47 protein-coding genes, 1 tRNA gene, 1 rRNA gene and 1 pseudogene (1 of these 50 only partly in view) are annotated in these 57168 nt (G+C 71.2%); 32 read left to right on the forward strand and 18 right to left on the reverse strand.

Annotated elements, in window-relative coordinates; translation table 11 throughout:
• The first annotated feature begins 8 nt into the window (after positions 1–8).
• From rrf to ABEA82_RS22885, 3 genes are all read left to right on the forward strand, one after another.
• A 5S ribosomal RNA gene (gene rrf, locus ABEA82_RS22875) occupies positions 9–125 on the forward strand.
• Positions 126–239: 114 nt separating this feature from the next.
• Positions 240–902 carry a DegT/DnrJ/EryC1/StrS family aminotransferase gene (locus tag ABEA82_RS22880; protein WP_345663892.1) on the forward strand — a complete coding sequence of 221 codons (663 nt, stop codon included), beginning with the start codon at positions 240–242 and terminating at the stop codon, positions 900–902.
• Between the two features lie 72 nt (positions 903–974).
• Positions 975–1050, forward strand: a tRNA-Thr gene (locus tag ABEA82_RS22885).
• Positions 1051–1093: 43 nt separating this feature from the next.
• On the opposite strand, the gene ABEA82_RS22890 is transcribed toward ABEA82_RS22885, so the two are convergent.
• Complete coding sequence (locus ABEA82_RS22890; RefSeq protein WP_345663488.1) at positions 1094–3844, reverse strand: SpoIIE family protein phosphatase; 2751 nt, start codon at positions 3842–3844, stop codon at positions 1094–1096.
• A 378-nt stretch (positions 3845–4222) separates the two neighbouring features.
• On the opposite strand from ABEA82_RS22890, the gene ABEA82_RS22895 reads away from it, so the two are divergent.
• The 10 genes from ABEA82_RS22895 (at position 4223) to ABEA82_RS22940 (ending at position 19375) form a co-directional block, all read left to right on the forward strand.
• On the forward strand, positions 4223–9688 hold the full coding sequence (locus ABEA82_RS22895; RefSeq protein ID WP_345663489.1) for a HAMP domain-containing protein: 5466 nt from the start codon (positions 4223–4225) through the stop codon (positions 9686–9688).
• Between the two features lie 307 nt (positions 9689–9995).
• The gene (locus ABEA82_RS22900) at positions 9996–10676 is read left to right on the forward strand and encodes a response regulator (protein WP_003993389.1); all 681 of its coding nucleotides are present in this window, start codon (positions 9996–9998) and stop codon (positions 10674–10676) included.
• 127 nt (positions 10677–10803) lie between these two features.
• Positions 10804–13572 carry a DNA translocase FtsK gene (locus tag ABEA82_RS22905; protein ID WP_345663490.1) on the forward strand — a complete coding sequence of 923 codons (2769 nt, stop codon included), beginning with the start codon at positions 10804–10806 and terminating at the stop codon, positions 13570–13572.
• A 266-nt stretch (positions 13573–13838) separates the two neighbouring features.
• The gene (locus ABEA82_RS22910; RefSeq protein WP_345663491.1) at positions 13839–14693 is read left to right on the forward strand and encodes a helix-turn-helix domain-containing protein; all 855 of its coding nucleotides are present in this window, start codon (positions 13839–13841) and stop codon (positions 14691–14693) included.
• Positions 14694–14786: 93 nt separating this feature from the next.
• Positions 14787–16268: a 30S ribosomal protein S12 methylthiotransferase RimO gene (rimO, locus tag ABEA82_RS22915; protein WP_345663492.1), complete on the forward strand. Its 1482-nt coding sequence runs from the start codon at positions 14787–14789 to the stop codon at positions 16266–16268.
• Positions 16265–17203 carry a CDP-diacylglycerol--glycerol-3-phosphate 3-phosphatidyltransferase gene (pgsA, locus tag ABEA82_RS22920; protein WP_345663493.1) on the forward strand — a complete coding sequence of 313 codons (939 nt, stop codon included), beginning with the start codon at positions 16265–16267 and terminating at the stop codon, positions 17201–17203. The genes rimO and pgsA overlap by 4 nt, the downstream gene beginning before the upstream one ends.
• Positions 17200–17745, forward strand: coding sequence for a CinA family protein (locus tag ABEA82_RS22925; protein ID WP_345663494.1), 546 nt, complete (start codon positions 17200–17202; stop codon positions 17743–17745). Before pgsA ends, ABEA82_RS22925 begins: the two co-directional genes overlap by 4 nt.
• Positions 17746–17854: 109 nt before the next feature.
• Positions 17855–18235 (forward strand): helix-turn-helix domain-containing protein, encoded by a 381-nt coding sequence (locus ABEA82_RS22930; RefSeq protein WP_003993396.1) that lies wholly within the window; start codon positions 17855–17857, stop codon positions 18233–18235.
• 233 nt (positions 18236–18468) lie between these two features.
• Positions 18469–18939, forward strand: a complete 471-nt coding sequence (locus ABEA82_RS22935) for a Dps family protein (RefSeq protein WP_345663893.1) — start codon at positions 18469–18471, stop codon at positions 18937–18939.
• Between the two features lie 166 nt (positions 18940–19105).
• Entirely contained in the window at positions 19106–19375 is a 270-nt protein-coding gene (locus ABEA82_RS22940; RefSeq protein WP_345663495.1) for a hypothetical protein, read from the forward strand.
• A 34-nt stretch (positions 19376–19409) separates the two neighbouring features.
• Here ABEA82_RS22940 and ABEA82_RS22945 read toward each other — a convergent pair whose 3' ends face one another.
• The 3 genes from ABEA82_RS22945 to ABEA82_RS22955 form a co-directional block, all read right to left on the reverse strand.
• A complete protein-coding gene (locus tag ABEA82_RS22945) occupies positions 19410–20174 on the reverse strand; it encodes an SDR family NAD(P)-dependent oxidoreductase (protein WP_345663496.1) in 765 nt (254 codons plus the stop codon).
• 79 nt (positions 20175–20253) lie between these two features.
• Positions 20254–21084 (reverse strand): Fpg/Nei family DNA glycosylase, encoded by an 831-nt coding sequence (locus ABEA82_RS22950; protein ID WP_345663497.1) that lies wholly within the window; start codon positions 21082–21084, stop codon positions 20254–20256.
• 293 nt (positions 21085–21377) lie between these two features.
• Positions 21378–26300 carry an ATP-dependent helicase gene (locus tag ABEA82_RS22955; RefSeq protein WP_345663498.1) on the reverse strand — a complete coding sequence of 1641 codons (4923 nt, stop codon included), beginning with the start codon at positions 26298–26300 and terminating at the stop codon, positions 21378–21380.
• Between the two features lie 66 nt (positions 26301–26366).
• Between ABEA82_RS22955 and ABEA82_RS22960 the strand changes: the two are divergent.
• The 3 genes and pseudogenes from ABEA82_RS22960 to ABEA82_RS22970 all read left to right on the forward strand — a co-directional run.
• Positions 26367–27305, forward strand: a pseudogene (locus ABEA82_RS22960) (AraC family transcriptional regulator); the annotation flags it as partial.
• Entirely contained in the window at positions 27221–27943 is a 723-nt protein-coding gene (locus ABEA82_RS22965; RefSeq protein ID WP_345663500.1) for an AzlC family ABC transporter permease, read from the forward strand. The pseudogene ABEA82_RS22960 and the gene ABEA82_RS22965, both read left to right, overlap by 85 nt.
• Complete coding sequence (locus tag ABEA82_RS22970; RefSeq protein WP_345663501.1) at positions 27940–28251, forward strand: AzlD domain-containing protein; 312 nt, start codon at positions 27940–27942, stop codon at positions 28249–28251. The genes ABEA82_RS22965 and ABEA82_RS22970 overlap by 4 nt, the downstream gene beginning before the upstream one ends.
• Here the strand turns inward: ABEA82_RS22970 and ABEA82_RS22975 are convergent, their stop codons facing one another.
• The gene (locus ABEA82_RS22975; protein ID WP_345663502.1) at positions 28252–29196 is read right to left on the reverse strand and encodes a hypothetical protein; all 945 of its coding nucleotides are present in this window, start codon (positions 29194–29196) and stop codon (positions 28252–28254) included. It lies immediately after the preceding gene.
• Between the two features lie 79 nt (positions 29197–29275).
• On the opposite strand from ABEA82_RS22975, the gene ABEA82_RS22980 reads away from it, so the two are divergent.
• From ABEA82_RS22980 to recX, 4 genes are all read left to right on the forward strand, one after another.
• Entirely contained in the window at positions 29276–29470 is a 195-nt protein-coding gene (locus tag ABEA82_RS22980; RefSeq protein WP_345663503.1) for a DUF3046 domain-containing protein, read from the forward strand.
• 242 nt (positions 29471–29712) lie between these two features.
• Positions 29713–30873: an AI-2E family transporter gene (locus tag ABEA82_RS22985; RefSeq protein WP_345663894.1), complete on the forward strand. Its 1161-nt coding sequence runs from the start codon at positions 29713–29715 to the stop codon at positions 30871–30873.
• 230 nt (positions 30874–31103) lie between these two features.
• Entirely contained in the window at positions 31104–32228 is a 1125-nt protein-coding gene (gene recA, locus ABEA82_RS22990; RefSeq protein WP_345663504.1) for a recombinase RecA, read from the forward strand.
• A 3-nt stretch (positions 32229–32231) separates the two neighbouring features.
• Positions 32232–33026, forward strand: a complete 795-nt coding sequence (recX, locus tag ABEA82_RS22995; RefSeq protein ID WP_345663505.1) for a recombination regulator RecX — start codon at positions 32232–32234, stop codon at positions 33024–33026.
• A 61-nt stretch (positions 33027–33087) separates the two neighbouring features.
• Here the strand turns inward: recX and ABEA82_RS23000 are convergent, their stop codons facing one another.
• From ABEA82_RS23000 to ABEA82_RS23030, 8 genes are all read right to left on the reverse strand, one after another.
• Entirely contained in the window at positions 33088–33519 is a 432-nt protein-coding gene (locus tag ABEA82_RS23000; protein WP_345663506.1) for a rhodanese-like domain-containing protein, read from the reverse strand.
• A complete protein-coding gene (locus ABEA82_RS23005; RefSeq protein WP_345663507.1) occupies positions 33516–34067 on the reverse strand; it encodes a cupin domain-containing protein in 552 nt (183 codons plus the stop codon). The genes ABEA82_RS23000 and ABEA82_RS23005 overlap by 4 nt, the downstream gene beginning before the upstream one ends.
• A gap of 101 nt (positions 34068–34168) precedes the next feature.
• A complete protein-coding gene (locus tag ABEA82_RS38710; protein ID WP_423655954.1) occupies positions 34169–34330 on the reverse strand; it encodes a putative leader peptide in 162 nt (53 codons plus the stop codon).
• Between the two features lie 20 nt (positions 34331–34350).
• The gene (locus tag ABEA82_RS23010; RefSeq protein WP_345663508.1) at positions 34351–35958 is read right to left on the reverse strand and encodes an FAD-dependent monooxygenase; all 1608 of its coding nucleotides are present in this window, start codon (positions 35956–35958) and stop codon (positions 34351–34353) included.
• 176 nt (positions 35959–36134) lie between these two features.
• Positions 36135–37031, reverse strand: a complete 897-nt coding sequence (locus tag ABEA82_RS23015; RefSeq protein ID WP_345663509.1) for an amino acid ABC transporter permease — start codon at positions 37029–37031, stop codon at positions 36135–36137.
• Complete coding sequence (locus ABEA82_RS23020; RefSeq protein ID WP_345663510.1) at positions 37028–37693, reverse strand: amino acid ABC transporter permease; 666 nt, start codon at positions 37691–37693, stop codon at positions 37028–37030. The genes ABEA82_RS23015 and ABEA82_RS23020 overlap by 4 nt, the downstream gene beginning before the upstream one ends.
• A gap of 77 nt (positions 37694–37770) precedes the next feature.
• Entirely contained in the window at positions 37771–38610 is an 840-nt protein-coding gene (locus ABEA82_RS23025) for a glutamate ABC transporter substrate-binding protein (RefSeq protein WP_345663511.1), read from the reverse strand.
• 83 nt (positions 38611–38693) lie between these two features.
• Entirely contained in the window at positions 38694–39470 is a 777-nt protein-coding gene (locus tag ABEA82_RS23030; RefSeq protein WP_345663512.1) for an amino acid ABC transporter ATP-binding protein, read from the reverse strand.
• Between the two features lie 290 nt (positions 39471–39760).
• Here ABEA82_RS23030 and ABEA82_RS23035 point away from each other — a divergent pair, with 290 nt between their 5' ends.
• Both ABEA82_RS23035 and ABEA82_RS23040 read left to right on the forward strand, forming a co-directional pair.
• A complete protein-coding gene (locus ABEA82_RS23035) occupies positions 39761–40447 on the forward strand; it encodes a response regulator transcription factor (RefSeq protein WP_003993418.1) in 687 nt (228 codons plus the stop codon).
• Between the two features lie 9 nt (positions 40448–40456).
• Positions 40457–41860: a sensor histidine kinase gene (locus tag ABEA82_RS23040; protein WP_345663513.1), complete on the forward strand. Its 1404-nt coding sequence runs from the start codon at positions 40457–40459 to the stop codon at positions 41858–41860.
• A gap of 72 nt (positions 41861–41932) precedes the next feature.
• On the opposite strand, the gene ABEA82_RS23045 is transcribed toward ABEA82_RS23040, so the two are convergent.
• On the reverse strand, positions 41933–42934 hold the full coding sequence (locus ABEA82_RS23045; protein WP_345663514.1) for a TAXI family TRAP transporter solute-binding subunit: 1002 nt from the start codon (positions 42932–42934) through the stop codon (positions 41933–41935).
• Positions 42935–43044: 110 nt separating this feature from the next.
• Here ABEA82_RS23045 and ABEA82_RS23050 point away from each other — a divergent pair, with 110 nt between their 5' ends.
• Complete coding sequence (locus tag ABEA82_RS23050) at positions 43045–43452, forward strand: pyrophosphohydrolase domain-containing protein (RefSeq protein ID WP_345663515.1); 408 nt, start codon at positions 43045–43047, stop codon at positions 43450–43452.
• A gap of 344 nt (positions 43453–43796) precedes the next feature.
• Here the strand turns inward: ABEA82_RS23050 and ABEA82_RS23055 are convergent, their stop codons facing one another.
• On the reverse strand, positions 43797–45017 hold the full coding sequence (locus tag ABEA82_RS23055) for a cation:proton antiporter (RefSeq protein WP_345663516.1): 1221 nt from the start codon (positions 45015–45017) through the stop codon (positions 43797–43799).
• 4 nt (positions 45018–45021) lie between these two features.
• The gene (locus ABEA82_RS23060) at positions 45022–45507 is read right to left on the reverse strand and encodes a cation:proton antiporter regulatory subunit (RefSeq protein ID WP_003993423.1); all 486 of its coding nucleotides are present in this window, start codon (positions 45505–45507) and stop codon (positions 45022–45024) included.
• A gap of 134 nt (positions 45508–45641) precedes the next feature.
• On the opposite strand from ABEA82_RS23060, the gene ABEA82_RS23065 reads away from it, so the two are divergent.
• From ABEA82_RS23065 to ABEA82_RS23080, 4 genes are all read left to right on the forward strand, one after another.
• Entirely contained in the window at positions 45642–46700 is a 1059-nt protein-coding gene (locus ABEA82_RS23065; protein ID WP_345663517.1) for a sensor histidine kinase, read from the forward strand.
• Positions 46700–47353: a response regulator gene (locus tag ABEA82_RS23070; RefSeq protein WP_345663518.1), complete on the forward strand. Its 654-nt coding sequence runs from the start codon at positions 46700–46702 to the stop codon at positions 47351–47353. Before ABEA82_RS23065 ends, ABEA82_RS23070 begins: the two co-directional genes overlap by 1 nt.
• 64 nt (positions 47354–47417) lie before the next feature.
• Positions 47418–48944 carry a tRNA (N6-isopentenyl adenosine(37)-C2)-methylthiotransferase MiaB gene (gene miaB, locus ABEA82_RS23075; RefSeq protein WP_345663519.1) on the forward strand — a complete coding sequence of 509 codons (1527 nt, stop codon included), beginning with the start codon at positions 47418–47420 and terminating at the stop codon, positions 48942–48944.
• Positions 48945–49009: 65 nt separating this feature from the next.
• Positions 49010–49723 carry a class III extradiol dioxygenase subunit B-like domain-containing protein gene (locus tag ABEA82_RS23080; RefSeq protein WP_345663521.1) on the forward strand — a complete coding sequence of 238 codons (714 nt, stop codon included), beginning with the start codon at positions 49010–49012 and terminating at the stop codon, positions 49721–49723.
• Positions 49724–49864: 141 nt separating this feature from the next.
• Here the strand turns inward: ABEA82_RS23080 and ABEA82_RS23085 are convergent, their stop codons facing one another.
• Positions 49865–50233, reverse strand: a complete 369-nt coding sequence (locus tag ABEA82_RS23085; protein WP_345663522.1) for an antitoxin — start codon at positions 50231–50233, stop codon at positions 49865–49867.
• Positions 50234–50259: 26 nt separating this feature from the next.
• Positions 50260–50538: a hypothetical protein gene (locus tag ABEA82_RS23090; RefSeq protein WP_345663524.1), complete on the reverse strand. Its 279-nt coding sequence runs from the start codon at positions 50536–50538 to the stop codon at positions 50260–50262.
• Positions 50539–50718: 180 nt separating this feature from the next.
• On the opposite strand from ABEA82_RS23090, the gene miaA reads away from it, so the two are divergent.
• The 5 genes from miaA to ABEA82_RS23115 form a co-directional block, all read left to right on the forward strand.
• On the forward strand, positions 50719–51657 hold the full coding sequence (miaA, locus tag ABEA82_RS23095; protein WP_345663525.1) for a tRNA (adenosine(37)-N6)-dimethylallyltransferase MiaA: 939 nt from the start codon (positions 50719–50721) through the stop codon (positions 51655–51657).
• 108 nt (positions 51658–51765) lie between these two features.
• On the forward strand, positions 51766–52314 hold the full coding sequence (locus ABEA82_RS23100; protein WP_345663895.1) for a hypothetical protein: 549 nt from the start codon (positions 51766–51768) through the stop codon (positions 52312–52314).
• A 58-nt stretch (positions 52315–52372) separates the two neighbouring features.
• On the forward strand, positions 52373–53245 hold the full coding sequence (dapF, locus tag ABEA82_RS23105; RefSeq protein WP_345663526.1) for a diaminopimelate epimerase: 873 nt from the start codon (positions 52373–52375) through the stop codon (positions 53243–53245).
• 296 nt (positions 53246–53541) lie between these two features.
• Complete coding sequence (locus ABEA82_RS23110; protein ID WP_345663527.1) at positions 53542–55710, forward strand: RelA/SpoT family protein; 2169 nt, start codon at positions 53542–53544, stop codon at positions 55708–55710.
• A gap of 170 nt (positions 55711–55880) precedes the next feature.
• Positions 55881–57168: the 5' portion of a M1 family metallopeptidase gene (locus ABEA82_RS23115; protein ID WP_345663528.1), read on the forward strand. It continues 203 nt past the right edge of the window; the window shows 1288 of its 1491 coding nt (coding positions 1–1288); it begins with the start codon at positions 55881–55883; its stop codon lies off the right edge, out of view.

Raw genomic sequence — 57168 nt, forward strand, 5'->3', positions numbered from 1 at the left:
CATAGTGTTTCGGTGGTTATAGCGTAGGGGAAACGCCCGGTTACATTCCGAACCCGGAAGCTAAGCCTTACAGCGCCGATGGTACTGCAGGGGGGACCCTGTGGGAGAGTAGGACGCCGCCGAACAAATATTGAAAGGGTTGGACCCGTAACTTCGGTTACGGGTCCAACCCTTTTTTGTTGCGCGTCACTTGAAGTTCACATTGTGCGATCAGCATCCAGAGCATGGGTACTGCTGCGATGCTCAGGGCCGCCGGTGTCGGACTCGGTGACGAGGTCGTCGTGCCGGCCTTCGGGAACGTCGAGGTCGCCGAGGCCGTTGCCATGGCCGGGGCGATGCCGGTGTTCGCCGACATAGATCCCGTCACCTACTGCCTCGACGCCGCCGCTGTGGAAGCGGCCGTAACTCCGCGGACCGCCGCGGTGGTTGTCGTCCACCGCTTCGGGCGACTCGCCGACCTCGGGCGGTTGCACGCGCTGGGAGCGCGACAAGGACTGCTCGTCCTGGAGCAGGGAGAGTCCGAGGCGCCCTACGACGAGATCGCCCAGCGCAGGGAGCGGGCGGCTTACCTGCACGCGAAGTTGAGGGGTGTGCGAACGCCGGACGACGGCGACGGGCACACCTACCAGCAGTACGTCGTGCGGGTTCCGGGCAACGGGCGGCCGGACCGTGACGCCTTCGCGCGGGCCGTGCGGGCCAGGGGAGTCGAATGCCGGGTCCCGGTGAAGACACCGGTGCACCGCCTGCCCGAATTCCGGCGCTGTGTGTCCCTCCCGGAGACGGAGCGGGCCGCCGACGAGACGCTCGCGCTCCCTGTGGACGCGACACTGACGAAGCGGGACATGCAGCGGATCGTGTCCGCCTGTAACGCCCTCGGAGGGCTGCTCCAGCCGGCCTTCTGACGTGGTTGGGAGCACGGGTCTGTTCGGGGTATGATCTATTCCGTTGCCGCGGGGAAATCCCCAAAGCGACAGGCCCCTATAGCTCAGTCGGTAGAGCGTCTCCATGGTAAGGAGAAGGTCAGCGGTTCGATTCCGCTTGGGGGCTCCAGCAGAAAAGGCCCCACCCTCACGGGTGGGGCCTTTTGCCTGTCCTAGTCCTTGTGGAGGCCCGGTACGCGCATCGCCAGGATCGCCATGTCGTCGGACGGGGCGTCCGACGCGAAGCGTTCCACCGCGCGCATGATGCGGGCCGCCACCGCGCCGGCCGTGAGGCCCGTGCACGTCGTGAGGACATCGGCGAGTCCGTCGTCGCCCAGCATGCGGGCGCCTTCACGGCGTTCGGTGACACCGTCCGTGACGCACAGGAGGACATCGCCCGGATCGAGGGTGACCGTCTGCTCGTACAGCTCCAGGTCTTCGATGACGCCGAGCAGCGGCTGGGGCTCGGCTGCCGGTTCGACCGTGCCGTCCGGACGCAGGCGCAGCGGGAGCGGGTGGCCGGCGCAGACGACCTTCAGCTCCGCACTGCCGTCCTCCTGCGGGCGCATCTCGCCGTAGAGAAGGGTGAGGAAGCGACTGCGGGCGCCCTCGTCGAGGATCGCGGAGTTGAGGCGCTCCAGGACCGTCGGGCCGCTGAGGCCCTCGCGGGCCAGGAGGCGCAGGGCGTGGCGGGCCAGGCCTGTGACCGCCGCCGCGTTCGGGCCCGTACCGCAGACGTCGCCGATGGCGAAGCCGTAGGAGCCGTCGCTGATGGGGAAGACGTCGTAGAAGTCGCCGCCCACCTCGTTGCCCTCGCCGGCCGCGCGGTAGATAACCTCGACCTCGACCCCCTCGATCGTGGGGAGTTCCGGCGGGAGGAGGCTGCGCTGGAGGGACTGGCTGATGGCCGTGCGCTCGGAGTAGAGGCGGGCGTTGTCCAGGGCCAGGGCGGCTCGGCGGGACAGGTCCTCGGCGAGTTCCAGGATCTCCTGGCGGAAGTGCTCGTCGGTCGGCTTGCCGAGCGTCAGCATGCCGATGACGCGGTTGCGGGCGACCAGGGGCAGGACGACCGTCTCGCCTCCGACGGCGGAAGCCGTGGCGAGGGTCGGGCCGATGCCCGGGGTGACCTGGCGGGTCGGGCCGCCGCTGAGACCGAGACTGCGCATGGAGCTGCGCAGGGCCGCCTGGTGGGCGACCTCGCCGGGGGCCGTCCAGACGCGCGCGCCGGGCGTGGGGACCGGGTCGGGCGGGGGCACCTTCGACAGCAGGGACTTGATGCCGTCGATGAGTTCCTCGTCCTCGTGCAGCACGTAGGAGAGGTACGGCTCGGAGGCCTGGTCGGCGATCGTGTAGACGGCGCACCACGTGGCGAGGGTGGGGACCGTCATCTGGGCCATGAGGGCCAGGGTCTGGTCGCGGTCCAGGGTGCCGGCCAGCAGGTCGGAGGCTTCGACCAGGAAGCTGAGGGAGCCGCGGCGCAGGCGTTCCAGTTCACCCAGACGGGCCGATTCGACGGCGAGGGCGATGCGGTCGGCGGCGAACTGGAGGCGCAGTGCCTCCTCGTTGGAGTATCTGGCGGGGGCTTCGGCGGCGACGCCGAGGGAGCCGGTGAGGCGGCCCTCCACCTTCAGCGGGACGGTGACGACGGAGCGCATGCCGGTGCCGTTCAGCAGCGGCACCGCGCCGGGGACGGCGGTCAGGTCGTCGTGGACGGCCGGCATGCGGGCCGAGCCGTAGCGGCCGGGGCCGGCCTCGACGGGGACGCGGGCGAAGCGCTGACGGGCCGAGGGGAGGCCGGTGGAGGCACGGACCTCCAGTTCCGTCTCGTCGTCGGTGGCGAGCAGGAGGAACGCCGAATCGCCGTCGAGCATGTCGCGGGCGCGTTCGACCGTCCGCTGGAGGAGGCCGTCGAGGTCGTCCGGGGCGGGGGAGCCGATGAACACCTCGAAGGGGTCGGTGCTCTGGCCCTCGGAGGTGGTGGCGCTGTCGGCGGGGACGCGCAGGGGCGTCTGGAGAACGGCCCGTTCGTGGTCACGTACCAGGAGGCACACGGTTGACGGTTCGCCGCCGGTGTCGCGGACCCGCAGGTGGGAGGCGTAGACGGGGGTGACGCGGCCGTCGGCGGCGCGGATGCCGTAACTGCCCTCCCAGCGGGAGAGTTGGAGGGCCTCCGCGATGCCGGTGCTGGTGCCGGGGGTGTGGGGCCAGGCCGCGAGGTCGGTCAGGGGCTTGCCGGTGACCTGCTCGGCCGGGTAGCCGAAGAGCTCCTCGGCGTCCTCGCTCCAGGCGGTGATGTGGCCGGTGCGGTCGATCTGGACCACGGCCACGCGGACCCGGCCGTCGGCGAGGGGGAGCAGGTCGGCGGGGAGGGCCGGGCCGGCCGCGCGGGTGCCCACGGCGCGGGCGGGGAGGTCGAGTTGGAACCAGACCGTCTTGTGGGTGGGCGTGTACTCGACGCCCCAGCGGCCGGCCAGGGCCGCGCACAGCTGGAGGCCGCGGCCGCCCTCGCGGTCGGGGCTGCCCATGTTGACGGCCGTACCCTGGAGCGGGATCTCACGCTCGGGATAGCGGTCGGCCACTTCGATGCGCACGCCCTCGTCGCTGCGCAGGCAGAGCAGGTCGGCGGAGGTGCCGGCGTGGACCACGGCGTTGGTCACCAGTTCGCTGGTGAGAACGACGGCGTCGTCGACGATGTCGGCGAAGCCCCAGCCCTGGAGGGTGTCGCGGACGAACGAGCGGGCGCTCGCGACAGATCGTCCGACGGGCTCGAAGCTGGCGGCCGCGCGCGCGGTGATCACAGAACTCCTCGACCGGTTCTCGACGTGCTGGGCTGCGTGGCCGACCGGCTCGAGCCGCTGGTGCGGCAGGTCGCCCGTCGGCCGGGGTTCCGGGGGCTGTCCCCCCGGGATCAGTCCGGTGGTCATGTGTGCGGCCGCCCCTCCGATGCCCGCTCGTCTTCGTGCCACCGCCCAGGCCGGACGGACCGGCGTGGCTGGACAGCCGGATGCAAGGTTACTTACCTTCGCGGTCGGTGCGGATGCCGGTCTGCAGTGTTTCCGTCCGGAGGGTGTGCGGACGATGTGCGAAGCTGCCGAACTGTTATGGCCTGGTTCGGCCAGGGTGAAACACTGGGCAAGCTTCTTGTGAAGGTCCGGGCAGGCCGAGTGTCCTCTGTGTACGGCGGGCAGCAGCCCCCTGGGCACGGCCTGGTATGCAGGGCGGAGAATACGCAGTAGTAACCGGTACGCCGAGCGTGGTACCCGAGCACAGCAGTGACGGTCGATCCCTGCGGGAGGGACACAGTGGAGTCTGGCGCAGCGACGCGTGGCAAGAAGGCGCGCGCGAAGGGCGGACAGTCCCCGAGCCACCCGGGCAAGGCGCGCAGCGGCACCACCGAGGTGGACACGGCGGCCCTGAACCGGCTGATGGCGGCCCTGGTGTCCATGCGGGACGGGAATTTCCGCAAGCGGCTCACGGTGTCCGGGGACGGCGTGATGGCCGAGATCGCGGCCGTCTTCAACGAGGTGGCCGACCGCAATCTGCATCTGACGGGTGAGCTCTCGCGGGTGCGGCGGATGGTGGGCCGCGAGGGCAAGCTGACGGAGCGACTGGAGACAGGGGCCTGCGAGGGCTCCTGGGCGACCGCGATCGACAACTCCAATGCCCTGGTGGACGACCTGGTGCGGCCGGTTTCCGAGGTCAGCCGGGTGCTGTCCGCGGTGGCCGAGGGTGATCTGTCGCCGCGTATGGAGTTGCGGACGCAGGTGCCGGACGGGAACGGGCAGCCGTTGCGCGGCGAGTTCCTGAAGGTCGGGCGGACCGTCAACAACCTGGTCGACCAGCTGTCGACGTTCACCGACGAGGTCACGCGTGTGGCCAGTGAGGTGGGCACCGAGGGCAAGCTGGGCGGGCAGGCACGCGTGCGGGGCATGTCGGGTTCCTGGCGGGACCTGACGGACTCCGTCAACACGATGGCGTACCGGCTCACCGCTCAGGTGCGGGACATCGCGCTGGTGACGACGGCCGTGGCCAAGGGTGACCTGTCGCGCAAGGTCACGGTCCAGGTGGCCGGCGAGATGCTGGAGCTGAAGAACACCGTCAACACGATGGTGGACCAGCTGTCGGCGTTCTCCTCCGAGGTGACCCGAGTGGCCCGTGAGGTGGGCACCGACGGCGCGCTGGGCGGTCAGGCCCAGGTGCCCGGGGTCGCGGGAGTGTGGAAAGAACTCACCGATTCCGTGAACACCATGGCCGGGAACCTCACGGCTCAGGTGCGCGGAATCGCCGAGGTGACGACGGCGGTCGCCAATGGTGACCTGTCGCGCAAGGTGACGGTCCAGGCACGCGGTGAGGTCGCGCAGCTCGCCGAGACGATCAACCAGATGACCGAGACGCTGCGGATCTTCGCCGACGAGGTCACGCGCGTGGCCAACGAGGTGGGGGCCGAGGGGCGGCTCGGCGGACAGGCGAACGTGCCGGGTGCGGCGGGGACGTGGAAGGACCTGACGGACTCCGTCAACACCGTCTTCCGGAACCTCACCACCCAGGTGCGGGACATCGCCGCCGTGACGACGGCGGTGGCCAACGGTGATCTGTCGCAGAAGGTCACGGTCGACGTGGCCGGCGAGATGCTGGAGCTGAAGAACACCGTCAACGGGATGGTGGACCAGCTGTCCGCGTTCGGTGCCGAGGTCACGCGTGTGGCGCGTGAGGTCGGTGTCGAGGGTGAGCTGGGCGGTCAGGCGCAGGTGCCGGGTGCGGCGGGGACGTGGAAGGACCTGACGGACTCCGTCAACACGGCGTTCCGGAACCTCACCGGGCAGGTGAGGAACATCGCGCAGGTGACGACGGCGGTGGCCAACGGCGATCTGTCGCAGAAGGTCACGGTCGACGTCTCCGGCGAGATGCTCAAGCTGAAGAACACCGTGAACACGATGGTGGACCAGCTGTCGTCCTTCGCCGACCAGGTGACCAGGATGGCCCGGGACGTGGGCACGGAGGGTCGCCTGGGTGGTCAGGCCCAGGTGGACGGTGTGTCGGGCACGTGGAAGGAGCTCACGGACTCCGTCAACTCCATGGCCGGGAACCTCACCTCCCAGGTGCGGAACATCGCGCAGGTGACGACGGCCGTGGCCCGGGGCGACCTGTCGCAGAAGATCGACGTCGACGCGCGCGGCGAGATCCTGGAGCTGAAGAACACCATCAACACGATGGTCGACCAGCTCTCCGCGTTCGCCGACCGGGTGACGCGGGTGGCGCGCGAAGTGGGTACGGACGGGCGGCTGGGCGGTCAGGCGCAGGTGCCCGGGGTCGCCGGTGTGTGGCGGGATCTGACGGATTCCGTGAACGGCATGGCCGGGAACCTCACCGCGCAGGTGCGGAACATCGCGCAGGTGGCGACCGCGGTGGCGCGGGGTGACCTGTCGCAGAAGATCACCGTGGACGCGCGTGGCGAGATCCTGGAGCTCAAGAACACGCTGAACACGATGGTGGACCAGCTGTCGTCGTTCGCCCAGGAGGTCACGCGAGTGGCTCGTGAGGTGGGTACCGAGGGCATCCTGGGCGGTCAGGCCGAGGTGCAGGGTGTCTCCGGCACCTGGAAGGACCTCACCCAGTCCGTGAACGGCATGGCGAACAACCTGACCATCCAGGTGCGCAACATCGCCGAGGTCACGACCGCGGTCGCCCGGGGCGATCTGTCGAAGAAGATCACCGTCGACGCCAAGGGCGAGATCCTCGAGCTGGTCACGACCGTGAACACGATGGTGGACCAGCTGTCGTCCTTCGCCGAGCAGGTGACCCGGGTGGCCCGTGAGGTGGGTACCGAGGGCATCCTGGGCGGCCAGGCGCATGTTCCGGGTGTCACGGGCATCTGGAAGGACCTGAGCGACAACGTCAACCTGATGGCCAAGAACCTCACCACGCAGGTGCGGAACATCTCCCAGGTCTCGGCGGCGGTGGCCAACGGGGACCTGACGCGGCAGGTCACCATCGAGGCGCGCGGTGAGGTAGCGCAGCTCGCGGACACCATCAACACGATGGTGAAGACGCTGAGTTCGTTCGCCGAACAGGTCACCAAGGTGGCCCGAGAGGTGGGCACGGACGGCATCCTCGGCGGGCAGGCGCATGTGCCGGGTGTGGCCGGTACGTGGAAGGACCTCACCGAGTCCGTGAACCAGATGGCGTCGAACCTGACCGGTCAGGTGCGCAACATCGCCATGGTGACCACGGCCATCGCCAAGGGTGACCTGACGAAGAAGATCGACATCGACGCGCGCGGGGAGATCCTGGAGCTGAAGACGACCATCAACACGATGGTCGACCAGCTGTCGTCCTTCGCCGAGGAGGTCACCCGGGTCGCCCGCGAGGTGGGCACGGAGGGACAGCTCGGTGGCCAGGCGCGCGTGCGTGACGTCGACGGGACGTGGCGGGACCTGACGGAGTCCGTGAACGAGATGGCCGGGAACCTGACCCGGCAGGTGCGTGCCATCGCGCGGGTGGCGACCGCGGTGACCCGCGGCGACCTGAACCTGAAGATCGACGTGGACGCGTCCGGGGAGATCCAGGAGCTCCAGGACTACATCAACAAGATGATCGCCAATCTGCGCGACACCACGATCGCCAACAAGGAGCAGGACTGGCTGAAGGGCAACCTGGCCCGTATCTCCGCGCTGATGCAGGGCCGTCGCGACCTGGAGGACGTGGCCTCGCTGATCATGAGCGAGCTGACGCCGGTGGTCTCCGCGCAGCACGGGGCGTTCTTCGTGGCGATGCCGCTCGTCGACGGCGAGGACATGAGCGCCACCGACGAAGACCAGTACGAGCTGCGCATGCTCGGCAGTTACGGCTACTCGATGGGCTCCATGCCGACGTCGTTCCAGCCGGGTGAGGCGCTGGTCGGGACGGCCGCGGAGGAGAAGCGCACGATCCTGGTGGAGAACGCGCCGAGCGGCTATCTGAAGATCTCCTCGGGGCTCGGTGAGGCACCGCCCGCGCAGGTGATCGTGCTGCCGGTGCTGTTCGAGGGCAGCGTGCTCGGCGTCATCGAGCTGGCGTCCTTCACGCCCTTCACACAGATCCAGAGGGACTTCCTCAACCAGATCGCGGAGATGATCGCGACCAGCGTCAACACCATCTCCGTCAACACCAAGACCGAGTTGCTGCTGGCGCAGTCGCAGGAGCTGACCGAGCAACTGCGTGAGCGCTCCGCCGAGTTGGAGCAGCGGCAGAAGGCCCTCCAGGCGTCGAACGCCGAACTGGAGGAGAAGGCCGAGCTGCTGGCCCAGCAGAACCGCGACATCGAGGTGAAGAACACCGAGATCGAGGAGGCGCGGCAGGTCCTGGAGGAGCGCGCCGAGCAGCTCGCGGTGTCGATGCGCTACAAGAGCGAGTTCCTGGCGAACATGTCGCACGAGCTGCGTACGCCGCTGAACTCGCTGCTGATCCTCGCCAAGCTGCTCGCGGACAACGCCGAGGGGAACCTCTCCCCGAAGCAGGTGGAGTTCGCCGAGACCATTCACGGGGCCGGGTCCGACCTGCTCCAGCTGATCAACGACATCCTCGACCTGTCGAAGGTCGAGGCGGGCAAGATGGACGTGTCCCCGACGCGTATCGCGCTCGTCCAGCTCGTGGACTACGTGGAGGCCACGTTCCGCCCGCTGACCGCGGAGAAGGGCCTGGACCTGTCCGTGCGGGTCTCGCCGGAGCTGCCCGCCACGCTGCACACCGACGAACAGCGGCTGCTGCAGGTGCTGCGCAACCTGCTGTCGAACGCGGTGAAGTTCACCGACTCGGGGTCGGTGGAGCTGGTCATCAGGCCGGCGCGGGACGACGTGCCCCAGAGGATCCGGGAGCAGCTGCTGGAGACGGGGTCGCTGACCGACCCGGACGCGGGGCTGATCGCGTTCTCCGTGACCGACACCGGGATCGGCATCGCCTCCAGCAAGATGCGGGTGATCTTCGAGGCGTTCAAGCAGGCCGACGGCACGACCAGCCGCAAGTACGGCGGTACGGGCCTCGGGCTGTCGATCTCGCGGGAGATCGCCCAGCTGCTCGGCGGTGAGATCTACGCACAGAGTGAGACGGGCCGCGGTTCGACGTTCACGCTGTACCTGCCGCTGCACCCCAGCGAACTGCCGCCGCAGGGCTACCAGCAGCAGCTGCCCGCCCTGGAGGCCGGTGACCTGGTGGCCTCGACGCCGGACCCGTCCGAGGTGTCCGACGTCGAGACGCCGCCCGAGGTGAAGTCGTACCGCGACACGCAGAACGGTCCGGCGGCCCTGTTCCGGCGGCGCCGCAGGATGCCGGAGCTGCCGCCGCGCCCGGCGCAGCCGGAGCAGTGGACGCCCGCCGAGCAGGAGGCGGCGCCGAGGCCGCAGCGCGGTATCCGGTTCGGTGGTCAGAAGGTCCTGATCGTCGACGACGACATCCGCAACGTCTTCGCGCTGACCAGTGTCCTGGAGCAGCACGGCCTGTCGGTGCTGTACGCCGAGAACGGCCGTGAGGGCATCGAGGTGCTGGAGCAGCACGACGATGTGGCGGTCGTCCTGATGGACATCATGATGCCCGAGATGGACGGGTACGCGACGACCACGGCGATCCGCAGGATGCCCCAGTTCGCCGGGTTGCCGATCATCGCACTGACCGCGAAGGCGATGAAGGGCGACAGGGAGAAGGCGATCGAGTCGGGCGCCTCCGACTACGTCACCAAGCCGGTCGACCCCGATCACCTGCTCACGGTGATGGACCAGTGGATGCGAGGGGAATGAGGGGAACGTTGGACCGTTACGCAACGTTGGCGGGCAGGTTCGGTGTTCACACGCTGTCGCGGACTCGATGTGCGCATAGTCGTGTAGAAGTACGGGATCTGGGGAACCTTCTGGTCTCCTGCTGCGTTTTTGCTACGTGCACAGTGACATCACGGTGACAGGGTGTGGCGACAGGCAGGGTGCGGCTACGATGACCGGCACAAGGACGGGCGGCGCAAGGGAGTCGTCCCCTGGGGCAGCACCTACCGGTGCGTCCCCAGGTCCTGCGGACAGGGGAGGCCCCACGCCGGGGCGAGGAGGGCGGGCCATGGTGCAGAAGGCCAAGATCCTCCTGGTCGATGACCGGCCGGAGAATCTGCTTGCGCTGGAGGCGATCCTCTCTGCGCTCGATCAGACGCTGGTGCGGGCATCGTCCGGGGAGGAAGCGCTCAAAGCGCTGCTCACGGACGACTTCGCGGTCATCCTGCTGGACGTCCAGATGCCGGGCATGGACGGCTTCGAGACGGCGGCTCACATCAAGCGCCGGGAGCGGACCCGGGACATCCCGATCATCTTCCTGACGGCCATCAACCACGGGCCGCACCACACCTTCCGGGGTTACGCGGCAGGCGCGGTCGACTACATCTCCAAGCCGTTCGACCCGTGGGTGCTGCGCGCGAAGGTGTCCGTGTTCGTCGAGCTGTACATGAAGAACTGCCAGCTGCGTGAGCAGGCGTCGCTGCTGCGGCTCCAGTTGGAGGGCAACGGCAAGGACGCGGGCGGTGAGTCGAAGGAGTCGGCGGGGCTGCTCGCCGAGCTCTCGGCGCGGCTCGCGGCCGTCGAGGAGCAGGCCGAGGCGCTGACCAAGCAGCTCAATGACGAGTCGACGGACGCCGCGGCAGTGGCCACGGCGGCTCATCTGGAGCGCAAGCTCACGGGGTTGCGGCGTGCGCTGGACGCGCTCGAGCCGGGCACCGGGAGCACGTCGTCGGTCTCCTCGCAGAACTGACGCCCGGGCAGCCGCGGTTGCCCGTCCATGAGTGTGCGTCAATTCCTTGCCTCTCCCGGAGCGACACGAACGGGTGAAGCGGCAGGCACACGTGTCCCCCGTCGTCTCCCCCGGTAACCTCACACCCATGGCCTCACGTCCGTCCGCAGCCAAGAAGTCGCCCGCGAAGAGGGCGGCCGCTTCAGCGAAGGCCCCGGCGAAGAAGGCCGCTGCGAAAAGGGCCCCCGCGAAGAAGGCGCCCGCCAAGAAGGCCGCGGCGAAGAAGGTCGCGCCCAAACCGGCACCGAGCCCCACCGGAGGCGTCTACCGGCTGGTGCGCGCCGTCTGGCTCGGCATCGCGCACGCCGTGGGCGCCGTGTTCCGCGGCATAGGGCAGGGAGCCAAGAACCTCGATCCGGCACACCGCAAGGACGGCGTCGCCCTGCTGCTGCTCGGCATCGGGCTGATCGTCGCCGCGGGTACCTGGGCGGACCTCAAGGGCCCCGTGGGCGACCTGGTCGAGATCCTGGTGACCGGCGCCTTCGGCCGGCTCGACCTGCTCGTGCCGATACTGCTCGCCGTCGTCGCCGTGCGCTTCATCCGCCACCCGGAGAAGCCCGAGGCCAACGGACGCATCGTCATCGGCCTGTCCGCGCTCGTCATCGGCGTGCTCGGGCAGGTCCACATCGCCTGCGGCTCGCCGGCGCGCGGCGACGGCATGCACGCCATAAGGGACGCCGGTGGCCTCATCGGCTGGGCCGTGGCCACCCCGCTGTCGTACGCCATGGGGGACGTGCTCGCCGTACCGCTGCTCGTGCTGCTGACGATCTTCGGAGTGCTCGTCGTCACGGCCACCCCGGTGAACGCCATCCCGCAGCGGCTGCGCCTGCTCGGTATGCGGCTCGGGATCGTCCGCGACCCGGCCGACTACGAGTTCGTCGAGGACGACGAGCGCTACGAGGAGCAGTGGCGGGAGGCGCTGCCGGCCCGGCCGCGCGGCAGGCGCACGCCGGCGCCCGAGGCGTACGACCCCGACAGCGCCGAGCAGGAGGCCCTCTCGCGGCGCCGCGGCCGGCCCAGGCGCTCCGCGGTGCCGCAGCCCGACATGGACCGGCCCAGGGACGCCGTGGACATCGCCGCGGCGGCCGCCGCCGCGCTCGACGGTGCCGTCCTGCACGGGATGCCGCCCTCGCCGATCGTCGCCGACCTCACCCAGGGCGTGCGGGTCGGCGACCAGGAACCGACCACGCCGACGCCGGTCCCGGGCGCCCGCCCCCAGCAGGAGAAGCCCCAGCAGGAGAAGCCCAAGCAGGAGAAGGCCACCCAGCAGGAGGAGCCCGCCCAGGAGAAGCCGAAGCCGGGCGTCCGCGACCTCACCAAGGCGCCGCCCTCCAAGCCCCGTGACCTGCCCGCGCGCGCTGAGCAGCTCCAGCTGTCCGGGGACATCACGTACTCCCTGCCGGCGCTCGACCTGCTGGAGCGCGGCGGCCCGGGAAAGGCGCGCAGCGCCGCCAACGACGCCATCGTCGAGTCGCTGACCACCGTCTTCACCGAGTTCAAGGTGGACGCGAGCGTCACCGGCTTCACCCGCGGCCCGACGGTCACGCGCTACGAGGTCGAGCTCGGCCCCGCCGTGAAGGTCGAGCGGATCACCGCCCTGACCAAGAACATCGCCTACGCCGTCGCCAGCCCGGACGTGCGGATCATCAGCCCGATCCCCGGCAAGTCCGCCGTCGGCATCGAGATCCCGAACACCGACCGGGAGATGGTCAACCTCGGTGACGTCCTGCGTCTGGCGGAGTCCGCGGAGGACGACGACCCGATGCTGGTCGCCTTCGGCAAGGACGTCGAGGGCGGCTACGTCATGCACTCGCTGGCGAAGATGCCGCACATGCTGGTCGCCGGCGCCACCGGCTCAGGCAAGTCGTCCTGCATCAACTGCCTGATCACCTCGATCATGATGCGGGCGACCCCCGAGGACGTGCGGATGATCCTCGTCGACCCCAAGCGGGTCGAGCTGACCGCCTACGAGGGCATCCCGCACCTGATCACGCCGATCATCACCAACCCCAAGCGGGCCGCCGAGGCGCTCCAGTGGGTCGTGCGCGAGATGGACCTGCGCTACGACGACCTGGCGGCCTACGGCTACCGGCACATCGACGACTTCAACCGGGCCGTGCGCGAGGGCAAGGCCAAGCCGCCCGAGGGCAGCGAGCGCGAGCTCCAGCCGTACCCCTACCTGCTGGTCATCGTCGACGAGCTCGCCGACCTGATGATGGTCGCGCCCCGGGACGTCGAGGACGCGATCGTGCGCATCACCCAGCTCGCGCGCGCGGCCGGTATCCACCTGGTGCTGGCCACACAGCGGCCCTCGGTCGACGTCGTCACCGGCCTGATCAAGGCGAACGTGCCGTCACGGCTGGCCTTCGCCACCTCCTCGCTGGCCGACTCCCGGGTCATCCTCGACCAGCCGGGTGCCGAGAAGCTGATCGGCAAGGGCGACGGGCTGTTCCTGCCGATGGGCGCGAACAAGCCGGTGCGTATGCAGGGCGCCTTCGTGACCGAGGAGGAGATCGCGGGCGTCGTCCGGCACTGCAAGGACCAGATGGCCCCCGTCTTCCGGGACGACGTCACCGTCGGCACCAAGCAGAAGAAGGAGATCGACGAGGACATCGGCGACGACCTCGACCTGCTGTGCCAGGCGGCCGAACTGGTCGTCTCCACCCAGTTCGGCTCGACGTCCATGCTCCAGCGCAAGCTGCGCGTCGGCTTCGCCAAGGCCGGGCGGCTGATGGACCTCATGGAGTCCCGGAACATCGTGGGGCCCAGTGAGGGTTCCAAGGCACGTGACGTTCTTGTGAAGCCTGATGAGCTGGATGGCGTGCTCGCCCTGATCCGGGGGGAGTCTGATGGGTAGGGAAACGGGACACACGGCGGTCGCCTCGCCGAGCGTGTACTGCAACCGGGTGTCCGAACCGTGACTCACCCGTAAGGGTTCGTCGAGCAACCGTTTCCCGTCGGTGTACGTCAAGTTGAGGGAAGCGAAAATGAGCGACCTCACCATCGGGATGTCGGGCCATTCCGATGGCCTACAAAGTGCCACCGCCCGGTTGCCCCACCCTTTTGATACCCCCCTAGACTGAACTTCCAGCACAGGCGGCTACACGCTCGAAAGGCGCCCCCGTGTCCATCGGCAACTCCCCTGAAGACGAGCGTCCGTTCGAAGACGAGCGCGTCGAAGAAGCCCGCGAGGAAGACCGCCCCTCCATCGGCCGTGTCCTGCAGCAGGCGCGTATCGCTGCCGGGCTGACCGTCGACGACATCAGTAGCGCCACCCGCGTCCGCATGAACATCGTGCATGCCATCGAGGCGGACGACTTCACCGCCTGCGGCGGCGACGTCTACGCGCGCGGGCACATCCGGACCCTGGCGAAGGCCGTCCACCTCGACCCGGCGCCGCTGCTCGCGCAGTACGGCGACGAGCACGGCGGACGCCCGGCACCGACCCCGGCAGCCCCCCTGTTCGAGGCGGAACGTATCCGCCCGGAGCGGCGGGGGCCGAACTGGACGGCGGCCATGGTCGCCGCGATCGTCGCCGTGATCGGTTTCGTCGGGTTCACCATGTTCCAGGGCGGCGACGAGGGCGGCGGCGAGGCCAACGTCGCCGAGGGCGCCACGCCCACCACCCAAGGCTCCGCCTCCCCGACGACCAAGACCAAGAAGCCCGCCGATCGCGAGCCCGAGCCGTCCGACAGCGCCATCGCGGCCGCGCCGCAGGACAAGGTGACGGTCCAGGTGGCCGCCGCCGACGGCCGCAGCTGGATCTCCGCCAAGGACCACAACGGCCGGCTGCTCTTCGACGGGGTCCTCAAGCAGGGCGACTCCAAGACCTTCCAGGACAGCTCGAAGGTGCACCTCGTCCTCGGCGACGCGGGCGCGATCGACCTCTTCGTCAACGGCAAGAAGATCGAGGACGACTTCAAGCCGGGCTCTGTGGAACGCCTCACGTACACGAAGGGCGACCCCGAGGCCGGGTAACCCGGCCGAAGGGGTGTCCGCCGTACGGGGTTGGCCGGGCCCGGCCAACCCCGTCGACGTGGGGTGTCGGTGGGACGAAGTACTCTTGAGCCCATGCCTGAACGCCGTACCGTCGCACTCGTCACCCTTGGCTGCGCCCGTAACGAGGTGGACTCGGAGGAGCTCGCAGGCCGTTTGGAGGCGGACGGCTGGCGGCTCGTGGAGGACGCCGAGGAAGCGGACGTCGCCGTCGTCAACACCTGCGGTTTCGTCGAAGCCGCCAAGAAGGACTCCGTCGACGCCCTCCTGGAGGCCAACGACCTCAAGGGGCACGGCAGAACCCAGGCCGTGGTGGCGGTGGGCTGCATGGCCGAGCGGTACGGCAAGGAACTCGCCGAGGCGCTCCCCGAGGCCGACGGTGTGCTCGGTTTCGACGACTACGCGGACATCTCGGACCGGCTCCAGACCATCCTCAACGGCGGCATCCACGCCGCACACACCCCGCGCGACCGCCGCAAGCTGCTGCCGATCAGCCCGGCCGAGCGTCAGGACTCCGCCGAGACGGTCGCGCTCCCCGGGCACGCCCCCGCGGACCTTCCGGAAGGCCTCGCTCCGGCTTCCGGTCCGCGCGCGCCCCTGCGTCGCCGGCTGGACGGCTCCCCGGTCGCCTCCGTGAAGCTCGCCTCCGGCTGCGACCGGCGCTGCTCCTTCTGCGCCATCCCGTCCTTCCGCGGCTCCTTCATCTCCCGCCGCCCGAGCGACGTGCTGAACGAGACGCGGTGGCTGGCCGAGCAGGGCGTGAAGGAGATCATGCTGGTCTCCGAGAACAACACCTCCTACGGCAAGGACCTGGGCGACATCCGCCTGCTGGAGTCGCTGCTGCCCGAGCTCGCCGAGGTCGACGGCATCGAGCGGGTGCGCGTCAGCTACCTCCAGCCCGCCGAGATGCGGCCCGGCCTCATCGACGTGCTGACCTCCACCCCGAAGGTCGCGCCCTACTTCGACCTGTCCTTCCAGCACTCCGCGCCCGGCGTGCTGCGCGCGATGCGGCGCTTCGGCGACACCGACCGGTTCCTGGAACTGCTCGACACGATCCGGAACAAGGCGCCCGAGGCCGGCGTGCGCTCCAACTTCATCGTGGGCTTCCCCGGGGAGAGCGAGGCAGACCTCGCCGAGCTGGAGCGATTCCTGAACGGCGCCCGGCTGGACGCCATCGGCGTCTTCGGTTACTCCGACGAGGAGGGCACCGAGGCGGCGACCTACGAGGGCAAGCTCGACGAGGACGTCGTCGCCGAGCGGCTGGCCCGTGTCTCGCGCCTGGCCGAGGAACTCGTCTCGCAGCGCGCCGAGGAGCGCGTCGGGCAGACGGTGCACGTCCTCGTCGAGTCCGTCGACGACGAGGAGGGCGTGTACGGCCGCGCCGCGCACCAGGCGCCGGAGACGGACGGCCAGGTGCTGCTCACGAGCGGCGCGGGGCTGAGCAGCGGCCGTATGGTCGAGGCGAAGGTGGTCGGTACGGAGGGTGTCGACCTGGTGGCCGAGCCGCTGCAGAGCTCGTTCGCGTCGCCTGCGTGGAGTGAGGAGGCAGGCAGATGACCGGTGTCCCGGCATCCGCGGCGGGAGGCCCCTCCGGCGCGAGGAGGGCCGCGGCCGGTGCGGCTTCCCCGGCCGCTGCGGCCTCGGGGACGGTTCCCGGAGCGGCGGTCGGCCGTGCGGCCGCGCGGTCGGCCGACGGTGAGGAGCCGTCCGGCGCGGAGCACGGGACGCCGTCCGGGGCAGGACACGGTGGGCCCGCCGGGGTAGCTGCGGCCGGCGCGGAGGAGAGCGGGACCGTCCTCGGCGAGGACTCGGAGGACTCGGAGGACTCGGGGAGCGCCGTTCTCGACGCGCAGGGCGACCCGAAGCCCGCGCGCGGCGCGAAGCTGGCGGCCGCGGCCGTCAACCAGGCCAGCGTCTGGAACATCGCCAACCTCCTGACCATGCTCCGGCTGCTCCTCGTGCCGGCCTTCGTCGCGCTGATGCTCGCCGACGGTGGTTACGACCCGGCCTGGCGGTCCCTCGCCTGGGCGGCCTTCGCCATCGCCATGATCACCGACCTCTTCGACGGTCATCTGGCGCGCACCTATAACCTGGTCACCGACTTCGGGAAGATCGCCGACCCCATCGCCGACAAGGCGATCATGGGGGCGGCGCTGATCTGTCTGTCCGGGCTCGGGGATCTGCCGTGGTGGGTGACCGGCGTCATCCTCGGGCGGGAACTCGGGATCACGCTGCTGCGTTTTCTGGTCATCCGCTACGGCGTCATCCCCGCCAGTCGCGGAGGCAAGCTCAAGACCCTCACTCAGGGCGTGGCCGTGGGCATGTACGTGCTGGCACTGACGGGGTGGCTGGCCACTCTGAGGTGGTGGGTGATGGCCGCGGCGGTCGTTCTGACCGTGGTGACCGGGCTCGACTATGTGAAACAGGCCATTGTGCTGCGCAGGCAGGGAATCGCCGAGCGCAAAGCCGCGTTGGAGGAGAAGGAAGCGTGAGTTCCAGGGCCACTGACGTGGTGCGACTACTCACGGTGAAGGGCGAGACGCTCGCTGTCGCGGAGTCGCTGACCGGTGGCCTCGTGGCCGCGGAGATCACCTCGGTCCCCGGAGCGTCCAAGGTCTTCCGCGGCTCGGTGACCGCCTACGCCACCGAACTGAAGCATGAACTGCTCGGTGTCGACGCCACCCTGCTGTCGGCACATGGAGCGGTGGATCCGCAGGTCGCGGCCCAGATGGCAGTCGGCGTGCGCAAGGCGCTCGGCACCGACTGGGGCATCGCGACCACCGGTGTCGCCGGACCGGAGCCGCAGGACGGGCAGGCCGTCGGGACGGTCTTCGTGGCCGTGGAAGGGCCGTTCGGCACCGATTCCGGTTCTGCCGGCGGCGGAAAAGTGGAGGCTCTGCGGTTGAACGGCGACCGCGAGGAAATTCGTAGAGAGAGTGTACGGAGCGTACTCGCACTGCTCCTGGAGGGGCTTGCGGGCGAACAGACTGGGAATGAGCGGGCACAGGATACGGAACGGAACGGGGGGTTTTGATGTTTGCAGCCCTGAGTGAACACGACATCGCTCCCCGCACGGCCGCGGCGCAAGGCGGTACGGTGGGGCGTAATGGATGCGGCTACGCGGTCCGAGGAGGGAGCCACCGATGATTCTGCTCCGTCGCCTGCTGGGTGACGTGCTGCGTCGGCAGCGCCAGCGCCAGGGCCGTACTCTGCGCGAAGTCTCCTCGTCCGCCCGAGTCTCACTCGGCTATCTCTCCGAGGTGGAGCGGGGGCAGAAGGAGGCTTCCTCCGAGCTGCTCTCCGCCATCTGCGACGCGCTGGACGTACGGATGTCCGAGCTCATGCGGGAAGTGAGCGACGAGCTCGCCCTCGCCGAGCTGGCCCAGTCTGCAGCGGCCACCCCCAGTGAGCCTGTACCCACGCCGGTTCGACCGATGCTGGGTTCCGTGTCGGTGACCGGTGTGCCACCGGAACGGGTGACCATCAAGGCGCCCGCCGAGGCGGTGGACGTCGTCGCCGCGTGAGTGCTTCGCGTGGACGCGGGTTGCCCCGCGTGCGCGTGTGACGTCGACGAGGCTCTGAGAAGGTGTGTGAGGCCCCGGCCGGGCCTCTCCGGTGATCCGGAGGGGTGCCGCCCGGGGTTTTCGCTTTGAGGGAGGGCTTCCCGGCGCCCAGCTGTCCTTTTTATCCGCGTTTGCCGGTATCGCATCGGGCGGTCATCGTTGAGGGGATGGCAGGGCAGTCAACGGAGGTGCGGATGTACGTCGTGAAGAGCCCGTTGTCCGACGCGAGCCTCATGACCGTGTCGGAGGCGTTGCAGGGCGCGCTTGTGGACCTGGTGGATCTCGCCCTCGTGGCCAAGCAGATCCACTGGAACGTGGTAGGACCGCGCTTCCGTTCCGTGCACCTCCAGCTCGACGAGGTCGTCGACACGGCACGGAAGTATTCGGACACCGTGGCGGAGCGTGCCGCGGCGCTCGGGATCCCGCCGGACGGGCGTGCCGCGACCGTGGCCGTCGGCAGTGGGATCGGCGTGACGCCCGAGGGGTGGGTCGACGACACGACCGCCGTCGGGGCCCTCGTCGACGCGCTGGGCGCGGTGATCGCGCGGATGCGGGAGCGGGTCGAGGCCACCGGTGAGCCGGATCCGGTGAGCCAGGACATCTTCATCGGCATCACGGCGGACCTGGAGAAGCATCACTGGATGTTCCAGGCCGAGAACGGGTGACCCTGGAGGGCGCGGCAGCGGACGACGGCGACGGGCCGGCCGGGGGTTTCGCCGCTCGCGGTGGTGCGGAGCGGTGCGGCGGGGTGTGGGGTGCGCCTGTGTGCCGGTGGTGCGCCCTGTCCGCGGGCCCCGGTGGCCGAATAGCGTCCGGCTGGAGGTGGCGGCCGTGGCGGGGATAGGGCGCTGGGGGGTCCGCGGAGCAGTGCTGGGGTTGGGGGCGCTGTGGTGGTGGGCCGTGGTGCGGCTGGTGGTCGCACCGGAAGCGGGGGTGCTGGAGGCGGCTGTCGCCGCCGGGGGCTGGGGGCTGAGCGTGCTGCCGGTGCACTGTGTGCCGAAGGCCCAGGCGAGTGGGGTGCTCGGTTCGGGGCGGTGGCGGAGGGTGTGGGGAGCGGGGGCCCGTGGGGTGGTGTCCCGGCAGGGTCAGGTCCGGGGGTGATGCGGGGGTTGCTGTCCGGGTGGGAGGGGGCGCCTCACCACGGCATCGCCACACCCCCGTTCGGGCGGATGATCTGGCCGGTCGTGAAGGACGAGGCGTCGGATGCCAGGTGGAGGACCGCGTGGGCGATGTCCTCGGGGTCGCCGACCCGGCCGAGGGGTGACAGCCGGGCCATCGCGGCCTCCGTGTGCGCCTGGGCCGCGTTGTCGTGGCGGTCGGTCATCGGGGTGCGGACCCAGCCCGGGGCGACCGCGTTGACCCGGATGCCGTACCGGCCGACCTCCGTCGCGAGGGTCTTCGTCAGCTGGACCACCGCCGCCTTGGCCGCGCCATAGCAGAGCAGCCCCGGGCCGCCGGTGTCGACGGCGCCCGAGGCCATCGTGACGATGCTGCCCCGCGTGCCGCGCTCGATCATCAGGCGGGCCGCCGCCTGGCAGGCGTACAGCACTCCTTTGAAGTTCACGTTCAGTACCCGGTCGAGGTCCTCGTCCCGGGTCTCCAGCACCGGGCTGCTGTGCATGATCCCGGCGATCGCGGCCAGGACGTCGAGACGTTCGCAGGAGGTGATGGCCCGCCTCAGCCCGGAGCGGTCGGTGACGTCGAGGGTGTGGGTGTGGGCGGTGCCGCCCCGGTCCTTGATGAGGGACGCCGACTCGTGCAGGCCGTCGGTGTCGCGGTCCGCGCAGTGCACGGTGGCCCCCGCTTCGGCGAGCAGGAGGGCCGAGGCGCGGCCGATGCCGCTCGCGGCGCCGGTGACGAACGCGGTCCGGCCGGTGAGGTCGTACGCCGTGACGGGCATGTACGGACCGTACGAGCATTTCTGACGGGTCGTCAATTGTCTGTCGGGGGCGTCCAAGGGGCCAGGGTCGTCCTGGCCGTCACCCGGCCGCGTCGCGGCGGACGCGTCGGGCCGGGGCCGGGGCGAGGCCCGGCTGGCAGGTGGGGCACCAGTACGTGGGGCGTTCGCGGGAACCGTCGCCCTGGTCGGCGACGCGGACGGACGTGCGGCAGCGCAGGCAGGGACGAGGGGCCCGGCCGTACACGAAGAGGTCCTGGCCGCGACTGCCGGTCGTACTGCGGATCAGGCGGTCCCGGTTGGTCTCCAGCAGCCTCTTGGCCAGACCGGGCAGCTTGGCGGCGCGCTCGGCGGGCAGGTCGCCCACGGGGAGCCAGGGGGTGACGCCCAGCAGGAAGCAGAGCTCGCTCTTGTAGACATTGCCGATGCCGGCGAGGTTGCGCTGGTCGAGCAGGGCCTCGCCGAGAGGGCGGGCGGGGTCCTGGAGGAGGTTGGCGAGGGCCCGGTCGGGGTCCCAGTCCGGGCCCAGGAGGTCGGGGCCGAGGTGGCCGACCGCACGATGCTCGTCGGTGGTGCGCAGCAGCTCCAGCACCGGGAGGCGGTAGCCCACGGCCGTGCGGTCGGCGTTGCCGAGGATCGCGCGGATCTGGTGGCCGGGGCCGCCGCCCCAGCGCCGGCCGTTCGCGTAGACCTTCCAGGCGCCGTCCATCCGCAGGTGGGAGTGCAGGGTCAGACCACCCTCGACCCGGGTCAGGAGGTGCTTGCCGCGCGGGGTGACATCGAGGACCGTGCGGCCGGTGAGGTCGGCCGTGGCGAAGCGCGGCACCCGGAGGTCGCTGCGGGTCAGCACCTTGCCCGCGAGAGCGTCGTGCAGTCGCCTCGCGGTCTGCCAGACCGTGTCACCTTCGGGCATAGGTCAAGGGTGGCACGGCGGGGGTGTGCCTGGTCGGGCTTGTGGGGGCGGGGAGCAGGGAGCAGGGGGGCGGAGGCGTGAGCCGATGCGTGCGGGTGGTGCGGGGGCGGGTGCGCAGGGGCGGTCCGTGCGGGTGGTGCAGGGGTCTGGCGCGCAGGCGCAGCCCGCACGGCGTGGGCGTCTGGCGCGCAGGCGCGGTCCGTGCGGGTGGTGCGGGGGTCTGGCGCGCAGGCGCAGCCCGTGCGGCGTGGGGGTCTGGCGCGCAGGGGCGGTCCGTGCGGGTGGTGCCGGGGTCAAGCGCGCAGGCGCAAGCCGCGCGGAGTCGCGATGAAGCCCGCTCCTTCCAGGAGGGCGCCGATGGGGGAGGTCAGGGCCTGGGCGCCGTTGACGCGCTCCACGGTGACCGTGCCGAGGGAGCCCGCGCGGGCGGCCGCCGCGAGGGACTCGGCGGCGGCGCTCAGGCGGGGGTCCTCGGCGGGGTCGCCGTCCGGGTCGGTGGCCCAGGCCAGCAGGGTCTTGCCGCCGCGCTCCATGTAGAGCGTCAGCTCACCGTCGACGAGCACCACCAGGGAGCCCGCCTTGCGGCCCGGCTTGTGTCCGGCGCCGGTCGGGGGCTCGGGCCAGGACAGGGCGGCGCCGTACGCGTTCGCCGGGTCGGCGGCGGCGAGGACGACGGCCCGGGAAGCGGGATCCGGGCGGTTGCGGCGGCCCGGGAACCCGGAGTCGTACGGTGCGCGTCCGCCGTTCTGCCAGAGCGGGGTGCCCTGTGGAGGGTAGTCGCGGGGCGAGACGTACTCGCCAGCGGCGGGCCGGGGAGCCGGGGCTTCGAAGGCGGCGCCGAAGTCGGTGAAGTCGTCGTGCCCGGGGTCGTCGGTGTGATCGGTGGACGCAGCCGAGTCGTCCGGCCCCGCGAAGTCGTGGGCCGGGAACGGGTCCAGGCCGGGGCCCGGCGGGGGGCCGGGCAGATCCTGGCCGCGGTCCCGGGCGGTGGACACCGCGCGCAGGCGGTCCACGGCGCCGTCCATCGCGAACTGTGCGGCGCCGAGCCCCTCCACGACGTAGCCGCGGCGGGCCTGGCCGCTCTCCTCGAAAGCGGACAGCACGCGGTAGATCGCCGAGAACCCGCCCTCGACGCCCTCCGCCGAGACCGCGCCCCTGGTCACCACACCGTGCCGGTCGAGGAGGGTACGGGCGAGGGCGTGGGCCCGCACCGTGGGGTCCGGCTCGTGTGCCGGGAGCAGGGACCAGCGGCCGGCGACGGTCGGCGGACCGGTGCGGGACGCGGTGCGGGCGGCGGCCGTCAGGGAGCCGTAGCGGCCGCGCGGGACCGCGCGCTTGGCACGGTGAGCCGTGGAACCGGCGGTGCGGCCCGAGCCGAGCAGGGAGCGCATAGGGGTGAGCGTGTCGTTCGTCAGACGCCCGGACCAGGCGAGGTCCCAGAGCGCGTCGGCCAGCTGGGGGTCGGTCGCGTCGGGGTGGGTGGTGGCGCGGACCTGGTCGGCGATCTGGCGGAAGAACAGGCCGTACCCGCCGGACAGGGTGTCCAGGACGGACTGGTGGAGGGCCGTCAGCTCCAGGGGGTGCGGGGGCGGCAGGAGCAGGGGGGCCGCGTCCGCCAGGTAGAGGGAGACCCAGCCGTCCTTGCCGGGGAGGGAGCCCGCCCCGGCCCACACCACCTCTCCGGCGGCGGTCAGCTCGTCCAGCATCGCCGGGGTGTAGTTCACCACCCGGGAGGGCAGGACCAGCTTCTCCAGCGCGGAGGCCGGTACGGACGCGCCCTGCACCTGTTCGATGGCCCGGACCAGCCCGTCGATGCCGCGCAGGGAGTGCCCCTTGCCGATGTGCTGCCACTGGGGGAGGAACTGGGCGAGCGCCGGCGCGGGCACCGGCTCCAGCTCGTGCCGCAGCGCGGCCAGGGAGCGGCGGCGCAGCCGGCGCAGCACGGCCGCGTCACACCACTCCTGGCCGATCCCGGCCGGATGGAACTCGCCCTGGACGACCCGGCCCGCCGCGGCGAGCCGCTGGAGGGCGCCCTCGGTGACGGCCGTGCCCAGACCGAAGCGGGCCGCCGCCGTGGCCGAGGTGAACGGGCCGTGGGTGCGGGCGTACCGCGCGAGGAGGTCGCCGAGCGGGTCCTTGACCGGCTCCGTGAAGGCCTCCGGGACGCCGACGGGCAGGGCGGTGCCCAGCGCGTCGCGCAGACGGCCCGCGTCCTCGATCGCCGCCCAGTGGTCGGCGCCGCCGATCCGCACCCGGATGGCGCGGCGGGCACCGGCCAGTTCCTGTGCCCACTGCGGTTCGGCGCCCCGCTCGGCGAGTTCCGCGTCCGTGAGCGGGCCGAGGAGGCGCAGGATGTCCGCGACGCCCTCGGCGTCCTTGACGCGGCGGTCCTCGGTGAGCCACTGAAGCTCCCGCTCCAGCTCCGTCAGCACCTCCGCGTCGAGCAGCTCGCGCAGCTCCGCCTGCCCCAGGAGCTCGGCCAGCAGCCGTGAGTCCAGCGACAGGGCCGCGGCGCGGCGCTCGGCGAGCGGGGAGTCGCCCTCGTACAGGAACTGGGCGACGTACCCGAAGAGCAGGGAGCGCGCGAACGGGGACGGTTCGGCTGTCGTGACCTCGACGAGGCGCACTTTGCGGGACTCCAGGTCGCCCATCAGCTCGACGAGCCCGGGCACGTCGAAGACGTCCTGGAGGCACTCGCGGACCGCCTCCAGCACGATCGGGAACGAGCCGAACTCGCTCGCCACCTGAAGCAGCTGTGAAGCCCGCTGCCGCTGCTGCCACAGCGGGGTGCGCTTGCCCGGGTTGCGACGCGGCAGCAGCAGCGCACGGGCGGCGCACTCGCGGAAACGGGAGGCGAACAGGGCTGAGCTGCCCACCTGGTCCGTGACGACCTGGTCGACCTCGCCCTTGTCGAAGACGACGTCGGCGGCGCCCACCGGGGCTTGCTCGGCGTCGTACTCCCGGCCCATCTTGACCGGCTCCTGGTCCAGCAGGTCCAGGCCCATCAGGTCGGCGTCCGGCAGGCGCAGCACGATGCCGTCGTCCGCGTGCATGACCTGCGCGTCCATGCCGTACCGCTCGGAGAGCTTGGCGCCGAGCGCGAGCGCCCAGGGGGCGTGCACCTGGGCGCCGAAGGGGGAGTGCACCACCACGCGCCAGTCGCCGAGCTCGTCGCGGAAGCGCTCCACGACGATCGTCCGGTCGTCCGGGACGTGGCCGCAGGCCTCGCGCTGTTCGGCCAGGTAGGAGAGCACGTTGTCCGCCGCCCAGGCGTCCAGACCGGCGGCGACGAGGCGGAACCGGGCGTCTTCCTCGGACAGGGAGCCGACCTCGCGCAGGAAGGCGCCCACCGCCCGGCCCAGCTCCAGCGGCCGGCCGAGCTGGTCGCCCTTCCAGAAGGGCAGCCGGCCCGGTACGCCCGGGGCCGGGGAGACCAGGACGCGGTCGCGGGTGATGTCCTCGATGCGCCAGGAGCTCGTGCCCAGGGTGAAGACGTCACCGACGCGGGACTCGTAGACCATCTCCTCGTCGAGCTCGCCGACGCGGCCGCCGCCCTTCTTCGGGTCGGCTCCGGCGAGGAAGACCCCGAACAGTCCCCGGTCGGGGATCGTGCCTCCGGAGGTGACGGCGAGACGCTGTGCGCCGGGGCGGCCGGTGATCTCGCCGGTGACCCGGTCCCACACCACACGCGGGCGCAGCTCCGCGAACGCGTCGGACGGATAGCGGCCGGCCAGCATGTCCAGGACCGCTGTGAAGGCGGACTCGGGCAGTGAGGCGAAGGGAGCGGCCCGGCGCACCGCGGCGAGGAGGTCGTCGAACTGCCAGCTGTCCATGGCCGTCATGGCGACGACCTGCTGGGCCAGCACGTCCAGGGGGTTGGCGGGAACCCGGAGGGACTCGATGGCGCCGGTACGCATGCGTTCGGTGACTACGGCCGCCTGGACCAGGTCGCCGCGGTACTTCGGGAAGACCACGCCCGTGGAGACCGCGCCCACCTGGTGGCCCGCGCGGCCCACGCGCTGGAGGCCGGAGGCCACCGAGGGCGGCGACTCCACCTGCACCACGAGGTCCACCGCACCCATGTCGATGCCCAGTTCCAGACTGGACGTGGCCACGACCGCGGGGAGGCGGCCGGCCTTGAGGTCCTCCTCGACCAGCGCGCGCTGCTCCTTCGACACCGAGCCGTGGTGGGCGCGGGCGATGACCTGTGGCGCGCCCTGGGCGGCTCCCGAGCCGCCCATCAGCTCGGCGGGGGAGTGATGCTCGTCGAGGGACTCGCCCGTGGCCCGTTCGTAAGCGATCTCGTTCAGGCGGTTGCACAGGCGCTCGGCGAGGCGGCGGGAGTTCGCGAAGACGATCGTGGAGCGGTGGGCCTGGACGAGGTCGGTGATCCGCTCCTCGACGTGCGGCCAGATCGACGGGCGCTCGGCGCCCTCCGAGCCGTCCGCCACCGGGGAGCCGCCCAGCTCGCCCAGGTCCTCGACCGGGACGACGACGGAGAGGTCGAACTCCTTGCCCGACTCCGGCTGGACGATCTCCACCTTGCGGCGGGGCGAGAGGAAACGGGCCACCTCGTCGACCGGGCGGACCGTCGCGGACAGGCCGATGCGGCGGGCGGGCTTCGGGAGCAGGTCGTCCAGCCGCTCCAGGGAGAGCGCCAGGTGTGCGCCGCGCTTGGTGCCGGCCACCGCGTGCACCTCGTCCAGGATCACGGTGTCGACCCCGGTCAGCGCGTCGCGGGTGGCCGAGGTGAGCATCAGGAAGAGTGACTCGGGCGTCGTGATCAGGATGTCCGGCGGGCGGGTGGACAGGGCGCGGCGCTCGGCGGCGGGGGTATCGCCCGACCGGATGCCCACCTTGACCTCGGGCTCGGGCAGCCCGAGGCGTACGGACTCCTGGCGGATGCCGGTCAGGGGGCTGCGGAGGTTGCGCTCGACGTCCACGGCCAGGGCCTTCAGCGGTGAGACGTACAGGACGCGGCAGCGCTTCTTGGGGTCGGCGGGGGGCGGTGTCGAGGCCAGCTGGTCCAGGGCCGCCAGGAAGGCGGCCAGGGTCTTGCCGGAGCCGGTGGGAGCGACGACCAGCACGTCCGAGCCCTCGTGGATGGCCTGCCATGCGCCGGCCTGGGCGGAGGTGGGCGCGGAGAAGGCCCCCGTGAACCAGGCGCGGGTCGCGGGGGAGAAGGTGTCCAGGGCTCGGTGTGCGTGGCTGGCCATGGGTCCATCGTGCACCTAGGCACTGACAACGGGCCGCCGCCCGTGGCGCAGCGGCACAATGGCCGTATGAACGAGCGGGCGCGGCACTGGCAGTACGACGAGCTGCCCGGTGTTGATCTGCTGCGGGCCCGCTATGTGCGCAAGACGTTCGTGCGGCACACGCACGAGAACTTCGTGATCGCCGCCATCGCCGACGGGGTGGAGGTGTTCCACCACGGCGGGGGTGACCAGTACGCGGGCGCCGGGGCTCTGGCACTGGTGAATCCGGACACTCCGCACACCGGGCGGGCGGGGGTGCCCGAGGGGTGGCGGTACGGAGCCGTGTATCCGTCGGTGGACGTGGTGGCGGAGATCGCGGCCGAGACCACGGCCCTGCGGGGGACACCGGGCTTCGTCGACCCGGTGATGGATGATCCGTACGCCGTCGGACTGGTGCACCAGGTGCTGCGGGCGGCCGACGAGGGCAACGCCCTGGCCGCCGACACGTTGCTGCGGGTCGCCGTGACCAGGCTGCTGCGGTTGAACGGCGGGCCGATGCCACGGCGGGAGGTGCCGACGGCGGGGACCAGGATCGCGGCACGCGCGCGTGGGGTGCTGGAGGAGCGGATGGCCCGGCCGCCGAGTCTGGAGCGGTTGGCCGCCGAGCTGGGAACCGGTCCCTTCGCGCTGCTGCGGGCCTTCCGGGACGCCTACGGGATGCCGCCCCACGCGTGGCTCACCGATGCGCGGGTACGGCGGGCGCGGCGGCTGCTGGACCTGGGGACGGCGCCCTCAGAGGTCGCCGTGGCCGTCGGGTTCACCGACCAGCCGCATCTCAACCGGCACTTCAGCAGGATCGTCGGCGTGCCTCCGGGGGCGTATCAGCGGGAGCGCAAGAACGTACAAGACCGGGGGTAGCGGCTGCTCGTAGCGTGCGGGGCGTGGCAGAACGAACAGCTCTCAGAGATACCGGGACCGATGGGAAGCCGGACCGCGCCGTCGTGCGGGACGCCCTGGGCGTCGGGGTGGCGGTCGGACTCTCCGGGTTCGCCTTCGGGGTGACGTCGGCGGGCAGCGGACTCACGCTGTTGCAGACGTGCGCGCTCAGTCTGCTGGTGTTCACCGGGGCGTCCCAGTTCGCCCTGGTGGGGGCTCTCGCGGCGGGAGGAAGTCCGTTCACGGCCGCTGCCGGGGCCTTCTTCCTGGGCGTGCGGAACGCCTTCTACGGCTTGCGGCTGTCGCAGCTGCTGGCCCTCCCGCGCGCGGTGCGCCCGTTCGCCGCGCAGTGGGTGATCGACGAGACGGCCGCCGTCGCGCTCGCCCAGCCCACGCGGCGCAGTGCCCGGATCGGATTCTTCGTGACCGGGCTGACGCTGTACCTGCTGTGGAACCTCACCACACTGCTCGGTGCCCTCGGCGCCGAGGCCATCGGGGACACCGACGCCTGGGGGCTGGACGCCGCCGGTCCAGCGGTGTTCCTGGCCCTGCTCGCGCCGATGCTGAGGACCGGCACCGAGCGGGCCGTGGCCGGACTCGCCGTGCTGCTGGGGCTCGGGCTGCTGCCCGTGCTGCCCGCCGGGGTGCCGGTGCTGCTGGCCGCGCTGGCGGCGCCGGTCGTGCTGTGGGCGGACGGCCGGCGCAGCCGAGAGAGGACTGAGCGGTGAACGTGTGGATCGCGATCGGGGTGACCGTCCTCGGGTGCTACGCCGTCAAGCTGGCCGGGCTGCTGGTGCCCGCGGGGGCCCTGGAACGGCCCGTCGTCAAGCGGCTTGCCGCGCTGCTGCCCGTAGCGCTGCTCGCGGCCCTCACGGCCCAGCAGACGTTCGCCGACGGGCAGACGCTGGTGCTGGACGCGCGGGCCGCGGGGCTCGCCGCCGCGGCCGTGACGCTGATGCTGCGCGCCCCGTTCCTGCTCGTCGTCGGGGCTGCCGTGGTGGTGACCGCCGGGGCGCGGGCCATGGGCGCGGGGTGATCAGACGACGGGGCGGCCGTGGGACCGGAGCGTGCGCAGGGCCTCGATCGTCGCCACGGGGCGGGCCTCCATGGTGGCCGCCGGGGGCCAGTGGCGCCCGCGCACAGGCCAGCCGCCGTCCTCCTGCTGCTGGGCCGCGAGGTGGTCGAGGGAGCGGGCCATCTCGTCGTCCGTGAACCACGCGCGCGCGAGGGAGCGCGGTGTTCTCGCGTAGTCGTGCGGGAAGTGGTGCTCGCCCGGGGCGTGGCCGGGGCCGACCGGGTAGCCGTCCAGGGCGTCGGGGTCCAGGGCCGCGAGGCGGTGGGCGCGCACCAGGCGGCCCAGACGGTCGGCGGCCGCCTGGGCGCGCGGGCGGTCGGGGACCGAGTCCAGGAAGGCCACGGCGGCCTCGATCTCGTCCGGGTGGGGCTCCTCCAGTGACTCGACCGCCTGCCAGCAGAAGTCCGTGGCCCGGAACAGCCAGGCGTGCCACACCTCGTTGCGGTGCAGCAGCCCCACGACCGGCCCTGTGGCCAGGAGGGCGCTGGGCGGGTCGTCCTCGACCTTGACGAAGGGCGCCGCGGGGTCGTCGCGCCGGCTCGGACGGACCGCCGGGAGGGCGCCGTCCGCAGTGGACACCGACGTCAGGTAACGGCACATACGCTCCACGCGCTGGCCGGCGCAACGTCCCACCGCGTCCAGGACCCGCAGAGCGTGGGCGGTGTGCGGCGGCCGGCTGACCGGGTCGCGCAGATCGGGCTCCAGAGCGTGGCCGTACCCGCCGTCCTCGTTGCGGTAGGCATCCAGAGCGGTCTCCACCGGGTCGGCGGTGGCGCCCCGGAAGTGGTGGGCGAAGAGGCGCCGCTCGAGCACGCGCGCGGTGAGCCAGACGAAGCGCTCCGCGCGCGCGACGGCGCTGTGCGGCGGGGGCGTCGGGGGGAGTGCGGAAGCTCCTGTGTCGGCCATGGGTCAGACCGTAGGGCGGAAAGCGGTGCCGACAGGCGGTCCCGGCCCAGGCCCAACCCGGGGGCGGGATACTGGAGGCATGCGGTTGACGGTCTTCTGGCAGCGGATGGCGGAGCACTTCGGTCCTGGCTACGCCGACACCTTCGCGCGTGACCACGTGATGTCGGAGCTGGGTGGGCGCACGGTGCACGAGGCGCTCGACGCCGGCTGGGACGCCAAGCGGGTCTGGCAGGTGGTGTGTGCGGTGATGGACGTGCCGAGGGAGAAGCGTTGACCTCTGGTGGAGGCCGCTGACCGGCTCTCACGAAGATCGCACGCGGGCAGACGGCTGTCGGTGACGTGGGCGAGACTTGGTTCGTGGCACCAACTGACGAGACCGGGCAGGCATCGACCGACGAGCCCGGGCGGGCGGCGACCGACGAGCCCGGCCAGGCAGCCGGGTACTCCTCCACGTCCGGTACGACACCGCCCACCGGGCCCCCGGCCGGCGGGACCGCCGCAGGGCCGAACGGCCGTATGCCGCGGTGGCTGCCCCGCGCCATGGTGCTCGCACTCGCCCTCGTCGCCGCGTTCCAGCTGGGCAGTTGGGCCTTCCACCAGCTCACCAGCCTGCTGATCAACATCCTCATCGCGTTCTTCCTGGCGCTGGCCATCGAACCGGCGGTGAGCTGGATGGCCTCGCGCGGCATCCGCAGGGGGCTGGCCACGTTCGTCGTCTTCATCGGCGTGATCATCGTGGGCGCGGGCTTCGTCACGCTGCTCGGTTCCATCCTCGCGGACCAGATCATCAAGCTGATCGAGGGCTTCCCGGAGTACCTCGACTCCGTCATCCACTGGATCAACACACACTTCAACACCGACTTGAAGCGCGTGGACATCCAGGAGGGCCTGCTCCGCTCCGACTGGCTGCGCAACTACGTGCAGAACAGCGCCACGGGTGTCCTGGACGTGTCCGCCCAGGTCATCGGGGGCCTCTTCCAGTTGCTGACGATCGCGCTGTTCTCGTTCTACTTCGCCGCGGACGGCCCTCGGCTGCGCCGCGCGATCTGCTCCGTCCTGCCGCCCGCCCGGCAGGCCGAGGTGCTGCGCGCGTGGGAGATCGCCGTCAACAAGACCGGCGGGTACATCTACTCCCGCGGTCTGATGGCCCTGATCTCCGGCGTGGCCCACTTCGTCCTGCTCCAGGCACTGGACGTGCCCTACGCGCCGGTGCTCGCCGTGTGGGTGGGGCTGGTGTCGCAGTTCATCCCCACCATCGGCACCTATCTCGCGGGTGCGCTGCCCATGCTGATCGCGTTCACGGTGGACCCCTGGTACGCGCTGTGGGTGCTGATGTTCGTCGTGGTCTACCAGCAGTTCGAGAACTACGTGCTCCAGCCCAAGCTGACCTCCAAGACCGTCGACATCCACCCCGCGGTCGCCTTCGGCTCGGTCATCGCCGGCACCGCGCTCCTCGGCGCCGTCGGCGCACTGATCGCCATCCCCGCGGTCGCCACGCTCCAGGCCTTCCTGGGGGCGTACGTGAAGCGCTACGACGTAACGGACGACCCCCGGGTGCACGGTCATCGCCGACGGGGAGAGGGGCCGGGCCCGATCACGCGGGCGCGGCAGTTGTGGGCACGGCGGCCGGGAGCGGGGAAGCCGGAGGACGGTGGCCCCGGGCAGGGCAAGGCCTGATCCCGTCGTCGGGCCTCCGGTCCCCACGCCGTGGTGCGCTTGACACGAAAATCGAACATCCATTCTTATGGGGGCACCGGCGAGGCTCAACGGCGGGCACTTCGACGTAGTTTGGGTAGAGAAGTGCCCGAGTTATCCACAGGCCGGACGTGCGTCGGGGCGCATTGTCAGTGGCAGGCGTTAGCGTCTTTGACGTGAAGCGATCGACTCAAGCAAATCGGGTGGAACCCATGGCAGGAACCGACCGCGAGAAGGCCCTGGATGCCGCGCTCGCACAGATTGAACGGCAATTCGGCAAGGGCGCGGTCATGCGCATGGGTGACCGGACCAAGGAGCCCATCGAGGTCATCTCGACCGGGTCCACCGCCCTCGACGTGGCGCTCGGCGTGGGCGGCCTGCCGCGCGGCCGGGTCGTGGAGATCTACGGACCGGAGTCCTCCGGTAAGACCACCCTCACCCTGCACGCGGTGGCGAACGCGCAGAAGGCCGGTGGCCAGGTCGCCTTCGTCGACGCGGAGCACGCGCTGGACCCCGAGTACGCGAAGAAGCTCGGCGTCGACATCGACAATCTGATCCTCTCCCAGCCGGACAACGGCGAGCAGGCCCTGGAGATCGTGGACATGCTGGTCCGCTCCGGCGCCCTCGACCTCATCGTCATCGACTCCGTCGCCGCGCTCGTCCCGCGCGCGGAGATCGAGGGCGAGATGGGTGACAGTCACGTGGGTCTGCAGGCCCGCCTGATGAGCCAGGCCCTGCGGAAGATCACCAGCGCGCTCAACCAGTCCAAGACCACCGCGATCTTCATCAACCAGCTCCGCGAGAAGATCGGCGTGATGTTCGGCTCCCCGGAGACCACGACCGGTGGCCGGGCGCTGAAGTTCTACGCCTCGGTGCGTATCGACATCCGCCGCATCGAGACCCTGAAGGACGGCACCGAGGCGGTCGGCAACCGCACCCGCTGCAAGGTCGTCAAGAACAAGGTCGCGCCGCCCTTCAAGCAGGCCGAGTTCGACATCCTCTACGGCCAGGGCATCAGCCGCGAGGGCGGCCTGATCGACATGGGCGTGGAGCACGGCTTCGTCCGCAAGGCCGGCGCCTGGTACACGTACGAGGGCGACCAGCTCGGCCAGGGCAAGGAGAACGCGCGCAACTTCCTGAAGGACAACCCCGACCTGGCCAACGAGATCGAGAAGAAGATCAAGGAGAAGCTGGGCGTCGGCGTGCGTCCCGAGGAGCCGGCGGCCGAGCCGGGCACGGACGCCGCGGTCTCCGCGGCACCGGCCGACGCCGCGGCGGCGCCCGCCCCCGCAGCGGCCAAGAGCAGCAAGTCCAAGGCCGCCGCAGCCAAGAGCTGACCCGTGACACGACGAACCGACTGGGCGGAGTACGAGTACGCCGCCTCCGGCGCCCCACGGGGGAGGGGCACCGGAGGCGACACGGGCTCGGCCGTGGACGGGGAGGACACGTCCGGGGACGACCGGCTGTACGAGGGTGACGAAGGGCTGTACGGCGAGGGCTCCCGGGGCAGCGGCTCGCAGCGTGGCTCCGGGGCGCGTCACGGGCGTGGGCGTCGCCGGCGTGGCTTCGGTGAGGTGATCGCCGAGGACGGAGGTGCCCGCTCCCCGTCGAGGGCCGAGGAGGGGGAGCCTCCCGCGGACCCGGTGGAGCAGGCGCGGGCGATCTGCCTGCGCCTGCTCACCGGGACCCCGCGGACCCGCAAGCAACTCGCCGACGCCCTGCGCAAGCGGCAGATCCCGGACGACGCCGCCGAGGAGGTGCTGTCGCGGTTCGAAGAGGTCGGCCTCATCAACGACGGTGCCTTCGCCGAGGCCTGGGTGGAGTCCCGGCACCACGGCCGCGGACTGGCCCGGCGTGCGCTCGCCCAGGAGCTGCGGACCAAGGGTGTCGACTCCACGCTGATCGACGCGGCCGTCTCCCAGCTGGACTCCGAGCAGGAGGAGGAGACCGCGCGTGAGCTCGTCGACCGCAAGCTCCGCTCCACCCGTGGGCTCGACCGCGACAAGCGGCTCCGCCGCCTCGCGGGCATGCTCGCCCGCAAGGGCTACCCGGAGGGCATGGCCCTGCGCGTGGTGCGGCGAGCGCTGGAGGAGGAGGGGGAGGACGCGGAGTTCCTGGGCGAGGAACAGTTCTGAGCTTCGCGTGGAGGAGGCCGCTCCGCTCGTGGGAGAGACAGCTCCGGGCCCGGCGGAGTGATCAACCCACGGGAAGCCCCGCCCCTCGCCAGGCCTGGAACCCGCCGACCAGATCGGTGGCCCGGTGCAGTCCCAGCTCGCGCAGGGACTGGACCGCCAGGCTGGAGGCGTAGCCCTCGTTGCAGATCACGACGATGCGCAGGTCGTGACGCGTGGCCTCGGGAAGACGATGGCTGCCCTGCGGGTCGAGGCGCCACTCCAGCTCGTTGCGCTCGACGACGACGGCACCGGGGATGAGGCCGTCCCGTTCGCGCAGGGCGGCGTAGCGGATGTCCACCAGCAGCGCGTCACCGGCCCGGGCGGCCTCGTGCGCCTGCTGCGGCTCGATCCGCTCGTAGCCCGCCCGTACGCGCTCCAGCAACTCGTCGATGCCGACGGGAGGGCCGACAGGAGGCCGGACGTCGGAGTTCAGCTGCTGCCCCTTGTCGCTCACTGCCAGTCCTCCGGTCGCTCCACCTGCTCGAGCCGCAGGATCGGGCCGCTGCGGCTGTAGCGGCGGATCTGCGGAAGGGGAGGGTAGTAGGCGTGCACGGAGATCGCGTGCCGGTCGGAGGAATCGTTGAGCACCTCGTGGACATGGTGCCGGCCGAAGGCGCGGCCCTGGCCGGCCGTCAGCCGGCGTTCCCTGTCGACGTCGTCGGAGAGCTCGAGGGTCTTCCAGCCGTCGGCGGGCAGCCGCGCGGCGAGCGAGTTCTCCTTGAGCTCGCCCGAGGCGGTCAGAAAGGCGCCGACCGATTCGGCGTGGTCGTGCCAGCCGGTGCCCGTGCCGGGCGGCCAGCCGATCAGCCAGGCCTCGCTGCCGCCGGGCCCGTCCAGCCGCACCCAGGTGCGGCCCTCGGGGTCGAGCGGCAGGGAGGCGATCAGCTCGGTGTCGGCCGCCATACGGCGCACGAAGTCGAAGAGGTCGGCCTGGGTGGGCGCCGCACCGGCGCCGGAGACGGAGGAGGGGACAGACGGGGATGCGGAAGGGGATGCAGACACGGGTGCCGTCCTGGAGGTCCTGTCGAGGGTTTCGCGAGGCAGGCGCGTCGGAGCCGCGGCAGACAGAGCGCGGCGCGCGCGGGGGAAGGGAAGACGCGAAGTCAGCAGGACGGGCGACACACGCAGCCCGCATAGCGGAGGAGGTCCATATGGACCCTCCGCCACAGGCGCACACAGGTGTCGGTCACGCACCGGAGTACACCATGACCGTCCGGGCCGGTCAACTCACTGTCACCATGCGGACGCACGGTGACAGGGGTCACGTCCCTCCGGCACCCAGGCGTCAGCGCGAGCCGGCCGACGCACCTGCCTCGGCCTGCGCCTTCGCCGGTCCGCCCACCGTGGCCTGCGCCGCCGTGTACAGATCGGCCGGGCGCACCCCGCTCAGGGCGGTGACGAGGTGCCCGTCGGGGCGCACCAGGAGCACCGTGTGCGCGGCCGCACCCGGATAGCTCTCTGCGACCAGCAGCTCGGCGTGGTGCGGCAGCGCCGAGACCGCGGCCGCGAGCCGGGGCATGATGCCCGCGCCGGCCCAGTGCTTGCGCTCCCACACACTCGTGCCCGGCGCGATCAGCACCACGAGCAGCGAACCCCGGCCGAGCCGGTCCCTCAACCGCACGAACGTGCCGTCCTCCGCGGTGACCCGTACGTCGGTCACCGGGGCTCCGGGCGGCGTGTCGACGGGGACCTCCCCTTCGAGCTTCCCGGGAGCGAGCGGCGAGTCGGCGTACGCTCCCGGCGCGCCGAGCTGGCCGTGCCCCAGGTGACCCTCCGTGAGCAGCGTGTCGTGCCCACGGGTCGAGCCGGGCACGTAGGAGCGCAGGCCCCCGCCGCCGCGCAGCAGCGGCAGCGCCTGGTCGGCGGCGCGCAGCCGGGCGGCGACGACCGCCCGCCGTTCGGTCTGATAGCTGTCGAGGAGCGCTTCGTGCGGCCCGTGATGCCAGGCCAGGGCCAGCTTCCAGGCGAGGTTGTCGGCGTCCCGGAGGCCCTCGTCCAGGCCGTGCGTGCCCATGGCGCCGAGCAGGTGGGCGGCGTCCCCGGCGAGGAAGACGCGGTCGGCGCGCCAGCGGCGTGCCAGACGGTGATGGACGGTGTGGACGCCGGTGTCCAGGAGCTCGTACGGCGGGGTGGCTCCGCCCGCCCAGCCCGCCAGGGTCTCCCGGATGCGGGTCAGCAGCAGCTCGGGGGTGACCAGGTCCTTGCCGGGCGGCAGGAGCCAGTCCAGGCGCCAGACGCCGTCCGGCAGCGGTCGCGCGGTGACCTCGCCGGCCGAGGGGCCCGACATGCGCCACGGCGGCATGCGGTGCAGCAACGCCTCGTCGGACCAGGGCAGTTCCGTACGGAGGGCGGCGACGGCATGACGTTCCACCGCCGTACGGCCCGGGAAACGGATGTCCTGGATCTTGCGCACGGTCGAGCGGGGGCCGTCGCACCCGACCAGATAACTGCCGCGCCAGTACGTGCCCTTGGGTCCACGGGTATGGGCCGTCACACCCGAGGACTCCTGTTCGATGCCGTCCAAGCGGCTCTCCACGGCGACCTTGACGAACCGCTCACCCGACAGGGCCGCGCGCAGCACGCCGGTCAGGACGTGCTGGGCGATGTGCAGCGGGGGCGGCTCGGAGCCGTCGAAGACGATCTCGCGCATCACCTGCCGGCGCCGCATCGACCGCCATCCGACCCAGCGGGCACCGGCCCGGGCCAGGGACACCCCGGCCAGCCGTTCCACGAGGGCGGCGGTGTCCTCGCGCAGGACGACGGTGCGCGCCGCACGGGGTTCGTCCTTGCCCGGCCCCTCGTCGAGGACGACACAGGGCACCTGCTGACGCGCCAGCGCCAAGGCGAGCGTGAGCCCGACGGGGCCGGCTCCGACGATGATCACCGGGTCCACGGCGCGGCGCCCCCTGCCCGTGGTGCTGTCCTGAGAGACGTAGGTGAACACGAAGTCGGAGCAGGGTGCACGATCACAGAACGTATGCAACCCATTGCCGGTGCTTGCGTCAAGTGACCAGGGGCAGTGGCGATCATGCCACTGCCCCTTAGTGTGTCACGTGAGGTGACCGGGTGTCAGACGGTGCCTCCGCCGCCGGTCCCCGCCGTGCCGGCGATCTGCGCGTCGTTCGCGCCCACGACAGCGCCCGTCGACTTCTTGGCCCGCCGCAGCCGGCGCTCCAGCCAGCTCGCGAACGAGGTGAGGGCGAAGTTGAGCGCGATGAAGATGACGGCCACGACCGTGAAGCTGGCGATGACGTTGGCGCCGTAGTAGCCGCTCATCGTGTTCGCCGAGGAGAGCAGCTCGGAGTAGGTGAGGACGGCGCCGCCGAGCGCGGTGTCCTTCACGATCACGACGAGCTGGCTCACGATGGCCGGGAGCATCGCGGTGACCGCCTGCGGCAGCAGGATCAGGCGCATCAGCTGGCCCTTGCGCAGACCGATCGCCATCGCCGCCTCGGACTGGCCCTTGGGCAGGGACAGGATGCCCGCCCGGACGATCTCGGCGAGGACCGAGGCGTTGTACAGCACCAGACCGGTGACGACCGCGTAGAGCGGACGGTCGTCGGAGGAGACGTTGGTGTACTGGGCGAACAGGGCGAGGCCGAAGATCATCAGGACCAGCACGGGGATGGACCGGAAGAACTCGACCACGATCGAGGCCGGCGCCCGGACCCAGGCGTGGTCCGACAGACGGGCGATGCCGAGGACCGCGCCGAGCGGCAGCGCGATGATCACTGCCAGGGCGGCGGCCTTCAAGGTGTTCTGCAGGCCCGGCCAGATGTACGTGGACCAGGCCTCGGTGCCGGAGAAGAACGGTTCCCACAGGGCCCATTCCAGCTGGCCCTTGTCCTTGAGGGCCTTGTACACCCACCACAGCAGGGCGGCGACGGCGACCAGGAAGATCACCGTGAGGACGACGTTGCGCCGCTTGGCGCGAGGCCCCTGGGCGTCGTACAGAACGGAGCTCATCGCTTCACCGCCACCTTCTTGCCCACCCAGCCGAGGAAGAGGCCGGTCGGCAGCGTCAGAACCACGAAACCGAAGGCGATGATCGCGGAGATCAACAGCAGCTGGGCTTCGTTCTCGATCATCTCCTTCATCAGCACCGCCGCTTCGGCGACACCGATGGCAGCGGCCACCGTGGTGTTCTTGATGAGGGCGATCAGCACGTTCGCCAGCGGGACCACGGAGGAGCGGAATGCCTGCGGCAGCACGACCAGGCTCAGCACCTGGCGGAAGTTGAGACCGATCGCGCGAGCCGCCTCCGCCTGCCCGACGGGCACGGTGTTGATGCCGGAGCGCAGCGCCTCGCAGACGAAGGACGACGTGTAGAAGATCAGGCCCAGGACCGCGAGCCGGAAGTTGATCGTCTCGACGTCGTCCGCGCCGAGGGAGACACCCAGCGTCTGGTTCAGGCCCAGCGACGTGAACAGGATGATCACGGTCAGCGGGATGTTCCGCACGATGTTCACGTACGCGGTCCCGAAGCCGCGCATCAGCGGCACCGGGCCGACGCGCATGGCGGCCAGCAGGGTGCCCCAGATCAGGGAGCCGACGGCGGAGAGCGCAGCGAGCTGCACTGTCGTCCAGAAGGCTCCCAGCAGGTCGTAATCCTCAAGAAAGTCGAACACGATCTCCCGCGCTTCCGCGTATAGGGATGCCCCGGTGCGCCGCCTCGGACAGCGGCGCACCTGTCAGGCGTTGGGCCTCAGCTCTTGATGTCGCCGATCTTCGGCGCGGGCTCGTTCTTGTAGTTCGCCGGACCGAGGTTCTTGTCCACGGCCTTCTGCCAGGCGCCGTCGGCGACCATGTCCTCAAGGGCCTTGTTGATCTTGTCCTTGAGGTCGCTGCCCTTCTTGACGCCGATGCCGTAGTTCTCGTTCGTCAGCTTGAAGCCGCCGAGCTTGAACTTGCCCTTGAACTGCGCCTGGGCGGCGTAACCGGCGAGGATCGAGTCGTCGGTGGTCAGCGCGTCCACGGCACCGTTCTGGAGGCCGGGGAGACAGGCGGAGTACGTCGGGTAGGGCTGCAGCTGCGCCTTGGGCGCCAGCTTGTCCTTGACGTTCTGTGCCGAGGTGGAGCCGGTCACCGAGCAGAGCTTGGCGTTGTTCAGGTCCTTCGGCGACTTGATCTTGTTGTCGTCGGCGCGGACCAGCACGTCCTGGTGGGCCAGCAGGTACGGACCGGCGAAGTCGACCAGCTTCTGGCGCTCGGGAGTGATCGAGTAGGTCGCGGCGATGAAGTCGACGTCGCCACGCTTCAGCATGGTCTCGCGGTCGCCGCTCTTCGACTCCTTCCACTCGATCTGGTCCGCGTTGTAACCGAGCTTCTTCGCGACGTACGTGGCGACGTCGACGTCGAAGCCGGCGTAGCCCTGCGGCGTCTTCTGGCCGAGGCCGGGCTGGTCGAACTTGATGCCGACCGTGATCGACTTGCCGCCACCCGAGCCGGAGTCGCCGCCCGTGCTGTTGTTGCCGCCGCACGCGGTGGCGGTCAGGGCGAGAGCGAACACGGTGGCCGAGGCGGCGGTGACCTTGCGGAGCTTCATGGTGAACATCCTTTGGCTGGTGAAGGAGATGCGGGCCCTCAGGGGGTGGGCGACGCGGGTCGCGTCCGGCGCGACCGGCACCGTCAGTGGTGCAGGATCTTCGACAGGAAGTCCTTGGCACGGTCACTGCGCGGGTTGCTGAAGAACTGGTCGGGCGCAGCCTCCTCGACGATCCGGCCGTCCGCCATGAAGACCACGCGGTTTGCAGCCGATCGTGCGAAGCCCATCTCGTGGGTGACGACGATCATGGTCATGCCGTCGCGGGCGAGCTGCTGCATGACCTCCAGCACCTCGTTGATCATCTCGGGGTCGAGCGCCGAGGTGGGCTCGTCGAAGAGCATGACCTTCGGCTCCATGGCCAGGGCCCGCGCGATGGCGACGCGCTGCTGCTGGCCGCCGGAGAGCTGCGCCGGGTACTTCTCGGCCTGCGCGCCCACGCCGACCCGGTCGAGCAGGGCCCGGGCCCGCTCCTCGGCCGCCTTCTTGTCCTTCTTGCGGACCTTGATCTGGCCGAGCATCACGTTCTCGAGCACGGTCTTGTGCGCGAAGAGGTTGAAGGACTGGAAGACCATCCCCACGTCGGCCCGCAGCCGGGCCAGCTCCTTGCCCTCGGCGGGCAGCGGCTTGCCGTCGATCGTGATCGAGCCGGAGTCGATCGTCTCCAGACGGTTGATGGTGCGGCACAGGGTGGACTTCCCGGACCCGGAGGGCCCGATGACCACGACGACTTCGCCACGGGCGATCGTCATGTCGATGTCCTGGAGCACGTGCAACGCGCCGAAGTGCTTGTTGACGCTCTTCAGGACGACCAGTTCGCCGGTCGCGGCCACATCTTCCTTGGCCACCGATACTTCGGTCATCGCTCTAAGGCTCCGTCCTCCTCGGTTTCGGAGGACAGTAGTGACGGTCCACGACCTGCGTCATTACATCTGAGGGGAATCTGAGCATCACGATCCGATAGCAATCGGACACGTGTCGTAGCACTTATGAGCAGCGCTCATATCGGCCGGGTAACGGAAGCTCTCCGCAACCGGAACCCTCTTGACGCCGTCCTCATCCATCAGCGTGACTGCACAGGATGCACGCGCGCGGGTGCACGCGTTTTTGTACAGATCCAGAGCGTACGGCCAGTGAACCGAAGGGGGCCCGGATGAGACTGCTGCTCGTCGAGGACGACAACCACGTCGCCGCCGCCCTCTCGGCGGTCCTGGCGCGGCACGGGTTCGACGTCACGCACGCGCGCAGCGGTGAAGAGGCCCTCCAGGCTCTCGTCCCCGAGAGCGACTGCTTCGGTGTCGTCCTCCTCGACCTCGGCCTTCCCGACCAGGACGGATACGAGGTCTGCGGCAAGATCCGCAAGCGCACCAGCACCCCGGTGATCATGGTCACCGCACGCTCCGACGTGCGCTCCCGCATCCACGGACTCAACCTCGGCGCCGACGACTACGTGGTGAAGCCGTACGACACCGGGGAACTGCTCGCCCGCATCCACGCCGTGAGCCGGCGCACCTCCCACGAGGACACCTCGAGCGGCATCGAGACCGAGCTGCGCCTCGGCCCCGTGCACATCGAGCTGCCCACCCGCCGGGTCAGCGTCGACGGGGCGGTGATCCAGCTGACCCGCAAGGAGTTCGACCTGCTGGCCCTGCTCGCGCAGCGGCCCGGGGTGGTCTTCCGCCGGGAGCAGATCATCAGCGAGGTGTGGCGGACCAGCTGGGAGGGGACCGGGCGCACCCTGGAGGTGCACGTCGCCTCCCTGCGCGCCAAGCTGCGCATGCCGGCCCTCATCGAGACCGTACGCGGAGTCGGCTACCGGCTCGTCGCGCCTGCCGGGTAGCGGGGCCGGGTGCGCACTCGTCTGCTCCCGCTGCTGATCGTCCTGATGGCGGCCGTGCTGCTGGCGCTCGGCGTCCCGCTCGCCGTCAGTCTGGCCGGCGCCCAGCAGCAGAAGGTCGTCGTCGACCGGATCGACGACACCGCGCGCTTCGCCGCCCTCGCCCAGTTCGTCACCGACTCGCCCACCGACGCCGGCGTGTTCGAGAACGAGCGTCTGACCGTGCTCAGCAGCGAGCTCGACAGCTACCACGAGGTCTACGGCATAAGGGCCGGGGTCTTCTACCGCAGCGGCCGTGCCATGGCTCAGGCACCGGCCAGTTGGTCACTGCCGAAGGAGGGCGAGGTACGGGACGCCTTCGACGAGGCGCTGCTCAGCCGTCGCAGCCACGACCCGCAGCAGGTATGGCCCTGGCAGCGCCGCAACCTCGTGGTCGCCTCGCCGGTCATCCGGGACGGCGATGTCGTCGCGGTCGTCGTCACCGACTCGCCCACCGGGCAGATGCGCTCGCGCACGCTGCACGGCTGGCTGGTCATCGGTGCGGGAGAGGCCGCCGCGATGCTGCTGGCCGTCGGCGCCGCCCTGCGGCTGACCGGCTGGGTGCTGCGGCCCGTACGCGTCCTCGACGCCACCACCCACGACATCGCCACCGGGCGGCTGAAGTCCCGGGTCGCAGCCGCCGGCGGGCCGCCGGAACTGCGGCGCCTGGCCCGGTCGTTCAACGAGATGGCCGACAACGTCGAGGACGTGCTGGAGCAGCAGCGCGCCTTCGTGGCCGACGCCTCGCACCAGTTGCGCAACCCGCTCGCGGCGCTGCTGCTGCGCATCGAGCTGCTCTCCTTCGAACTGCCCGAGGGCAACCAGGAGATCGCCTCCGTCCAGGCCGAGGGCAAGCGTCTCGCGGAGGTGCTGGACGACCTGCTCGACCTGGCGCTGGCCGAGCACAGCGAGGCGGATCTGAAGATCACGGACATCGGTGCGCTCGCCGCCGAACGGGTCGCGGCCTGGGCCCCGACCGCCGAGGCCAAGGGCGTACGCCTGGTGGGCGACTGCCCGCCGACGACCGCGTGGGCCGACCCGGTGGCCCTGTCCAGCGCGCTGGACGCCGTCATCGACAACGCCGTGAAGTTCACGCCCGAGGACCAGACCGTCGAGGTGACCGTCGCCTCCGACCGCGACACCTCCACCGTCGTCGTCATCGACCACGGCCCCGGTCTCACCGACGAGGAACTGGCCCGCATCGGTGACCGCTTCTGGCGGAGCGGGCGCCATCAGAACATCAAGGGCTCGGGCCTCGGGCTGTCCATCTCGCGGGCCCTGCTCGCGGCGGGCGGCGGTTCGATCGGGTACGACCATCACGAGCCGCACGGGCTGCGGGTGACGGTGCGCGTGCCCCGGTCCGGGCCCACCGGCTGACGGCAGCCGGCAGTCGGCAGGCTGGGCCCGGGCGCTACGGCTGACGGCAGCCGGCAGGGGCGGGCCCGGGCGCTACGGCTTGACCGACTGGTAGTAGCGCTGGGCGCCGGCGTGGAGCTTGAGCGGGTCGGTGTAGATCGCCGTACGGACGTCCACCAGCTGGGCGGAGTGGACGGTCGCGCCGATGCCGTCCCGGCTGTCGATCACGGTACGGGTCAGCCACTCGGTGAGCCGGGGGTCCATGTCCTTGCGGGTGACCAGCAGGTTGGACACCGCCAGGGTGGGGACCGGGTCGCCGCGCTGGATGGTGGGGTAGGCCGACTCCGGCATCTTCGTGGCCCGGTAGTAGCGGGTGGCACCGCCCTGGTCGTGGAGCTTGGCCACGAGGCGGGCGTCGATCGGCACGAACCGGAAGGCCGACGCCGACTTCTTGGCCAGCCTGCTGAGCCCGTCCGTGGGCAGGCCACCCGACCAGAAGAACGCGTCGAGGCCGTGTCCCAACCGTCTCGGGCCGGTGTCGATGCCGTCCGACGAGGGCTTGATGTCCTTCTCCGGGTCGATACCGGCCGCCTTGAGCACGCCGTTCGCGATCAGCCGCACCCCGGAGTTCGGCAGCCCTATGGCCACGTGCTTGCCCCGCAGGTCCGCGACGGAGCGGATGTCCGAGCCGGGCGGCACGACGAGCTGGACGTAGTCGTCGTACAGGCGTGCTACTCCGCGGAGCCGGTCGGCGCCCGCGCCGTGGTCGAGCCGGTACGTGGCGACCGCGTCGGCCGCGGCGATCGCGAAGTCGGCCCTGCCCGTGGCCACGTCCATGACGTTCTCCTGCGAACCGGCACTGGTCTGCAGGCGCACGGTCAGGTCGGGCATGTCCTGGTCGATCTCGGTGCGCAGGAGCTTGCCGTACTCGTGGTAGACCCCCGCGCGGGTGCCCGTGCTGAACCTGATCGTCCCGCCCGGCGGCTCCTCGGCCCAGGGCCGCAGCCACCACAGCAGCAGCCCGAGGACCACCAGGGAGGCGGCGCCGCCCTGCAGGGCCCTGCGCCTGCCGATTCGGGGGAACATCTTGGACATGCGCGAGATCCTGCCAGCCGGGGTGCCTCGCTGACCAGGGGAGGGCTCACAGACGGGGCCCGTCTTGCGGCGAGGGGGAGTGTCAGTGGCGGCCACTACAGTCGCCCCCCATGAGCTCCTCGCCCGCAGACCTGGTCCGTGAATTCCACCTCGCCTTCGGCCTGGACGCCCGCGCCACCCCGACGGAGATCTCCCCGGACCTCGCCGCCCACAGAGGTGAACTCCTCGCGGAGGAGGCGGCCGAGGTCGCCGAGGTGTCGGTCGGGGGCCCGCTCGACCGGCTCGCCCACGAACTGGCCGACGTCGTCTACGTCGCCTATGGCACGGCCCTCGTCCACGGCATCGACCTCGACGCGGTGCTCGCCGAGATCCACCGCTCCAACATGACGAAGATCGGCCCCGACGGCTCGGTCTCCCGCCGTGCGGACGGCAAGGTGCTCAAGGGGGAGCACTACGAGGCACCGGACGTCACGGAGGTGCTGCGGAGGCAGGGGTGGACGCCGGGCGGGGCCGGCTGACGGTTCGGGGGTGTGCCGGTTGGGAGCGGCTGACGGTGCGGGGTGCGTCGGACGGGGCCGAGTGGCGGCCGGAGGCGTGCCGGATGGGGCCGGCTGACGGTCCGGGAGTGGGCCGGATGGGACCGGCTGAGGGTCCAGGGATGCCGGACGGGACCGCTGACGGCCGGAGGTGTGCCGGACGGGACCGGCTCACGACCCGGGGTGCCGGACGGGACTGACTCACCACCCGGCCGGGGGGAATCGGACGGCGCTGCCTGACCGCCCGGGGATGGCCGGACGGGGCCGGCTGACGACCCGGGGGCCGAAGGGCGGAGACGGACGGCCGCCCCGCAGCCCCCGGCTCCTCAGTCCGCCACCGGAGCCTCCGCCTCCGTCGTCCGGGGCGTCGTCTCCGGCAGGTCCCGGTGCTCGCGGCGCCGGCTCCACCACATCGCCACGGGCTCCGTGTACCGCGCGGTGAGGGGGCCAACGACGACCAGGATGAGGACATAGGCCGTGGCCAGCGGGCCGAGGGACGGTTCGATGCCCGCCGAGACCGCCAGACCGGCGATGACGATCGAGAACTCGCCGCGGGCCACCAGCGCACCGCCCGCACGCCAGCGGCCCTTCACGGAGATCCCGGCCCGCCGAGCCGCCCAGTAGCCGGTGGCGATCTTCGTCAGAGCGGTGACGACCGCCAGGCCCAGGGCGGGCAGCAGGACGGGCGGGATGCTCGACGGGTCGGTGTGCAGCCCGAAGAAGACGAAGAAGACCGCCGCGAACAGGTCGCGCAGGGGGCTCAGCAGGGTGTGCGCGCCCTCCGCCACCTCACCCGACAGCGCGATGCCCACCAGGAAGGCCCCCACCGCCGCCGAGACCTGGAGCTGCTGGGCGACACCCGCGACCAGGATCGTCAGACCCAGCACGACCAGCAGCAGCTTCTCCGGGTCGTCGCTGGAGACGAACCGCGAGATGAGCCTGCCGTACCGCACGGCCAGGAACAGCACGAGCCCCGCCGCGCCCAGCGCGATCGCCAGGGTCACACTGCCGGCCAGCAGCCCGACGCCCGCCACCAGGGCCGTGACGATGGGCAGGTACACCGCCATCGCCAGATCCTCCAGCACGAGCACGCTGAGGATCACCGGCGTCTCCCGGTTGCCGACCCGGCCCAGATCGCCCAGCACCTTCGCGATCACCCCGGAGGAAGAGATCCAGGTGACACCGGCCAGGACGACCGCGGCCACCGGCCCCCAGCCGAGCAGCAGCGCCACCGCCGCCCCCGGCAGCGCGTTGAGCGCGCAGTCGACCAGACCGGACGGGTAATGCGTCTTGAGGTTGGAGACCAGATCGCTCGCCGTGTACTCCAGGCCCAGCATCAACAGCAGCAGGATGACGCCGATCTCCGCGCCCGTGGCGACGAACTCCTCGCTCGCGCCCAGCGGCAGCAGACCGCCCTCGCCGAAGGCCAGACCGGCCAGCAGGTACAGCGGTATCGGCGAGAGCCGGAAACGGCCGGCGAACCGGCCGAGCAGGCCGAGGCCGAGGATGATGGAACCGAACTCGATCAGCAGGACCGCTGAGTGCACCGGATCACTCCCGCCCGAGTATCGTCGCGGCGGCGTCGACGCCCTCACGGGTGCCGACCACGATCAGCGTGTCACCGCCCGCCAGCCGGAAGTCCGGTGCGGGCGAGGGGATGGCCTCGGCCCGGCGCAGCACCGCCACCACCGATGCGCCCGTGTCCGTCCGCATCTTGGTGTCGCCCAGCACCCGCCCGTTCCAGCGCGAGGTCGCGGCCACCTCGATCCGCTCGGCGACCAGCCCCAGGTCCGTGGTGTACAGCAGACTCGGGCTGTGGTGGGACGGCTTCAGCGCGTCGATCAGCGAACCGGCCTCCGAGCCGGTCAGCCGCAGGGAGTGCGCGCAGGAGTCGGGATCGTCGGCCCGGTACACGTTCACCGTGCGCGTGCCGTCGCGGTGCGCCACCACCGACAGATGGCGGTGTTCCCGGGTCTCCAGGTCGTACTGGACCCCGATTCCCGGCAGCGGCGTCGCCCTCAGGCGCGGAGCTGACACGTTTCTTCCCCTTGTTCGTCTTGATCGTCTTGCTTGTGTCGGTGTCGTGAGCGGACTTGTGTCGGTGTCGTGAGTGGTGTCGATCGACGGATCGGTCGACTCCGCATGCTGCCATCCGGCCGTACGGTGACGACATGGGTGTCGTGACGGATATACGCAGCGGCCGGTCGCCGGAGAGGGTGGAGGGGGCGGAGTCGTACGCGAAGGGCGGAAGGGGCGGATCCAGGAACGTGTCGTTGTTCTGGCGGATCTTCTCGCTCAACGCCGCGGGCCTGGTCGTGGCCACCGCGTTGCTGCTCGGCCCGGTCACCGTGTCCACGCCCGTGCTGGCAGGTGAGGCGCTCGTCCTGCTCGGCGGACTGCTGGTGCTGCTCGCCGGCAATGCGCTCGTCCTGCGCTTCGGCCTCGTGCCCCTCCAGCGGCTCGACCGGGCCATGGCCACCGCGGACCTGCTGCGTCCCGGCTCCCGCCCGGTGGTCGCCGGGCCCGCGGAGACGGCCGGGCTGATCACGACGTACAACACGATGCTCGACCGCCTGGAGGCCGAGCGGGCCGCGGGCGCCGCCCGGGCGCTGTCCGCGCAGGAGAGCGAACGGCACCGGATCGCCCGGGAGCTCCACGACGAGGTCGGGCAGACCCTGACCGCCGTGCTCCTCCAGCTCAAGCGCGTCGCGGACCGGGCCCCCGAGGACCTGCGCGAGGAAGTGGGCCAGGCCCAGGAGGCGACCCGGGCCGGGCTGGACGAGATCCGCCGGATCGCCCGCCGGCTGCGCCCCGGGGTCCTGGAGGAGCTCGGCCTGGCCAGCGCCCTGCGCTCGCTCACCACCGAGTTCACGACGCATGGGCTGACCGTGCGCCACCATGTCACCGGCGACCTCCCCGCCCTGAGCCCGGAGTCGGAACTCGTCGTGTACCGGGTGGCCCAGGAAGGCCTGACCAACACCGCCCGGCACGCCGCCGCCGACCGCGCCGAACTCCGGCTCCAGCCGGTACCCGGCGGCGTCGAGCTCCTCGTCCGCGACAACGGCACGGGCCTCGGCGACGCCCCCGAGGGCGCCGGCATCACCGGCATGCGCGAACGCGCCCTGCTGATCGGCGCGGCCCTCACCCTCGAAGCGGCCCCGGGCGGCGGCACCGACATACGGCTGCGCGTACCGGTGACGCGCACACCAGTGACTGAAGGACCCCGCTGATGTCCCCACCGATCCGCGTCCTGCTCGCCGACGACCACACCCTCGTACGCCGGGGAGTGCGCCTCATCCTGGACGGGGAGCCCGACCTCACGGTCGTGGCCGAGGCCGGGGACGGCGCCGAGGCCGTCGCCAAGGCCCGGGAGACTCCCGTGGACCTGGCCGTCCTGGACGTCGCGATGCCCCGCATGACCGGCCTCCAGGCGGCCCGTGAACTCTCCCGCCGGCTTCCCGAGCTGCACATCCTCATCCTGACCATGTACGACAACGAGGAGTACTTCTTCGAGGCGCTCAGGGCCGGAGCCAGCGGCTACGTCCTGAAGTCGGTCGCCGACCGCGATCTGGTCGAGGCCTGCCGGGCGGCCGTGCGCGACGAACCGTTCATCTACCCCGGGGCCGAGCGGGCACTCGTCCGCTCCTACCTGGAGCGGCTGCACGGGGGCGGCGGCCTCCCGGAACGGCCCATCACCGAGCGCGAGGAGGAGATCCTCAAGCTGGTCGCCGAGGGCCACACCTCCAAGGAGATCGGCGAACTCCTCTTCATCAGCGCCAAGACGGTCGAACGCCACCGCGCCAACCTCCTCCAGAAGCTCGGCATGCGCGACCGTCTGGAGCTGACCAGGTACGCGATCCGGGCCGGACTCATCGAGGCGTGAGGCGGCCGCCCCGGTTGTCCACAGGCGTCCAAGTCACTTCCGGAGACCGCCTACCCTTGTCCCCATGAGCAGCATCGACCGGAGCACGTCAGTGGGCGGCACACGCACATACGAGGTACGCACCTACGGGTGCCAGATGAACGTCCACGACTCCGAGCGATTGTCCGGTCTGCTGGAGGACGCGGGCTACGTCCGCGCCCCGGAGGGTTCCGACGGCGAGGCGGACGTCGTCGTCTTCAACACCTGCGCCGTGCGGGAGAACGCCGACAACAAGCTCTACGGCAACCTGGGCCACCTCGCCCCGAAGAAGGCGAGCCGCCCCGGCATGCAGATCGCGGTCGGCGGCTGTCTGGCGCAGAAGGACCGCGACACCATCGTGAAGAAGGCGCCCTGGGTGGACGTCGTCTTCGGCACGCACAACATCGGCAAGCTGCCGGTCCTGCTGGAGCGCGCCCGCGTCCAGGAGGAGGCGCAGGTCGAGATCGCCGAGTCGCTGGAGGCCTTCCCCTCGACGCTGCCGACGCGCCGCGAGAGCGCCTACGCGGCCTGGGTCTCCATCTCCGTCGGCTGCAACAACACCTGCACCTTCTGCATCGTCCCGGCCCTGCGCGGCAAGGAGAAGGACCGCCGCCCCGGCGACATCCTCGCCGAGATCGAGGCCCTGGTCGCCGACGGTGTCTCCGAGATCACGCTCCTCGGGCAGAACGTCAACGCGTACGGCTCCGACATCGGCGACCGTGAGGCCTTCAGCAAGCTGCTGCGGGCCTGCGGGACGATCGAGGGCCTCGAGCGGGTCCGCTTCACCTCGCCGCACCCGCGCGACTTCACCGACGACGTCATCGCCGCCATGGCGGAGACGCCGAACGTGATGCCGCAGCTGCACATGCCGCTCCAGTCCGGTTCGGACCCGGTCCTGAAGGCCATGCGCCGCTCCTACCGTCAGGAGCGCTACCTGGGGATCATCGAGAAGGTCCGCGCCGCCATTCCGCACGCGGCGATCAGCACCGACATCATCGTGGGCTTCCCCGGTGAGACCGAGGAGGACTTCGAGCAGACGCTGCACGTGGTGCGCGAGGCCCGCTTCGCCCAGGCCTTCACGTTCCAGTACTCCAAGCGCCCGGGCACCCCGGCCGCCGAGATGGACGGCCAGATCCCCAAGAAGGTCGTCCAGCAGCGCTACGAGCGTCTCGTCGCCCTCCAGGAGGAGATCTCCTGGGAGGAGAACAAGAAGCAGGTCGGCCGCACGCTGGAGCTGATGGTCGCCGAGGGCGAGGGCCGCAAGGACGACAGCACCCACCGCCTCTCGGGCCGTGCCCCCGACAACCGGCTCGTCCACTTCACCAAGCCGGACCAGGAGGTCCGCCCCGGTGACGTGGTCACGGTCGAGATCACTTACGCCGCCCCGCACCACCTCCTCGCCGAGGGCGCCGTGCTGGACGTGCGCCGCACCCGCGCGGGTGACGCCTGGGAGAAGCGCAACGCCGAGAAGGCGGCGAGGCCGTCCCAGCCGACCGGCGTCCTCCTGGGTCTGCCCAAGATCGGCGTGCCCGAGCCGCTCCCGGCTGCCACGAGCGGCTGCGGCTGCGACTGAGAGCGGGGTGACGCCCCTGGACGCGGTGTGCTTGCGGGCCGCCCACCAGGGTTACCCTGCCGATCATGCTTGTCGCCGCCGCTGTCTGTCCCTGCCCGCCCCTGCTGGTTCCCGAGGTCGCCGCCGGTGCCGCTCCGGAGCTGGATCCCGCGCGGGCGGCCTGCACGGACGCCTTGGGCGTGCTCGCCGCCGCCCGGCCCGGCCGGCTCGTGGTCGTCGGGCCGGTGGACGGCTCCGGGTGCGAGACGTACCCGGAGGGCACGCCTGGTTCGTTCCGGGGCTTCGGCGTCGATCTCGACGTCCGGCTGGGGCGGGGCGGGGGTGCGCACACGGAACGGAGGCTCCCGTACGCGCTGGCCGTGGCCGCCCGCCTGCTGGAGCGGACCGGGTGGTCCGACGCCCCGGTCGAGGGACTCGGCGTGGGGGACCGGCTCCCGCCCGAGGAGTGTGCCCGGATCGGGCGGGACATCGCCGCCCGGTCCGAGCGGGTCGCGCTGTTGGTGATGGGTGATGCCAGCGCGTGCCGGACGCTCAAGGCCCCGGGCTATCTGGACGAACGGGCGGCCCCCTTCGACGCGGAGGTCGCGCGGGCGCTCGGCGCGGCGGATCTGGCCGCTCTGACCGGGCTGGACACGGACCTCGCGCACGAACTGAAGGCGTCCGGCCGTGCCCCATGGCAGGTTCTGGCGGGTGCGGCCGAGGACGCGGGCCTCGGCGGATCACTGCTGTACGAGGACGCGCCGTACGGCGTCGGATACATCGTGGCCGGCTGGTCGTAGCCCGGCCTCAAGCAGGGGAAACGGCGGACGGCCGGGAGCTTGTGTGCTCCACGGCCGTCCGCCGTTGTGCCCTTCGGTACGCCGACGCGCGCGCCGACATGTGCGCCGACCTTTGCGCCGAGGCGCGCGCCGACGCGCGCTTCAGGAAGTGGGCGGTGGCGCGTCGTCCGGCGGCGTGGTGCCACCCGCGTCCGACGGTGGCGGGGTACGGCCCGCGCCCGACGCCGTGCCGCCCGCGCCCGGTGTCGCACCGCCCGTGCTCGGCGGCGGTGTCGCGCCGCCCGCTTCTGGTCCGCCGTCTTCCTTGTGCGTGAGTCGGTCCATGGCGCCCTTGGCCTTGCCCGTGCCCGAGTGGATCCTGTCGCTGTACTTGCCCTTGGTCCTCTTGTCGACGGCCTCGGCGGCCTTGTCGAGGCCGTGGTGGATCTTGCCCTCGTGCCGCTGCGCGAGGTCCGAGACCTTTCCCTTGGCCGGGCCCAGCTTGGCCTTCACGTTGTGCAGGAGACCCATGGTTCACCTTCCCTCGCGCGAGGCGGTCACGTACGGGCGTTCTCACCGGCCTCGTTGTCGGCCGCCATGTCGGTGGACTGCTGCTTCGGGATGTCGACGCTCTCGGTCTCGCCGGACTCTGGAGCCTCGGCCGCCGGTTCGGCCGGCTCCGCTGCCCCGTCGGACCCCTTCTCCTTCGCGGTCTCCGCCGCCTCCGCCGCCTTGTCCGCCTCGGAGCCGTCCTTGACCCCGTCGGCCTGAGCCTCGGCGGCAGGCGCCTCCGCCGTGGCCTTCGACCGCCGGAGAATGCGTGCAAAAACGCCCATATCCACTCCATACGTTACTCGTGCGGGCGAAATCCCGCGTCGCCCGGTGCGTCCGTTTGCGCGGCCCGGGCCACCGCCTCTGTGATCCGGCGGCAGGACCTCGAACGGGCAACGACCTCGCGACTGTGGCGTCACGTAACTCGTTCGAGAGCGGGGTGCGAGGTTTGCGAGACTGGGTCGGTGAGCAGCACACCCCCCGCACCCCGCGTCATCGCCGTCGTCGGACCAACTGCGGCCGGAAAGTCCGATCTGGGCGTTTTCCTGGCTCAGCGTCTCGGCGGCGAGGTCGTCAACGCCGACTCCATGCAGCTCTACCGAGGGATGGACATCGGCACCGCCAAGCTGACGCCCGAGGAGCGCGGCGGCGTCCCGCATCACCTCCTGGACGTCTGGGACGTGACCGTCACGGCATCCGTCGCCGAGTACCAGCGCATGGCGCGGGAGCGGATCGAGGCGCTGCTCGCGGAGGGCCGCTGGCCGATCCTGGTCGGCGGCTCCGGACTGTACGTACGCGGGGCCGTGGACAACCTGGAGTTCCCCGGCACCGACCCGGAGGTCCGCGCCCGCCTGGAGGAGGAGCTCACACTGCGCGGCCCGGGCGCGCTGCATGCCCGGCTGGCCGCCGCCGACCCCCAGGCCGCGCGGGCGATCCTGCCCAGCAACGGCCGGCGGGTCGTCCGGGCCCTGGAGGTGATCGAGATCACCGGCAGGCCCTTCACCGCCAATCTCCCCGGTCATGACTCGGTGTACGACACACTCCAGATCGGCGTCGACGTGGCCAGGCCCGAGCTGGACGAGCGCATCGCGCGCCGGGTCGACCGGATGTGGGACGCCGGTCTCGTCGACGAGGTGCGCGCACTGGAGGCGCAGGGGTTGCGTGAAGGGCGTACGGCCTCGCGCGCGCTCGGCTACCAGCAGGTGCTCGCGGCGCTCGCCGGGGAGTGCACCCTCGAGGAGGCACGGGTCGAGACCGTACGTGCCACCAAGCGCTTCGCGCGCCGCCAGGATTCGTGGTTCAGGCGCGATCCACGGGTGCACTGGTTGAGTGGGGCTGCGGCCGACCTCGCAGAACTTCCGCAGCTCGCGCTGTCTTTGGTCGAACGACCGGTTACAGCCTGATCACGTCATGGCATCGGGACGCCCAGGCCGTCATCCGGGCCTTCGGCGGCGTGCCATCATCGAGCTTCGATCGACCGAGTTGAGTCCTAGTTGGGAGGGCGCGTGGCGATGGAGGCCGGCCCTCGCGACACCGCACGAAGCACCGATCACATCACCGCCGAGCGGGATGAACCGGAGCACCGGGACGGACCCGAACACCGGGACGGACCGGAGGACCGGGACGCACCGGAGCAGGAGACGGACAGCCTCAGCTCCGACGGGCCCGACGAGACGCAGGGTGTGACCGACGACGGCCCCGAGCCCGGCGAGATGTTCGCCGACGAGGTCGAGGTCGAGCTGCGCCCGCAGCGCCGGCTGCGCATCTGGCAGCTCGCTCCCATCGTCGGCCTCGCGGCACTCGGCTCCCTGATGTTCGCGTTCCCGCTGGCCTTCGACTTCGGCGACAGCGGGGCCGTCATCGCCATGCTCGGCCTGCTGATCTGCTCGTGCGCGGCCGGCTGGGGCATGATGGCGGCCCGCCGCGTGGGTTACACGTGGCCGGGCCTGCCGGCCAAGGGCTCCGGCCGCAGACCCGACTGGCGGGTCGCCCTCGCGTACGCGGTGATGGTGGCGGCGGTGGTCGTCCTGGCGGTCTGGCGCGTAGCCAGGCTCCGCTGACCCGCGCCCGCGCAGACTCACCGCCGTACCGGCCCCCGGCGCCCCGTACGATCGAGGCATGAGCACGCGGATCCCCTTCCTCAAGGGTCACGGCACCGAGAACGACTTCGTGATCGTCCCGGACCCCGAGAACACCCTCGACCTGCCCCCGGTCGCCGTCGCCGCCCTGTGCGACCGCCGCGCGGGCATCGGCGGTGACGGTCTGCTGCACGTCGTGCGGTCCGCTGCCCACCCCGAGGCGAAGAGCATGTCGGCCGAGGCCGAGTGGTTCATGGACTACCGCAACGGCGACGGCTCGATCGCCGAGATGTGCGGCAACGGCGTGCGCGTCTTCGCGCGCTACCTCCAGCGCGCCGGACATGTCGCCGAAGGGGACCTCGCGATCGCCACGCGCGGAGGGGTGAAGACCGTGCACATCGCCAAGGACGGCGACATCACGGTCGGCATGGGCAAGGCACTGCTCCCCGAGGGCGACGTCACGGTGAGCGTCGGAGAGCGCAGCTGGCCCGCGCGGAACGTGAACATGGGGAACCCGCACGCGGTGGCGTTCGTGGACGACCTGACGCACGCCGGCGACCTGTACTCCCCGCCGCCCTTCAGCCCGGCCGCCGCCTACCCGGACGGTGTGAACGTCGAGTTCGTGGTCGACCGCGGCCCCGGGCACGTCGCGATGCGCGTGCACGAGCGGGGTTCCGGTGAGACCCGCTCGTGCGGCACGGGCGCGTGCGCGGTCGCCGTGGCCACCGCCCGCCGCGACGGAGCCGACCCGGCGGTCACCGGTACGCCGGTGACGTACACCGTCGACGTCCCCGGCGGGACCTTGGTGATCACCGAGCGGCCCGACGGGCAGATCGAGATGACGGGCCCGGCGCTGATCGTGGCCGAGGGCGAGATCGACGCGGCGTGGCTGGAAACCGCCACGGCCCCGTGAGCTGGACGCGACCGGCCTGAACCAGTCGCCCTCTGTCGGCCACTCGACCCGAAACCACCGTCGCGAACCGGCCATTTGGCGGGAAGCGCATTGCCGCGGTCGCAATGTACAGGGGTGCAAACCTCACATTCGTCGCTCGAATGGGTGATCAGTTTCACGCTCGGCGAGAGGCGGTCAGCCGCGCGTGGTGGGCTCGGTAGCATCAAGCACCGGCCCGGACGGGGGACCGAAGCCGCCCCGTGAGCCGTGTCCGCCCTGGGGCACCCGTCCGCCGGTCCACGCAGCCGGAGGTGCCCATGAGTGCGGAGGCCACGAATTCCGTGACCCCAGGCCCGATGCCGGGCGCGGTGTCAGGACCGGTGACGCCGACAGCCCCCCGCAGAAAGGCCCGCCCCCGGATCGACCTGCGCCGCCTCGGCCGGGCCGCGCTGCTCGGCCCGGCCGCCCGCGACCGGCTGCCCGACGCCATCAGCCACGTCGTCGAGGCACACCGCGCCCATCACCCCGACGCGGACCTCGAACCCCTGCGCCGCGCCTACGTCCTGGCCGAGTCCTCGCACCGCGGCCAGATGCGCAAGAGCGGCGAGCCGTACATCACGCACCCGCTCGCCGTCACCCTGATCCTCGCCGAACTCGGCGCCGAGACCACCACGTTGACCGCGTCCCTGCTCCACGACACCGTCGAGGACACGGACGTGACGCTCGACCAGGTGGGCGCGCAGTTCGGCGAGGAGGTCCGTTACCTCGTCGACGGCGTCACCAAACTGGAGAAGGTCGACTACGGAGCCGCGGCCGAGCCCGAGACCTTCCGCAAGATGCTCGTCGCCACCGGCAACGACGTGCGCGTCATGTCGATCAAACTCGCCGACCGGCTGCACAACATGCGCACCCTCGGCGTGATGCGCCCCGAGAAACAGGAACGCATCGCCAAGGTGACACGTGACGTGCTCATCCCGCTCGCCGAACGGCTCGGCGTCCAGGCGCTCAAGACCGAACTGGAAGACCTGGTCTTCGCGATCCTGCACCCCGAGGAGTACGACCGCACAAGGGAGTTGATCGTCCGCAACGCCGCGCGCGCCGACGACCCGCTCGCCGAGGTCGCCGACGAGGTGCGCACCGTGCTGCGCGAGGCGGACATCCCGGCGGAAGTCCTCATCCGGCCCCGCCACTTCGTCTCCGTGCACCGCGTCTCCCGCAAACGCAGCCGGCTCCGCGGCTCCGACTTCGGCCGCGTCCTGGTCCTGGTGAACGAGGACGCCGACTGTTACGGCGTCCTGGGCGAACTCCACACCTGTATGACGCCGGTGGTATCGGAGTTCAAGGACTTCATCGCCGTACCGAAGTTCAACCTGTACCAGTCGCTGCACACGGCCGTCGCCCGGGCGGACGGGCAGGTCATCGAAGTCCTGATCCGCACGCACCAGATGCACAAGGTCGCCGAGGCGGGAGTCGTCGCGCTCGGCAACCCGTACGCCCCCGCCGCCGACGATCCGGCCGACGGCGAGCGCGTCGACCCCACCCGGCCCGGCTGGCTCTCCCGGCTCCTCGACTGGCAGGAGGCGGCACCCGACTCGGACCACTTCTGGTCGACCCTGCGCGAGGACCTCGCCCAGGACCGCGAGATCACCGTGTTCCGGCCCGACGGCGGCACGCTCGGCCTGCCCGAGGGCGCGACCTGCGTGGACGCCGCGTACGCGCAGTACGGCGAGGACGCGCACGCCTGCATCGGAGCCCGCGTCAACGGCCGCCTGGCGACGCTGAGCACCGTCCTGAAGGACGGCGACACCGTCCAGCTCCTCATGGGCCAGGACCCGGCGTCCGAGCCCTCCCGGGAATGGCTGGAGCACGCGCACACACCGGCGGCCCGGATCGCCATCCAGCGCTGGCTCGCCGCCCACCCCGCACAGGCCGAGGCCCAGCGGACCGAGACCCGGGAGGACCGGCAGACCGAGGACCGCGCGCCCGCTCGCCGCCCCGTCACCGCCGGCGCCCCTGACCAGGACGGACCGGCCCCCGGCCACGTCCTCACCGACCGGCCGGGCGCGACCGTCCGGCTCGCCCGGTGCTGCACACCCGTACCGCCCGACGAGATCACCGGTTTCGCCGTGCGCGGGGGAGCGGTCACCGTGCACCGCGCCGAGTGCGCGGCGGTGGACCGCATGAAGGACGGAGGGCGTACGGAGGTCGGCGTGCGCTGGGGCGAGGCCACCGAGTGCCGGGTCATGCTGGTCGCCGAATCGTTCGTCCGTCCCCATCTGCTCGCGGACCTCACCGAGGCCATGGCTCTCGAAGGCGCCGAGATCGTCTCCGCGACCGTCGAGCCCCCGGCCCAGCAGCAGGTCCGCCACACGTACACCGTGCAGCTCCCGGACGCGGGCCACCTGCCCGCTCTCATGCGCGCGATGCGCAACGTGGCCGGGGTGTACGACGTGAGCCGGGCCCAGCCGCAGACGCAGGGCGGCTGAGCCGGGCGCGGCCGCAGGTCCGGAGCGGCTGGTCGCAGGTCCGGAGCGGCTGAGCCGGGCCGGATCCGGGCACACGAAGGCGGCTACCGGCCCAGACCCCGGTCCCCGGTTCGGGTGGGCCGGACGCGTGTCGTCCTCGTCGCGCTCCGGCGCGCTGATAGCCGTGGGGCATGCCTCTCACCCCCCACAGCCACGGCCCCCGCACGCGCACCCGGAGAACGACGGGGGCGCTGCTCGCCTCGGCCGTCTCCGTCTGCCTCGTCGCAGCGAGCGCCCCCGTCGCTCCGCTCGGCATCGGCGACCGCCTCTTCCCGTACCTGGGCAACCCCGGCTACGACGTGGCCTCGTACGACCTCTCCTTCACCTACTCCGGCAGCAACAGCGAACCGCTGCAGGCCGTCACCACCATCGACGCCCGCACGACGGCCGACCTGGACCGCTTCAACCTCGACTTCGCCCACGGCACGGTCCGCTCGGTCGAGGTCGACGGCGAGCCCGCGAAGTTCGGCACCGCCGGTGAGGACCTGGTGATCACCCCGGGCGCCACCGTGCCGGACGGCAACCGGATGCGGATCACCGTGCGCCACACCAGTGACCCCAGGCCGCCCAAGGGCCGTGAGGGCGGCTGGGTGCGCACCGCCGACGGCCTCGCCATGGCCAACCAGGCCGACGCCGCGCACCTGGTGTTCCCCTGCAACGACCACCCCTCCGACAAGGCGATGTACACCATCCGGATCACCGCGCCCGAGGGCCACACGGCCGTCGCGGGCGGTCTGCCCGCCGGTGTGAACAGGGCCGGCGGATCGACCACCTGGACCTACCGCACCCGGCACCCCATGGCCACCGAACTCGCGCAGGTCTCCATCGGCCGCTCCACGGTGCTGCGCCGCACCGGCCCCCACGGGCTGCCCGTACGCGACGTCGTACCGACCCGGCACCGCAAGGCGGTCGAGCCCTGGCTGGAGAAGACCCCCGGCCAGATCGCCTGGATGGAGAGCAAGCTCGGCCGCTACCCCTTCGAGACGTACGGACTGCTCGCGGCCGACGTCTCCACCGGCTTCGAACTCGAGACCCAGACACTCTCCCTCTTCGAGCGGGAGCTCTTCACCGAGAACACCCACCCGGCGTGGTACATCGAGTCGATCATGGTCCACGAGCTGGCCCACCAGTGGTTCGGCGACAGCGTCAGCCCCCGCACCTGGTCCGACCTGTGGCTCAACGAGGGATACGCCACCTGGTACGAGGCGATGTACGCCGAGGAGCGGGGCGGAAAGAAGATGCGGGACCGGATGAGGGACGCGTACGGCGCCTCCGACGGCTGGCGCACGGCCGGCGGACCGCCCGCCGCCCCCAAGGCACCCGAGCCCGGGAGCAAGGTCGGCATCTTCCGGCACAACGTCTACGACGGCGCCGCGCTCGTCCTGTACGCCCTGCGCCAGGAGATCGGCGGCCCGGCCT

Origin of the sequence: Streptomyces venetus (assembly GCF_039540295.1) — a bacterium.
GTDB classification, from domain to species: domain Bacteria; phylum Actinomycetota; class Actinomycetes; order Streptomycetales; family Streptomycetaceae; genus Streptomyces; species Streptomyces venetus.

Bases quoted from the DNA above. Each gene is read 5' to 3' on its own strand.
- ABEA82_RS22890 (WP_345663488.1), bottom strand. From the start codon at position 3,844: ATGACCACCGGACTGATCCCGGGGGGACAGCCCCCGGAACCCCGGCCG.
- ABEA82_RS23045 (WP_345663514.1), bottom strand. From the start codon at position 42,934: ATGTCCAAGATGTTCCCCCGAATCGGCAGGCGCAGGGCCCTGCAGGGC.
- dapF (WP_345663526.1), top strand. From the start codon at position 52,373: ATGAGCACGCGGATCCCCTTCCTCAAGGGTCACGGCACCGAGAACGAC.
- ABEA82_RS23030 (WP_345663512.1), bottom strand. From the start codon at position 39,470: ATGACCGAAGTATCGGTGGCCAAGGAAGATGTGGCCGCGACCGGCGAA.
- ABEA82_RS23035 (WP_003993418.1), top strand. From the start codon at position 39,761: ATGAGACTGCTGCTCGTCGAGGACGACAACCACGTCGCCGCCGCCCTC.
- ABEA82_RS22955 (WP_345663498.1), bottom strand. From the start codon at position 26,300: ATGGCCAGCCACGCACACCGAGCCCTGGACACCTTCTCCCCCGCGACC.
- miaB (WP_345663519.1), top strand. From the start codon at position 47,418: ATGAGCAGCATCGACCGGAGCACGTCAGTGGGCGGCACACGCACATAC.
- recA (WP_345663504.1), top strand. From the start codon at position 31,104: ATGGCAGGAACCGACCGCGAGAAGGCCCTGGATGCCGCGCTCGCACAG.
- ABEA82_RS23100 (WP_345663895.1), top strand. From the start codon at position 51,766: ATGGAGGCCGGCCCTCGCGACACCGCACGAAGCACCGATCACATCACC.
- ABEA82_RS23070 (WP_345663518.1), top strand. From the start codon at position 46,700: ATGTCCCCACCGATCCGCGTCCTGCTCGCCGACGACCACACCCTCGTA.
- ABEA82_RS23065 (WP_345663517.1), top strand. From the start codon at position 45,642: ATGGGTGTCGTGACGGATATACGCAGCGGCCGGTCGCCGGAGAGGGTG.
- rimO (WP_345663492.1), top strand. From the start codon at position 14,787: ATGCCTGAACGCCGTACCGTCGCACTCGTCACCCTTGGCTGCGCCCGT.
- ABEA82_RS23085 (WP_345663522.1), bottom strand. From the start codon at position 50,233: ATGGGTCTCCTGCACAACGTGAAGGCCAAGCTGGGCCCGGCCAAGGGA.
- ABEA82_RS23050 (WP_345663515.1), top strand. From the start codon at position 43,045: ATGAGCTCCTCGCCCGCAGACCTGGTCCGTGAATTCCACCTCGCCTTC.
- ABEA82_RS23110 (WP_345663527.1), top strand. From the start codon at position 53,542: ATGAGTGCGGAGGCCACGAATTCCGTGACCCCAGGCCCGATGCCGGGC.
- ABEA82_RS23025 (WP_345663511.1), bottom strand. From the start codon at position 38,610: ATGAAGCTCCGCAAGGTCACCGCCGCCTCGGCCACCGTGTTCGCTCTC.
- ABEA82_RS22930 (WP_003993396.1), top strand. From the start codon at position 17,855: ATGATTCTGCTCCGTCGCCTGCTGGGTGACGTGCTGCGTCGGCAGCGC.
- ABEA82_RS22880 (WP_345663892.1), top strand. From the start codon at position 240: ATGCTCAGGGCCGCCGGTGTCGGACTCGGTGACGAGGTCGTCGTGCCG.
- pgsA (WP_345663493.1), top strand. From the start codon at position 16,265: ATGACCGGTGTCCCGGCATCCGCGGCGGGAGGCCCCTCCGGCGCGAGG.
- ABEA82_RS22980 (WP_345663503.1), top strand. From the start codon at position 29,276: ATGCGGTTGACGGTCTTCTGGCAGCGGATGGCGGAGCACTTCGGTCCT.
- ABEA82_RS23080 (WP_345663521.1), top strand. From the start codon at position 49,010: ATGCTTGTCGCCGCCGCTGTCTGTCCCTGCCCGCCCCTGCTGGTTCCC.
- ABEA82_RS23090 (WP_345663524.1), bottom strand. From the start codon at position 50,538: ATGGGCGTTTTTGCACGCATTCTCCGGCGGTCGAAGGCCACGGCGGAG.
- ABEA82_RS23015 (WP_345663509.1), bottom strand. From the start codon at position 37,031: ATGAGCTCCGTTCTGTACGACGCCCAGGGGCCTCGCGCCAAGCGGCGC.
- ABEA82_RS22935 (WP_345663893.1), top strand. From the start codon at position 18,469: ATGTACGTCGTGAAGAGCCCGTTGTCCGACGCGAGCCTCATGACCGTG.
- ABEA82_RS22985 (WP_345663894.1), top strand. From the start codon at position 29,713: ATGCCGCGGTGGCTGCCCCGCGCCATGGTGCTCGCACTCGCCCTCGTC.
- ABEA82_RS22975 (WP_345663502.1), bottom strand. From the start codon at position 29,196: ATGGCCGACACAGGAGCTTCCGCACTCCCCCCGACGCCCCCGCCGCAC.
- ABEA82_RS22945 (WP_345663496.1), bottom strand. From the start codon at position 20,174: ATGCCCGTCACGGCGTACGACCTCACCGGCCGGACCGCGTTCGTCACC.
- ABEA82_RS22900 (WP_003993389.1), top strand. From the start codon at position 9,996: ATGGTGCAGAAGGCCAAGATCCTCCTGGTCGATGACCGGCCGGAGAAT.
- ABEA82_RS22905 (WP_345663490.1), top strand. From the start codon at position 10,804: ATGGCCTCACGTCCGTCCGCAGCCAAGAAGTCGCCCGCGAAGAGGGCG.
- ABEA82_RS22950 (WP_345663497.1), bottom strand. From the start codon at position 21,084: ATGCCCGAAGGTGACACGGTCTGGCAGACCGCGAGGCGACTGCACGAC.